The sequence below is a fragment of the Nocardia asteroides genome, from assembly GCF_021183625.1.
Lineage (GTDB): Bacteria > Actinomycetota > Actinomycetes > Mycobacteriales > Mycobacteriaceae > Nocardia > Nocardia asteroides_A.
Genome location: NZ_CP089214.1, coordinates 3,385,839 through 3,441,089 on the forward strand (window position 1 = coordinate 3,385,839; position 55,251 = coordinate 3,441,089).

General features: G+C 70.4%; 57 protein-coding genes (2 of these 57 running past the window's edge). 27 read left to right on the top strand and 30 right to left on the bottom strand.

Annotation, left to right across the window (positions count from 1 at the left end):
• Positions 1–184: the end of an NAD(P)-dependent alcohol dehydrogenase gene (locus LTT61_RS16115; protein WP_233020766.1), read on the top strand. It extends 869 nt beyond the left edge of the window; 184 of the gene's 1,053 nt are visible here — the last part of the coding sequence; its start codon lies beyond the left edge, outside the window; it ends in the stop codon at positions 182–184.
• Positions 185–374: 190 nt separating this feature from the next.
• Positions 375–1,550, top strand: a complete 1,176-nt coding sequence (locus LTT61_RS16120) for an AI-2E family transporter (protein WP_233020767.1) — start codon at positions 375–377, stop codon at positions 1,548–1,550.
• 4 nt (positions 1,551–1,554) lie between these two features.
• On the opposite strand, the gene metE is transcribed toward LTT61_RS16120, so the two are convergent.
• The 3 genes from metE to aceA all read right to left on the bottom strand — a co-directional run bounded on the left by metE (position 1,555) and on the right by aceA (position 6,347).
• On the bottom strand, positions 1,555–3,879 hold the full coding sequence (metE, locus tag LTT61_RS16125) for a 5-methyltetrahydropteroyltriglutamate--homocysteine S-methyltransferase (RefSeq protein WP_233020768.1): 2,325 nt from the start codon (positions 3,877–3,879) through the stop codon (positions 1,555–1,557).
• 139 nt (positions 3,880–4,018) lie between these two features.
• Entirely contained in the window at positions 4,019–4,885 is an 867-nt protein-coding gene (locus LTT61_RS16130; protein WP_269821893.1) for a 3-hydroxybutyryl-CoA dehydrogenase, read from the bottom strand.
• 172 nt (positions 4,886–5,057) lie between these two features.
• Complete coding sequence (gene aceA / locus LTT61_RS16135; RefSeq protein ID WP_233020769.1) at positions 5,058–6,347, bottom strand: isocitrate lyase; 1,290 nt, start codon at positions 6,345–6,347, stop codon at positions 5,058–5,060.
• A gap of 428 nt (positions 6,348–6,775) precedes the next feature.
• On the opposite strand from aceA, the gene LTT61_RS16140 reads away from it, so the two are divergent.
• The 4 genes from LTT61_RS16140 to LTT61_RS16155 all read left to right on the top strand — a co-directional run bounded on the left by LTT61_RS16140 (position 6,776) and on the right by LTT61_RS16155 (position 10,973).
• A complete protein-coding gene (locus tag LTT61_RS16140; RefSeq protein ID WP_233020770.1) occupies positions 6,776–7,927 on the top strand; it encodes an alpha/beta hydrolase family protein in 1,152 nt (383 codons plus the stop codon).
• A gap of 319 nt (positions 7,928–8,246) precedes the next feature.
• Positions 8,247–9,263: an XdhC family protein gene (locus LTT61_RS16145; RefSeq protein ID WP_233020771.1), complete on the top strand. Its 1,017-nt coding sequence runs from the start codon at positions 8,247–8,249 to the stop codon at positions 9,261–9,263.
• A 45-nt stretch (positions 9,264–9,308) separates the two neighbouring features.
• A complete protein-coding gene (locus tag LTT61_RS16150; protein WP_233020772.1) occupies positions 9,309–9,983 on the top strand; it encodes a nicotinamide mononucleotide transporter family protein in 675 nt (224 codons plus the stop codon).
• A 51-nt stretch (positions 9,984–10,034) separates the two neighbouring features.
• Positions 10,035–10,973, top strand: a complete 939-nt coding sequence (locus tag LTT61_RS16155) for a PfkB family carbohydrate kinase (RefSeq protein ID WP_233020773.1) — start codon at positions 10,035–10,037, stop codon at positions 10,971–10,973.
• Here LTT61_RS16155 and LTT61_RS16160 read toward each other — a convergent pair.
• The 4 genes from LTT61_RS16160 to LTT61_RS16175 all read right to left on the bottom strand — a co-directional run bounded on the left by LTT61_RS16160 (position 10,942) and on the right by LTT61_RS16175 (position 13,466).
• Positions 10,942–11,856 (bottom strand): nucleotidyl transferase AbiEii/AbiGii toxin family protein, encoded by a 915-nt coding sequence (locus LTT61_RS16160; RefSeq protein ID WP_233020774.1) that lies wholly within the window; start codon positions 11,854–11,856, stop codon positions 10,942–10,944. The two genes, LTT61_RS16155 and LTT61_RS16160, sit on opposite strands and share 32 nt — an antisense overlap.
• Before the next feature lie 68 nt (positions 11,857–11,924).
• A complete protein-coding gene (locus LTT61_RS16165) occupies positions 11,925–12,617 on the bottom strand; it encodes a type IV toxin-antitoxin system AbiEi family antitoxin domain-containing protein (protein ID WP_233020775.1) in 693 nt (230 codons plus the stop codon).
• A gap of 31 nt (positions 12,618–12,648) precedes the next feature.
• The gene (locus tag LTT61_RS16170) at positions 12,649–13,128 is read right to left on the bottom strand and encodes a DUF4254 domain-containing protein (protein WP_233020776.1); all 480 of its coding nucleotides are present in this window, start codon (positions 13,126–13,128) and stop codon (positions 12,649–12,651) included.
• Between the two features lie 47 nt (positions 13,129–13,175).
• Positions 13,176–13,466 (bottom strand): hypothetical protein, encoded by a 291-nt coding sequence (locus tag LTT61_RS16175; protein ID WP_233020777.1) that lies wholly within the window; start codon positions 13,464–13,466, stop codon positions 13,176–13,178.
• A gap of 164 nt (positions 13,467–13,630) precedes the next feature.
• Between LTT61_RS16175 and LTT61_RS16180 the strand changes: the two genes are divergently transcribed.
• On the top strand, positions 13,631–14,515 hold the full coding sequence (locus LTT61_RS16180; protein ID WP_233020778.1) for a DUF5753 domain-containing protein: 885 nt from the start codon (positions 13,631–13,633) through the stop codon (positions 14,513–14,515).
• Positions 14,512–14,694, top strand: coding sequence for a DUF397 domain-containing protein (locus tag LTT61_RS16185; protein WP_233020779.1), 183 nt, complete (start codon positions 14,512–14,514; stop codon positions 14,692–14,694). The genes LTT61_RS16180 and LTT61_RS16185 overlap by 4 nt, the downstream gene beginning before the upstream one ends.
• On the opposite strand, the gene LTT61_RS16190 is transcribed toward LTT61_RS16185, so the two are convergent.
• A complete protein-coding gene (locus tag LTT61_RS16190) occupies positions 14,660–15,127 on the bottom strand; it encodes a DUF4254 domain-containing protein (protein WP_233020780.1) in 468 nt (155 codons plus the stop codon). The genes LTT61_RS16185 and LTT61_RS16190 overlap by 35 nt on opposite strands.
• A gap of 123 nt (positions 15,128–15,250) precedes the next feature.
• Between LTT61_RS16190 and LTT61_RS16195 the strand changes: the two genes are divergently transcribed.
• Entirely contained in the window at positions 15,251–16,039 is a 789-nt protein-coding gene (locus LTT61_RS16195) for a GntR family transcriptional regulator (protein ID WP_233020781.1), read from the top strand.
• Positions 16,036–16,545: a GNAT family N-acetyltransferase gene (locus tag LTT61_RS16200; RefSeq protein WP_233020782.1), complete on the top strand. Its 510-nt coding sequence runs from the start codon at positions 16,036–16,038 to the stop codon at positions 16,543–16,545. Before LTT61_RS16195 ends, LTT61_RS16200 begins: the two co-directional genes overlap by 4 nt.
• Before the next feature lie 88 nt (positions 16,546–16,633).
• Here LTT61_RS16200 and LTT61_RS16205 read toward each other — a convergent pair whose 3' ends face one another.
• From LTT61_RS16205 to LTT61_RS16220, 4 genes are all read right to left on the bottom strand, one after another.
• Positions 16,634–17,017, bottom strand: a complete 384-nt coding sequence (locus tag LTT61_RS16205) for a DUF3349 domain-containing protein (protein WP_233020783.1) — start codon at positions 17,015–17,017, stop codon at positions 16,634–16,636.
• 9 nt (positions 17,018–17,026) lie between these two features.
• Positions 17,027–17,272, bottom strand: a complete 246-nt coding sequence (locus tag LTT61_RS16210; protein WP_233020784.1) for a hypothetical protein — start codon at positions 17,270–17,272, stop codon at positions 17,027–17,029.
• On the bottom strand, positions 17,269–18,435 hold the full coding sequence (locus tag LTT61_RS16215; protein WP_233020785.1) for an inorganic phosphate transporter: 1,167 nt from the start codon (positions 18,433–18,435) through the stop codon (positions 17,269–17,271). The genes LTT61_RS16210 and LTT61_RS16215 overlap by 4 nt, the downstream gene beginning before the upstream one ends.
• A gap of 68 nt (positions 18,436–18,503) precedes the next feature.
• Positions 18,504–20,195 carry an ATP-dependent DNA ligase gene (locus LTT61_RS16220; protein ID WP_233020786.1) on the bottom strand — a complete coding sequence of 564 codons (1,692 nt, stop codon included), beginning with the start codon at positions 20,193–20,195 and terminating at the stop codon, positions 18,504–18,506.
• A 105-nt stretch (positions 20,196–20,300) separates the two neighbouring features.
• On the opposite strand from LTT61_RS16220, the gene ramB reads away from it, so the two are divergent.
• Positions 20,301–21,707 carry an acetate metabolism transcriptional regulator RamB gene (gene ramB / locus LTT61_RS16225; RefSeq protein WP_233020787.1) on the top strand — a complete coding sequence of 469 codons (1,407 nt, stop codon included), beginning with the start codon at positions 20,301–20,303 and terminating at the stop codon, positions 21,705–21,707.
• A gap of 3 nt (positions 21,708–21,710) precedes the next feature.
• Here ramB and LTT61_RS16230 read toward each other — a convergent pair whose 3' ends face one another.
• Positions 21,711–23,540 carry an acyl-CoA dehydrogenase gene (locus LTT61_RS16230; RefSeq protein ID WP_233020788.1) on the bottom strand — a complete coding sequence of 610 codons (1,830 nt, stop codon included), beginning with the start codon at positions 23,538–23,540 and terminating at the stop codon, positions 21,711–21,713.
• Between the two features lie 271 nt (positions 23,541–23,811).
• On the opposite strand from LTT61_RS16230, the gene urtA reads away from it, so the two are divergent.
• From urtA to LTT61_RS16260, 6 genes are all read left to right on the top strand, one after another.
• The gene (gene urtA, locus LTT61_RS16235) at positions 23,812–25,074 is read left to right on the top strand and encodes an urea ABC transporter substrate-binding protein (protein ID WP_233020789.1); all 1,263 of its coding nucleotides are present in this window, start codon (positions 23,812–23,814) and stop codon (positions 25,072–25,074) included.
• 69 nt (positions 25,075–25,143) lie between these two features.
• Complete coding sequence (urtB, locus tag LTT61_RS16240) at positions 25,144–26,028, top strand: urea ABC transporter permease subunit UrtB (protein WP_233020790.1); 885 nt, start codon at positions 25,144–25,146, stop codon at positions 26,026–26,028.
• A complete protein-coding gene (gene urtC / locus LTT61_RS16245) occupies positions 26,025–27,152 on the top strand; it encodes an urea ABC transporter permease subunit UrtC (protein WP_233020791.1) in 1,128 nt (375 codons plus the stop codon). The genes urtB and urtC overlap by 4 nt, the downstream gene beginning before the upstream one ends.
• Positions 27,149–27,988 (top strand): urea ABC transporter ATP-binding protein UrtD, encoded by an 840-nt coding sequence (gene urtD, locus LTT61_RS16250; RefSeq protein ID WP_233020792.1) that lies wholly within the window; start codon positions 27,149–27,151, stop codon positions 27,986–27,988. The genes urtC and urtD overlap by 4 nt, the downstream gene beginning before the upstream one ends.
• On the top strand, positions 27,972–28,664 hold the full coding sequence (urtE, locus tag LTT61_RS16255; protein WP_233020793.1) for an urea ABC transporter ATP-binding subunit UrtE: 693 nt from the start codon (positions 27,972–27,974) through the stop codon (positions 28,662–28,664). The genes urtD and urtE overlap by 17 nt, the downstream gene beginning before the upstream one ends.
• Before the next feature lie 8 nt (positions 28,665–28,672).
• Positions 28,673–29,458, top strand: coding sequence for a GntR family transcriptional regulator (locus LTT61_RS16260; RefSeq protein ID WP_233020794.1), 786 nt, complete (start codon positions 28,673–28,675; stop codon positions 29,456–29,458).
• Here the strand turns inward: LTT61_RS16260 and LTT61_RS16265 are convergent, their stop codons facing one another.
• The 4 genes from LTT61_RS16265 to LTT61_RS16280 all read right to left on the bottom strand — a co-directional run bounded on the left by LTT61_RS16265 (position 29,459) and on the right by LTT61_RS16280 (position 34,628).
• Positions 29,459–32,242, bottom strand: coding sequence for a hypothetical protein (locus LTT61_RS16265; RefSeq protein WP_233020795.1), 2,784 nt, complete (start codon positions 32,240–32,242; stop codon positions 29,459–29,461).
• Between the two features lie 119 nt (positions 32,243–32,361).
• Entirely contained in the window at positions 32,362–33,255 is an 894-nt protein-coding gene (locus LTT61_RS16270) for an NERD domain-containing protein (RefSeq protein ID WP_233020796.1), read from the bottom strand.
• Positions 33,256–33,275: 20 nt separating this feature from the next.
• Positions 33,276–33,827, bottom strand: a complete 552-nt coding sequence (locus LTT61_RS16275; RefSeq protein WP_233020797.1) for a carboxymuconolactone decarboxylase family protein — start codon at positions 33,825–33,827, stop codon at positions 33,276–33,278.
• Between the two features lie 54 nt (positions 33,828–33,881).
• A complete protein-coding gene (locus LTT61_RS16280; protein ID WP_233020798.1) occupies positions 33,882–34,628 on the bottom strand; it encodes a TetR/AcrR family transcriptional regulator in 747 nt (248 codons plus the stop codon).
• A 59-nt stretch (positions 34,629–34,687) separates the two neighbouring features.
• Here LTT61_RS16280 and LTT61_RS16285 point away from each other — a divergent pair, with 59 nt between their 5' ends.
• Entirely contained in the window at positions 34,688–35,095 is a 408-nt protein-coding gene (locus tag LTT61_RS16285; RefSeq protein WP_233020799.1) for a VOC family protein, read from the top strand.
• Between the two features lies 1 nt (position 35,096).
• On the opposite strand, the gene LTT61_RS16290 is transcribed toward LTT61_RS16285, so the two are convergent.
• On the bottom strand, positions 35,097–35,942 hold the full coding sequence (locus LTT61_RS16290) for an NmrA family NAD(P)-binding protein (protein WP_233020800.1): 846 nt from the start codon (positions 35,940–35,942) through the stop codon (positions 35,097–35,099).
• A gap of 78 nt (positions 35,943–36,020) precedes the next feature.
• Here LTT61_RS16290 and LTT61_RS16295 point away from each other — a divergent pair, with 78 nt between their 5' ends.
• Both LTT61_RS16295 and LTT61_RS16300 read left to right on the top strand, forming a co-directional pair.
• Entirely contained in the window at positions 36,021–36,398 is a 378-nt protein-coding gene (locus tag LTT61_RS16295; RefSeq protein ID WP_233020801.1) for a winged helix-turn-helix transcriptional regulator, read from the top strand.
• A gap of 28 nt (positions 36,399–36,426) precedes the next feature.
• Positions 36,427–36,846: a PPOX class F420-dependent oxidoreductase gene (locus tag LTT61_RS16300; protein WP_233020802.1), complete on the top strand. Its 420-nt coding sequence runs from the start codon at positions 36,427–36,429 to the stop codon at positions 36,844–36,846.
• A gap of 4 nt (positions 36,847–36,850) precedes the next feature.
• Here the strand turns inward: LTT61_RS16300 and LTT61_RS16305 are convergent, their stop codons facing one another.
• The 3 genes from LTT61_RS16305 to lpdA all read right to left on the bottom strand — a co-directional run bounded on the left by LTT61_RS16305 (position 36,851) and on the right by lpdA (position 39,622).
• Positions 36,851–37,396: a BrnA antitoxin family protein gene (locus LTT61_RS16305; protein WP_233020803.1), complete on the bottom strand. Its 546-nt coding sequence runs from the start codon at positions 37,394–37,396 to the stop codon at positions 36,851–36,853.
• 91 nt (positions 37,397–37,487) lie between these two features.
• Positions 37,488–38,159, bottom strand: coding sequence for a polysaccharide deacetylase family protein (locus LTT61_RS16310; protein WP_233020804.1), 672 nt, complete (start codon positions 38,157–38,159; stop codon positions 37,488–37,490).
• Positions 38,160–38,218: 59 nt separating this feature from the next.
• Entirely contained in the window at positions 38,219–39,622 is a 1,404-nt protein-coding gene (gene lpdA / locus LTT61_RS16315; RefSeq protein ID WP_233020805.1) for a dihydrolipoyl dehydrogenase, read from the bottom strand.
• A 103-nt stretch (positions 39,623–39,725) separates the two neighbouring features.
• Between lpdA and LTT61_RS16320 the strand changes: the two genes are divergently transcribed.
• From LTT61_RS16320 to LTT61_RS16335, 4 genes are all read left to right on the top strand, one after another.
• Positions 39,726–40,091, top strand: coding sequence for a hypothetical protein (locus LTT61_RS16320; protein ID WP_233020806.1), 366 nt, complete (start codon positions 39,726–39,728; stop codon positions 40,089–40,091).
• Positions 40,088–40,453 (top strand): hypothetical protein, encoded by a 366-nt coding sequence (locus LTT61_RS16325; RefSeq protein ID WP_233020807.1) that lies wholly within the window; start codon positions 40,088–40,090, stop codon positions 40,451–40,453. Before LTT61_RS16320 ends, LTT61_RS16325 begins: the two co-directional genes overlap by 4 nt.
• Positions 40,446–41,108, top strand: a complete 663-nt coding sequence (locus LTT61_RS16330; RefSeq protein ID WP_233020808.1) for a hypothetical protein — start codon at positions 40,446–40,448, stop codon at positions 41,106–41,108. Before LTT61_RS16325 ends, LTT61_RS16330 begins: the two co-directional genes overlap by 8 nt.
• Positions 41,109–41,192: 84 nt before the next feature.
• Entirely contained in the window at positions 41,193–43,265 is a 2,073-nt protein-coding gene (locus tag LTT61_RS16335; protein WP_233020809.1) for a prolyl oligopeptidase family serine peptidase, read from the top strand.
• A 1-nt stretch (position 43,266) separates the two neighbouring features.
• Here the strand turns inward: LTT61_RS16335 and LTT61_RS16340 are convergent, their stop codons facing one another.
• Together LTT61_RS16340 and LTT61_RS16345 are read right to left on the bottom strand one after the other, a co-directional pair.
• Entirely contained in the window at positions 43,267–44,130 is an 864-nt protein-coding gene (locus LTT61_RS16340) for an alpha/beta fold hydrolase (protein ID WP_233020810.1), read from the bottom strand.
• A gap of 19 nt (positions 44,131–44,149) precedes the next feature.
• On the bottom strand, positions 44,150–44,782 hold the full coding sequence (locus LTT61_RS16345; protein WP_233020811.1) for a TetR/AcrR family transcriptional regulator: 633 nt from the start codon (positions 44,780–44,782) through the stop codon (positions 44,150–44,152).
• A gap of 303 nt (positions 44,783–45,085) precedes the next feature.
• Between LTT61_RS16345 and LTT61_RS16350 the strand changes: the two genes are divergently transcribed.
• Positions 45,086–45,775, top strand: coding sequence for a ZIP family metal transporter (locus LTT61_RS16350; RefSeq protein WP_233020812.1), 690 nt, complete (start codon positions 45,086–45,088; stop codon positions 45,773–45,775).
• Positions 45,776–45,830: 55 nt separating this feature from the next.
• Here LTT61_RS16350 and groL read toward each other — a convergent pair whose 3' ends face one another.
• Both groL and LTT61_RS16360 read right to left on the bottom strand, forming a co-directional pair.
• Positions 45,831–47,456, bottom strand: coding sequence for a chaperonin GroEL (gene groL / locus LTT61_RS16355; RefSeq protein WP_233020813.1), 1,626 nt, complete (start codon positions 47,454–47,456; stop codon positions 45,831–45,833).
• 207 nt (positions 47,457–47,663) lie between these two features.
• On the bottom strand, positions 47,664–47,978 hold the full coding sequence (locus tag LTT61_RS16360) for a hypothetical protein (RefSeq protein ID WP_233020814.1): 315 nt from the start codon (positions 47,976–47,978) through the stop codon (positions 47,664–47,666).
• Positions 47,979–48,062: 84 nt separating this feature from the next.
• Here LTT61_RS16360 and LTT61_RS16365 point away from each other — a divergent pair, with 84 nt between their 5' ends.
• Together LTT61_RS16365 and LTT61_RS16370 are read left to right on the top strand one after the other, a co-directional pair.
• Positions 48,063–48,695, top strand: a complete 633-nt coding sequence (locus tag LTT61_RS16365; RefSeq protein WP_233020815.1) for a suppressor of fused domain protein — start codon at positions 48,063–48,065, stop codon at positions 48,693–48,695.
• 23 nt (positions 48,696–48,718) lie between these two features.
• Positions 48,719–50,770, top strand: a complete 2,052-nt coding sequence (locus tag LTT61_RS16370) for an NAD(+) synthase (protein ID WP_233020816.1) — start codon at positions 48,719–48,721, stop codon at positions 50,768–50,770.
• Here LTT61_RS16370 and LTT61_RS16375 read toward each other — a convergent pair.
• The 5 genes from LTT61_RS16375 to LTT61_RS16395 form a co-directional block, all read right to left on the bottom strand.
• Positions 50,767–51,474 carry a Clp protease N-terminal domain-containing protein gene (locus LTT61_RS16375; protein ID WP_233020817.1) on the bottom strand — a complete coding sequence of 236 codons (708 nt, stop codon included), beginning with the start codon at positions 51,472–51,474 and terminating at the stop codon, positions 50,767–50,769. The genes LTT61_RS16370 and LTT61_RS16375 overlap by 4 nt on opposite strands.
• Before the next feature lie 49 nt (positions 51,475–51,523).
• Positions 51,524–52,621 (bottom strand): NAD(P)/FAD-dependent oxidoreductase, encoded by a 1,098-nt coding sequence (locus tag LTT61_RS16380; RefSeq protein ID WP_233020818.1) that lies wholly within the window; start codon positions 52,619–52,621, stop codon positions 51,524–51,526.
• 143 nt (positions 52,622–52,764) lie between these two features.
• Positions 52,765–53,646 carry an RNA polymerase sigma-70 factor gene (locus LTT61_RS16385; protein ID WP_233020819.1) on the bottom strand — a complete coding sequence of 294 codons (882 nt, stop codon included), beginning with the start codon at positions 53,644–53,646 and terminating at the stop codon, positions 52,765–52,767.
• 15 nt (positions 53,647–53,661) lie between these two features.
• Positions 53,662–54,564 carry a CDP-alcohol phosphatidyltransferase family protein gene (locus LTT61_RS16390; RefSeq protein ID WP_233020820.1) on the bottom strand — a complete coding sequence of 301 codons (903 nt, stop codon included), beginning with the start codon at positions 54,562–54,564 and terminating at the stop codon, positions 53,662–53,664.
• Positions 54,561–55,251: the 3' portion of a phosphatidylserine decarboxylase gene (locus tag LTT61_RS16395; protein WP_233020821.1), read on the bottom strand. Its footprint extends 23 nt past the window's final position; 691 of the gene's 714 nt are visible here — the last part of the coding sequence; its start codon lies off the right edge, out of view; the stop codon is at positions 54,561–54,563. The genes LTT61_RS16390 and LTT61_RS16395 overlap by 4 nt, the downstream gene beginning before the upstream one ends.

Below are 55,251 nucleotides of genomic sequence, written 5' to 3' on the forward strand. Positions count from 1 at the left end.
CTCGCTCTCCGGCTCGATGATCGGCGGCATCGCCGAGACCCAGGAGATGCTGAACTTCTGCGCCAAGCACGGGATCGGCGCGGAGATCGAGCTGATCTCCGCCGACGAGATCGACGCCGCCTACGACCGGGTCGTCGCCAGCGACGTGCAGTACCGCTTCGTCATCGACGCGGGCACCATCTGAGCGAGGTCACCGCCGACGACATCCGCCCGGCCTGGCCGCTGCGGCAGCTGACCGCGCTGGTTCCGCGCGGCGCGTTCGAGGAGCTGCCCGGGGTCGGGCACAACTTCTGGGCCACCGATCCGGCGATCTGGGCGGCGCTCGCCACCCGCCTGTGCGCGGCGGCGCGCGGCTAACCGGTACCTTCGGCGCTGTGGCCGCTGAGCAGACGCCGGAGAGCGGCGACACCGTCGAACCCGACCCCGCCGAGCCCCCACCCTGGCTGCTGCGCGCGTTCCTGCTCGGGGCCGCGACCATCGCCGGGCTGATCGCCGGGTTCTGGGCGCTGCAGAAGCTGCAGGGGCTGCTGACGCTGCTGCTGGTCTCGCTGTTCCTGGCCTTCGCCATCGAACCGGCGGTGAACTGGCTGGCCGCGCGCGGCTTCCGGCGCGGCCCGGCGACCGGGCTGGTGTTCCTGGCGCTGCTCGCCATCGTGATCGGCTTCGGCTGGACGCTGGGCGCGCTGCTGGTCGCGCAGGCGACGACGCTGGTGCAGAACGCGCCGGACTACGCCGACCAGGTGGTGGACTGGGTGAACCACACCTTCCACCAGAACCTCTCCGGCACCGACATCCAGAAGTACGCCACCGAGTGGAGCTCCACCGCCGAGGGGTACCTGGTCGGGCTGGCCGGCAATGTCTGGGGCATCGGCGCCACCGCCGTCGGCGTGCTCTTCCAGGGCCTCGGAATCCTGCTCTTCACCTTCTACTTCGCCGCCGACGGGCCGCGCTTCCGGCACGCGGTCTGCTCACTGCTTCCGCCCGCCAAGCAGTCACACGTGTTGCGCGCGTGGGACATCGCCGTGGAGAAGACCGGCGGCTACATCTACTCGCGCGGCCTGCTCGCCCTGGCCTCGACGCTCGCGCACTACGTCGCCATGCGCGTCCTCGACGTGCCGTCGGCCTTCGCGCTCGCGCTCTGGGTCGGCGTGGTCTCGCAGTTCGTGCCGACGGTCGGCACCTACCTGGCGGGCGCACTCCCCGTGATCGTCGCGCTGGTCTACGGCCCGGGCACCGCGCTCTGGCTGCTCGGCTTCATCGTGCTCTACCAGCAGTTCGAGAACTACGTCCTGCAACCGCGGATCACCGCGACCACCCTCGACATGCACCCCGCCGTCGCCTTCGGCGCCGTCCTCGCCGGCGCCGCGCTGCTCGGCCCCACCGGCGCCCTGCTCGCCATTCCGGTCACCGCGACGGTGCAGGGCTTCGCCGGCGCCTACATCCGCCGCTACGAGGTGCGCCCGGAAGCCGGCCTCGCCCCCGCCCCCGCCCGCAAACTCCGCACCCGCCTCACCGACCTCCTGCGGGAGCGGCGCAACCCGAAACCGTGAGCGCTCAGCCCGCCGTGACCGGCTCCGCCCGCTCGGCGAGCACCCGCCGCCGCACCCGCCGCGCCGCGGCGACCAGGTTGCGCAGCGAGGGGTCGAGCTGCCAGTAGTGCCTGGTCTTCAGCCCGCCGTCCGGATTGGCCCAGAGCCGCTCCGCGCCGACGGCAGCGGCGGCGGCGGTGAGCTGCTCGTCGAGCTCGTCGATGTCCGGGATGCGGGCGGAGCGGCTCTCGTAGACGCCGGGGCCGACGCCGTGGCTGAGGCCGTTGCCGGTGGCGTAGTCCTCGGCGAGGGCGTCGATCACCCAGTCGATGGAGCGGGTGGAGATGATGGCGGTGACGTCGGCGTCGAGCTCCTCGATCGCCTGCACCACCTCGGCGCGGCCGGAGTAGCCGATGTGCGTGTGGATCTGGGTCTCCGGGCGGATGCCGGAGGTGGCGAGGCGGAAGGCGGCGACGGCCCAGCGCAGGTACTCGGGGCGGCCCTCGGGGCGGGCCGGGAGCAGCTCGCGGATGGCGGGCTCGTCGACCTGGATTATCTTGATGCCCGCGCGCTCCAGATCGGCGACTTCGTCGCGGATGGCGAGCGCGACCTGGTCGGCGGTCTCGTAGAGCGGCTGGTCCTGGCGCACGAAGGAGCGGGCGAGCATGGTCACCGGGCCGGTCACCATGCCCTTGACCGGGCGGTCGGTGAGCGACTGCGCGTAGCTGGTCCACTCCACCGACATCGGCCCCGGCCGGGAGACGTCGCCGTAGACGATCGGCGGGCGCACGCAGCGCGAGCCGTAGACCTGGACCCAGCCGAAGCGGGTGGTCGCGAAGCCGTCGAGCAGCTCGGCGAAGTACTGGATCATGTCGTTGCGCTCGTGCTCGCCGTGCACGAGCACGTCCAGGCCGATGTCTTCCTGTAGCCGGATGGTGGCCTCGATCTCGGCCTCGACCTGCTTGCGGTACTCCTCGTAGGAGATCTTGCCCGCGCCGAGGTCGTGCCGCGCCTGCCGCAGCCGGGCGGTCTGCGGGAAGGAGCCGAGCGTGGTGGCGGGCACCGGCGGGAGGTTCAGCGCCTCCTGCTGGGCCTCGCGGCGCACCGCGTACGGCTCGCGGACGCGCATGTCCGGGGTGATGGCGTAGACCCGCTGGCGCACCGCGTGCTTCTGCTTGAAGTGCACCTCGGTGGGGCGCTTGCGCCACTTGTCCGACGGCCCCTCGGTGAGCGCCCTGGCCAGCGAGACGACCTCGCCGACCTTCTGCTTCGCGAAGGCGAGCCGGTCGGCCACATTGCCCTCGATGTCGTACTCGGCGAGCACGTCGTAGGGCACGTGCAGCAGCGTCGTCCCGGTGGAGACCACCAGGTCCGGGCAGACCTTCGCCAGCTCCTGGAGATACGTCAGGGTGACGTAGCGGTCCGCACGCCAGACATTGAGCCCGCTGATCACGCCCGCGTAGAGCCGCTTGCGCCGGATGCCGGGCACCGCGGCCAGCTCCTCGGGGGTGATCCGGTAGGTGGCCAGGTCGAGCCCGATGGCCTCGACGCCGGAGCGCGCCAGGATCCGCAGCGCCTCGCCGAAGTTGCCGTACTGCCCGGTCACCAGGATGCGCGGGCGCAGCGGCGCCTTGGAAAGCCGCTGGTAGGCGTGCTCGAAGGCGGCCAGCTCCGCGGGGCTGCGCTCGCCGGTGAAGCACGGCTCGTCCAGCTGCACGCAGGTGGAGCCGCGCTTGGCCAGCAGCTCGAAGAGCTCCTCGTAGAACGGGAGCAGCCGGTCGAGCAGGCTCAGCGTGTCGAATTCGGGCTCGCCGGGCACGTGCCCGGCCTTGGCGAGCAGCAGCAGCGAGACCGGGCCGAGCACCACCGGGCGCAGCTCGATGCCGCGCGCGATCGCCCGGTCCCACTCGTCGAGCAGGTACTCGGGGTGCAGCGAGAACTCGGTGTCGGCGTCCAGCTCGGGCTGGCGGTAGTGGTAGTTGGTGCCGAACCAGCGGACCAGCTCCAGCGGGGGCAGGTCCGGCCTGCCGCGCGCCATCAGGAAGTAGAAGTCGAGCGGGTGCAGGTCTTTGCGCTCCTGCTCGAAGCGGCGCGGGACCGCGCCGAAGAGCAGCGCGTTGTCCAGCACGTGGTCGTAGAAGGAGAAGGTGTTGCCCGGCACCTGGGTGAGCCCGGTCGCGGCCAGCTCGGCGAACTGCCGCTCCTGGATGTCGCGGCCGGTCGTGATCAGCTCGTCGCGGGTGAGCGATCCCCGCCAGTACGACTCCAGGGCCCGCTTGAGTTCCCGGTGGGCGCCGATCCTGGGGTAGCCCAGGACACTCGACCCGAAGCCATCGGACACGTTGACCATGCGAAACTCCCGGAGTTGCTCTGCCGCAGCGCGGCGGTAGTCACAAGGTGGTGCGGTCCCCCGCTGACGCTACGCGCACGGTTCGCGGCCCGGCGAGCCCCCGAAGGGCCGCGAACCCGCCGCGCGGAGGCGCGGCAAATCAGTACTGGTAGAAGCCCGCGCCGGTCTTTTTCCCGAGCAGACCCGCCTCGACCATACGCATCAGCAGCGGCGGGGCGCTGTACAGCGGCTCCTTGAACTCGGCGTACATCGAATCGGCGATCGACTTCACGGTGTCGAGCCCGACCAGATCGGTCAGGGCGAGCGGCCCCATCGGGTGGGCACAGCCGAGCACCATGGCCTTGTCCACATCCTCCTTGGTGGCGAAACCGGACTCCACCATGCGGATCGAGGAGAGCAGGTACGGGACGAGCAGCGCGTTGACGACGAAGCCGGAGCGGTCCGACGAGCGCACCACCTGCTTGCCGAGCACGTCGGCGGCGAACGCCTCGGCGCGGGCGGTCACCGGCGGGCTGGTCTTGAGCGTGGTCACCAGCTCGACCAGCGGCAACACCGGGACCGGGTTGAAGAAGTGCATGCCGACGACGCGCTCGGGGTTGGCGGTGGCGACGGCGATCTTCATGATCGGGATGGACGAGGTGTTGGAGGCGAGCACCGCGTCCGGGTCGGTGACGACCTTGTCCAGGTCGGCGAAGATGGCGGTCTTGACCTGCTCGTCCTCCAGGACCGCCTCGACCACGAGCTGGCGGTCGGCGAAGTCGCCGAGGTCGGAGGTGAAGCGCAGCCGCCACGCGGTCTGCTCGCGCTCCCGCTCGGTGATCTTGCCGCTGCTCACGCCGCGATCCAGCGAGCGCAGGATGCGCGCGCGACCGGCGGCGGCCAGCTCCCTGGTCTGCTCGTACACCAGGACATCGACGTGCGCCCGCGCGCACACCTCGGCGATACCAGCACCCATCTGGCCGGCGCCGATAATACCCACGCGTTGGATCTTCTCGCTGCTGCTCACGTCCCGCTCCTGCTGGTTGTGTGGCGACGTCTTCAAGGTATAGGGATGCCCTCCCCGCCGGGGCTGTTCGGCGGGGAGGGCGGTACACCCCCTACCCGGGGTAGAGGATCGACTTCGGGATTCTACGAATCCCGAACCCCTGCAAGGGAACTGAGCGTTCCCGGGGCGCAGCTCAGTGGAACTGGCCTTCCTCGGTCGAGCCCTTGAGGGCCGCGGTCGAGGTGTTCGGATCGACGGTGGTGGCGATGCTGTCGAAGTAGCCGGCGCCGACCTCGCGCTGGTGCTTGATGGCGGTGAAGCCACGCTCCTCGGCGGCCTTGAACTCGCGCTCCTGCAGGTCGACGAAGGCGGTCATGCCCTCGCGGGCGTAGCCGTGCGCCAGGTCGAACATGCCGTAGTTGAGCGAGTGGAAGCCGGCCAGCGTGATGAACTGGAACTTGAAGCCCATCGCGCCGAGCTCCTTCTGGAACTTCGCGATGGTCGCGTCGTCCAGGTGCGCCTTCCAGTTGAAGGAGGGCGAGCAGTTGTAGGCGAGCAGCTGGTCGGGGAACTCGCTGCGCACCGACTCGGCGAACCGCTTGGCGACCTCGAGATCCGGCACGCCGGTCTCCATCCAGATCAGGTCGGAGTAGGGCGCGTACGCCTTGGCGCGGGCGATGCAGGGCTCGATGCCGTTCTTCACGCCGTAGAAGCCCTCGGCGGTGCGGGTGCCGTCCAGGAACTCGCGGTCGCGCTCGTCCACGTCGGAGGTCAGCAGGGTCGCGGCCTCGGCGTCGGTGCGGGCGATGACCACGGTCGGCACGCCTGCCACGTCGGCCGCGAGGCGGGCCGAGGTCAGGGTGCGGATGTGCTGCTGGGTCGGGATGAGCACCTTGCCACCGAGGTGGCCGCACTTCTTCTCCGAGGCCAGCTGGTCCTCCCAGTGCGAGCCGGCGACGCCGGCCGCGATCATGGCCTTCTGCAGCTCGTAGACGTTCAGCGCGCCGCCGAAGCCGGCCTCGCCGTCGGCCACGATCGGGGCGAGCCAGTTGCCGACGGTGTTGTCGCCCTCGACCTTGGCGATCTCGTCGGCGCGCAGCAGCGCGTTGTTGATCCGGCGCACCACCTGCGGCACCGAGTTGGCCGGGTAGAGGCTCTGGTCCGGGTAGGTGTGGCCGGAGAGGTTCGCGTCGCCTGCGACCTGCCAGCCGGAGAGGTAGATCGCCTTGAGGCCGGCGCGCACCTGCTGCACGGCCTGGTTGCCGGTGAGCGCGCCGAGCGAGTTGATGTAGTCCTCGTTGGTGACGAGATCCCAGAGGATCTCGGAGCCGCGGCGGGCGAGGGTGTGCTCCTCGACGACGGTGCCCTGCAGCTTCACCACCTGGTCCGCGGTGTAGTTACGGGTGACGCCGTTCCAGCGCGGGTTGGTGTCCCAGTCCTGCTGGATTTCCGCAGCGGTCTTCGGGGTGCCGGTGGTCGACATCTCTACTCCACTTTCTCGTCTGTTGGTACTCGCCGGTACGGGCTAGCCGTTCGATCTGCTGGCGAGTCGCTTTACAGGCTTGCTATGCCCTGGGGGTGTACTTCCACACGATTGCACATCGCAAAACTTGCGTCTACCTGTAGTTATTGTGAATTCGAGCTAGCTTTGCGAGGCCATCTGTTAAGCCTGCGAAATTAGCCGCTCGATTGCAAAGAGCGAAGCTACCCAACGGTAGGTCTGACGTGCGGTTTCAGCGTAACGCTCGTACTGTTTGGCGCGGCGGGCGGTTCGACCGAGTCGTGGGGTCCCGCTCCCGCACTGTGAGCACCTTCACAGCGCGGTGCGCGCCCGCGCCCGCTGTGCGGCAGACTCGGGCGGGTATCCGCGGCGGATCGTCGCCGCGGCGAGATCCACCGGACAGGAGCACGATGCGCAACCCCTGGACCGCGCCGGTGCGCGCACTCGCCGCGAGCGCCTGCGCGCTCGCCTGCGCCGCCACCCTCGCCGCCGGCCCCGCCGCCGCGCAGCCGGCGGCTGGCACGCCGCTCTCGGTCGAGCCGCTGCCCGCGGCGGCCGCGATGCCGGGGGCCGCGAGCACCGCCCGGCTCCTCTACCGGAGCAGCACCGTCGGCGAGGCGCCCGCGACGGCGAGCGCGGCGATCTACTTCCCGGCCGGGACCGCGCCCGACGGCGGCTGGCCGGTGATCGCCTGGGCGCACGGCACCGTCGGCCTCGGCGACGACTGCGCGTACAGCGTCGGCGGCCCGTCGGCGGTCGAGCGCGACCGCTCCTACCTCGGCGCCTGGCTGGCGCAGGGCTACGCGGTGGTCGCCGCCGACTACGCCGGGCTCGGCGTTCCCGGTGCGCATCCGTACCTGAACGGCCGGGTTGCGGCGCACAACGTGGTGGACGCGGTGCGCGCCGCGCACACCCGCTACCCGGAGCTGTCCAATCGCTGGGCCGTGGTCGGCCAGTCGCAGGGCGGCGGAGCCGCGGTCTTCACCGCGCGCTACGCCACCGAGTTCGGCGGGTCCGAGCTCGACTACCGCGGCGCCGTCGCCACCGGGCTGCCCGCCTACCTCGAGGAGGTGTTCCTCGCGCTCGGCCCGAACGTGCCGCCGGTCCCGCTCGGCAGCCACCTCACCGCCTACGTGCTCTACGTGCTCGACGGGCTGCGCCAGACCCACCCCGAGCTCGATATCGCGGGGCTGCTCACCGACGAGGGCAGGAGCTGGCTCGCGCGCGCGGGCAGCACCTGCATCGAGCCCTTCTCCGAGGAACTGCGCGGCGTCGCCATCGGTGACCTGTTCGCGCGGCCGCTCGCGAGCCTGCCGGATGCCTTCGGTGTGCTGGCCCGCCAGTTCGGGCTGCCGGAGTCCGGCTACGACCGCCCGCTCTTCATCGGCCAGGGGCTCTACGACACCGACGTGGTGACCCCGCAGGCGCTGCGCTGGGCCGCCGTCACCGCCGCGAAGGGCGAGCCGATCCGGCTGCACACCTACCTCGACGACCACAGCGGAACTGTGAACGCCTCCCTCCCGGATTCCACGCCGTTCGTCCGCGAGCTCTTCGCCGGCTGACCGAACCCATAGCCGCCCGCTACCACCGAGCAACCCCGCAGCGGGGGCCGCGACGGTCCGGTGACAGCCCCCGGCTCACCGCCCGTAACCCGGGCGCAATCACACTCGAATAGCGTCGCGAAGATGTGTTACTCCGAACGCCGGACTGTGCTCGAACACAATGCCGGTCGAACCCCGCGCGGGGGGCCGCGAAGAGTTTCCGGAGCTCGCCCCTATTTGTCCCGTGGGGACGATATGGTGTGCGTCACGTGCGACGACTTGGGGACGGGTGTCGATCACGATCGCCCGCCCGCGGCCGCACGCTGATCGGAGCAAGCTGATGCGCGACATCGTCGACGACCTGCTGCGGGTCTGGCATTCGGGCCGGACCGGCGGACTGGCCACCATCGTGCGCGCTGTCGGCTCCACCTCGTTGCCGGTGGGGGCCGCCACGCTGATCGATCCGGAGGGGGGTGTATTCGGATCGATCGCCTCCGGCCGGTTGGAGGAGGCGGTTTTCGAGGGGGCGCTGCGCGCGACCAGAACCGGGCATCGGGCACTGCACCGGTTCGATGTGCTCTCCGGGGTGGAGACCGCCTCGGACGGCGACGAGACCGTCGACATCTTCATCGAGCCCTTCTCCCGATGGACCTTCCCCGAGTTTCCGACGGTAGCCGCGGAGATCGCCGCGCACCGGCGGGTCACCGTCTTCACGGTGGTCTGGAATCCGGACCCGGACGTCATCGGGCAGCACCTGATCACCGACAAGAAGCACGCCACCGAGCTGGTCGCGCTCCCGGAGTCGGACGTCTTCGTTTCGTCGTTCTCGCCGCCGCCGCGGCTGATCGTCTTCGGTGCGAACGCCTACGCCGCCGCGCTCACCGCGCAGGCGAGGCTGATCGGCTGCCGGGTGACGATCTGCGATTCCCGGCCGGAGTTCGCGGTGCCGGAGTCGTTCCCCGGCGCCGAGGTGGTCTGCGACTGGCCGCACCGCTACCTGAACACCCTGGCCGCGCAGGGCGAGATCGAGAGCGACACCGGCATCGTCGTGCTCGCGCACGAGCCCAAGTTCGAGATTCCGCTGCTCACCGTCGCGCTCCGGCTGCCCGAGCTCGGCTACCTGGCGGCGCTCGGCTCCGCCACCGCGCACGGCCGCAGGCTGGACGATCTGCGCGCGGGCGGGTTCGACGAGCGCACGCTGGCCAAGCTGCACATCCCGGCAGGGCTCACCATGGGCGCGCGGAACCCGGCCGAGACCGCGGTCTTCATCACCGCCGAGCTGCTCGCCGCCCGCGGCGGGCAGGCGGAGCGGCGCTCCTCGTGGTCGGAGCGGGCCGCCGTCGGGCTGAGCGGGTAGCGCCGGGCGCGGATGGTTCGGCGCCCCGGGGTGGTTGCACCCGGGGTGAACCCACTGAGCACGCTGCTGGAGGCAGAGCTGCACATCGGCGGCTCCGCGATCCTGTGGCGCGAGATCATCGGCAACGGCTTCGGGCTGGCCTCGGCCGTCGGCGGCATGCGGCGCCGGGTGTGGGCGTGGCCGGTCGGGATCATCGGAAACGGGCTGCTGTTCACGGTGTTCGTCGGCGGCGTTTTCAACACGCCGCAGCAGGTGAACATGGCCGGGCAGGCCGGGCGGCAGCTGGTGTTCCTCGCGGTCGGGGTGTACGGGTGGTGGCGCTGGTACCGGAGCCGGGGCAGCGGGGCGCCCGCGGTGCTGCCGCGCTGGGCGACCGGGCGGGAGCGGGCGCTGCTCGTGCTCGCGATGCTGGTCGGAACGGGAGCGTTCGCGCTGCTCTTCGCGCGGATCGGCTCGTACGGGCCGCTGGCCGAGGCGTGGATCTTCACCGGCTCGGTGCTCGCCACCTACGGGATGGCGCGCGGGTTGGCGGAGTTCTGGCTGATCTGGATCGGGGTCGATCTGGTCGGCGTGCCGCTGCTGCTGAAGGCCGGGTACTACCCGTCCGCGGTGCTTTACCTGGTGTACGCCGGGTTCGTGGTGTGGGGCTTCGTCGTGTGGGTGCGCAGCATGCGCCCGGCGGTGACCCCGCTCGCCAATGCCGCGGCCGGAGCGGGCTGATTCGCCGGTCGGCGGCGCTTCCCGCTTGCGCCCGCTGCCCAGGCGTGCAGAGTGGATGACGTGATCCTCACCGTGACAATGAGTCCCGCGTACGACACGACCTATCGGGTGGAGCGGCTGGAGCGCGGCGGGGCCCACCGGGTGAGTTCGGTGGAGCAGCGCATCGGGGGCAAGGGGGTCAACGTCACGCGGGTGCTGAACCAGCTCGGCCGCTACGCCAAGGCCACCGGTTTCGCCGATCACGCCTTCGCCGCCGCCGCCGAGCTGGAGCTGCCGAACGATTTCGTGCTCGCACTCCCCTGGGTCCGGCGCACCCTGATGATCGGCGAATCCGCCGACGGCACCGCCACCGAATTCGCCGAGCCCGGCGCGCGGGTCTCCAATCCGCACGCCGCCGACCAGCTCTCGGTCCGCATCCGGGGCCTGCTTCCCGGCAGCACCGGGCTGGTGATCGCCGGAACCCTGCCGATCGGCATCGAGGACACCCTGCCCGCCGAACTCGCCGCCGCGGCCATCGAGGCGGGCGTCCCCACCGTCTGCGACCTCAGCGGCGAAGCGCTGCGGCTGGCCGCCCGAGTGCCCGGCGTCGTGCTCTGCGGCAGCTTCTCCGACCTGACCGGAGGCAGCGGCGACCTCGACGCGCTGCTCCCCGCCACCGAGCGGTTGATCGCGGGCGGGGCCGCGGGCGTCGTCGCCGTCCGCGGCCCCGCCGACCTGGTTGCCCGCACCCCCGACGGATGCTGGTGGGCCCGGCTCCCCGACCCACCCGCGGGCAACCCGACCGGTGCGGGCGATGCCGCCACCGCCGCGATCATCGCCGCCCTCTCGCACACCCCGTCCCCCGGTTGGCCCACCCTGCTCACCGACGCCGTCGCCACCTCCGCTGCCGCGGTCGTCGTTCCGGCTGCCGGGGAGATCGATCGGGCGTTGCGGGAGCGGGTCTTGTCCGAGGTGGTCGTCACCGAAGCCGAGCCGTCGCCGCTGCCCTGAGCTCCGGTTCGAGGGGCTCCCATGTCCCGCACACCGGGTTCCAGGTGCCTCCGGTGACCGTGCCGTCGAGCAGCGGGTTCAGGCAGCGGCCGAGCTGCTCCAGCGCGCTGGTGAGGGTGTGCAGCTCGGCCGGGAGCGTGGTCCGCCGGGCGAGGGCGCGATAGCCCTGCTCCCAGGCCGGAGCGGGCGAACGCACGGTGGCAGGCAGGTCGAGGTCCGGCCGGCGAGCGGGCTGTTCGGCCAGGACGAGCAGGGTGGTGGCGGCGTCGAAGGGGAAGCGGCGGATGAGGAGTACGAGGTCGACCAGGTCCCGCCATCGTGTCGAGGATTCCCGGCGTGGGCCGTGGTACTCGTACATGGCGGCGAGCTTGTCGGCGATCTGATCGGCGAGCGGGTAGCAGGCGAACGGCGGCGGTGGGACCACGTCGGGAATCTCCACCACCGGGATCGGTTCGATGCGATCGATCACTCCGATCGGGACCGCTCCGGCGGTGAGGTCGATCGGAAAGTGTTGCAGGGCCGCCGCTCCCAGGTAGGGCGTCGCACGCAGCTTCCAGACGTCCGAGTCACCCTCCCGGACCCGGCGCTGCCCTATCTCCAGCCGGAAGGTGATCCGGTCCAGCGAACTCGCCGTCGAGACGATGGCGCGTAGCTCGACGAAGGCCTGCTCCAGGTCGACGGCGCGCGGGTGCAACAGGTCTACATCTTCGCTGCTGCGCGCTCCCGGCAGCCGTACCAGCAGCCCCGCGCCGCCCTTCAAGACCCAGGGTGCGGCCGGGTCGGCGAAGACCCGGGCGAGCAAGCGCTGCATGAAGAACTCGCGGCGCAGCTCCGCCGAAGGGCGGGTGACCGCGCGGGCGCGCGCCTGGATGCGATGGTTCAATGCTGCACGGAACCCGTTGTCGGACAGATACTTCTGGGTCACTGTGCACTGTCGCTCTCGCTCGGTCGCTAAGGGGGGTCGGGCGTTCGAAGCAGGTCGCCCGCGCCCGCGGGCACGCCGGCCACGCGGATGAAGGAGTCGACGAGCAGCCGCCCCGCTCCCAGGGAGACGCCGTAGTAGTGCGCGAAGGGGCGCAGGTGTTGCGCCAGCTCGGCGCGGGTGGTGTCGCCGCCGAGAATGGCGTCGCGCACGATCACGGCCAGGTGACCGCCGTCGATTCGCGCCTCGGCCAGATCGATGACCGTGCGCAGCGGCCGGGTGACCGGCAACCCGTGCGCCAGCCGCCAGTCCGCCGGGAGTAGCTCGGCCACGTGCAGTCCGACCTCGCGGCTCCTGGTCCCCCGTCGACGCGGCACAGTGAACTCGTACAGGTCCGCGTCGAGGTCGCCGAGTCCAAGCAGGCGGGCGGCCGACCGGTGGGACACCACCCCGAGCGGCACCTCGTCGGCGATCCGATCTCCGGCTCTTCGCGCCGGCTCGAACGCCAGCCACTCGGCGCGCATCAGATCTTCCGGTGACTCTGGGGTGCCGTAGAGGCGGTACACGCCGTGCCGGAGCCGCTCCAGCAGGCCGCTGTCCGCGAGCCGCTTCAGCTGTTGGACGGATACTCCGACCTCGCCCGCCTGCGCGGCAGTCAGGAGCCCCCACTGCGTAGTGGCGATATCCGCGAGGGCGAGGAGCCAGCCCTGATCGCTTCGCATGCGTCAATTGTAAGAATGAAGACATCGAAAATTACGCACTAAGGGAAATTATTGATGCACCGCGGTGGTGACCCAGCGGTACGACGCGCTGACTGTCGATGCCCCGGCGGCGGCGGACGGCGTGTCCGAGATCCGTCATGAAGGAATCGGGGAGGCGGCGGGCGCCGGCGGTGAGGTCGACGGCGAGGTCCTGGTAGCCGAGGGCGAGTTCGGCGAGAAGTTCCCATGCCTCGTGCACCTGCCCCTTCGGGGCGGAGGAGAGGGCGGCGTGCGCGAGGGCGCAGTGCTGGGCCAGGCGGTCGAGGACGGAGCCGAGGGTTTCGGTGTGCATGCGGGCGCCGCCGCGCGGGACGGGGAGCTCGGTGGCGACCCAGTGGTCGATGGTGAGGGCGATGGTCTGGCGCCCGGCGTGGAAGTGGGTCGCGTCCACGTCCTCGCGCAGTCGGCGCTCGTGCAGCCCGGCCAGTAGGTGGATGCCGCGGAGCAGGGGGTGGTCGTCGCGGGGCTCCACTCGACAGGCGAGCAGTAGAACATCTTTGGCAGGCAGAACCACATGCTTCATCTCGCCGCCCCCTGGAGTGGCCTCGCGACCGATGACCAGCCGAATCGGCGGCCCGGCTCGCCCCGACGCCCCTTCTCCCATGGCAATTCGTTGATGGCGAGGGTGACCGCCTCCAGCGTGGTGAGGCCGAGCAGCGAGGTCAGCCCCTGCAGCGTCGCCAGCTCCTCGACGGTGCGCATGGCGGCCGTCGCCTGCTCGGTGGTGAGTGTGCGCCCGCGCAGATACGAGACGACCCAGCCGTCCTCCGCCACGCGCCTGGCCTGATGTCTACTTCGTTCGGTCACCATCCAGTGACCATCGATGACATGTACGGACATAGCCCCTAACCCCTTGCTCTCCCCCGGTCGCCGACGGTGGCGAGACCGTGTGACAGCGCCCACGCTACTGTCGTAAACTATACAAGTCAACTTACGATAAGAAGTCCAACGGCAGGCGGCAGTAGGATCCCGCCATGCCCTTGTCACCCGCGGTCGCGCGTTGGGAGCTGGCACGGCGCTTGCGGCAGCGGCGCCTCGAGCTCGGTATCGGCGCCGCTGCACTCACCACGCAGCTCGACGTCTCGGCCGCTTACTGGTCGCACATCGAGAATGAGCGGAATCTGGTGCCCGAGGACAAACTCGAACAGCTTCTCGACATCCTGGAGATCGACGAGAGCGAACAGCACGAACTACTCGCCCTGCGCGAGGCCGCGCGGCAACGCGGCTGGTGGGCCGCGCATCCCGGGCTCTTCGACGAGGAGCTCACCCGCTACTACGGCATGGAGTGGGGCGCGCACACCATCCGCAGCTACGAGAGCGTGATGATGCCCGGGCTACTCCAGGGCGAGGAATTCATTCGCGCGCTGATGAATTCGCGCAGCGCCACCGTCGCGCCGGTCGAGGCGGAGGAGCGGGTGCGGGCGCGGCTCACCCGGCAGCGGCGGCTGACCGACGCGGAGGATCCGCTGCACCTCACCGTCGTGCTCGGCGAAGCGGTGCTGCACCAGCAGCTCGGCGGGGCCGAGGTGCTCGCCAGGCAGCTGCGGCACCTGGTCGCGGTGGCGGAGGAGCACCCGGCGACGGTCGACGTCCGCGTGATCCCCTTCGCCGACGCGGGTTTCGTGCCAGCGGGCTCCACCTTCCACCTGCTCGACTTCGACCGGCCCCGGCTCCCGACGCTCGCCTGGTACGAGTCGGCGGTCTTCGGCGAGACCGTCGTCGACGATCCGGCGCGCAACCAGAACCGGGTCCGCGACCTCACCTACCTCTTCGAACGCATGCACCGCGAGGCGCTCGGACGGGTCGAATCGCTTGCCCTGATTCTGGATCGGGCCGCAGCGTTGGAAGGTGCGCGATGAGCGAATGGTTCGTCTCGTCGTACTCGAGTGATCGGCAGACCTGCGTGGAGGTGCGGTTCCACGCGGGGCGCGTCGAGGTGCGCGACAGCAAATCGCCGGACGGCAGCCCTGTTCTGAGCTGGCCCGCGCATGAATGGACGGCATTCACCGCAGCCTTTCGGGCGGGCGAACTTCGCTGACATCGCGGTCGGCGGGTAATCGCACCCCACGGCGGCCGAAGCTCGTGACCAGGTCGGCGTAGCTGTCTGCCAGCTCGGCCAGCCGGTACCAGGCCGCGTGCACCCGGGGTGCCGCGAGGTCGTCGGCGGTCATGAGCAGGTGATAGGCACGGACCTGTGTATAGGCGATGCGGTCGACGACAACGCCGAAGGTCTCGGCGGATGAGCGGGCGTCCGCGCGAGGCGCGGGTAGGTGACGCGCAGCCCAGGTGTCGACGGAAGATATGAGCTCCTCCCGTCGACCGGGAAATTCGAGCTCCTGGTACAGCGCTCCCAACTCGGTCGCAAGACGGGCTACCGGATGCGGACCCACGTGATGCCCCCTGATCGCCGCGCACAGTTCCTCCGCCGAGGGCGGCAGCTGGAACATCGCCGTACGACCCCGATCGATCACGGAACCGATTCTTTCCAAGCAGGTTTCACTATTTCTCCCCCTTCGGCCAAAGTGGCTTGAGCCAGTGAAACACTGGACGGACAGCTCGTCAAGAGGTGGCTCAAGCCAGTAGTATTGGGCGGTATGAGCGACGTTGACCCGACGGCGCGCGCTGTACCCGCGAGCAAGCGACTGGCAGAGGAACTGCGCCACGCCATCGCTACGGGCGAACTCGGCCCCGGCGCACGCCTTCCGTCCGAGCGGGCACTCGCTGAGACTCACCGTGTAGCGCGCAATACAGCCAGGGAGGCCGTGCGGATTCTCGCGGACGAAGGGCTGGTCACGGCGGTACACGGCAAAGGCGTATTCGTTCGGGAACCACAGCGGCTCCTGCGATTCGGGAGCAGCCGGTATTCGAATCAGCTGCGGGAGCGGACCGGGCTGTCGCCCTTCCGGGCCGAGGTCGCGGAGCAAGGCAGGGTGGCGCGGGTCGACTGCACGTCGATCACCCGGGTCGCGCCACCGGAGCGAGTCGCAGCTCGGCTCGGCCTCGATCCGGAGAGCGACACCGTTGCCCGCCGAGAGAACTGGTACTACGCCGACGACGAGCCCGTGCAGATCGGCGTGACCTACATTCCGTGGGCGGTCGCGGAGCACTCGGTCCTGGCGAGCTCGGCGCAGTTGGGCAAGGGCAGCTTGTATGCGCGTTTCGAGGAACGCGGACATCGGATCACCCGAATCCGGGAGGAGGTGTCCGCTCGGATGCCGTCACCGGACGAGATCCGCGGGTTGGCGATTCCGGACGGCGTTCCGGTCCTGGAAGTGCTGCACACCGGCATCGACCAGAACGACCAGCCATTCGAGGTCACGCATTTCGTCATGCGGGCCGATCTCAACGCCGTGGATTACAACATGCCCGTGGAGGATCATTGACCGTCACCGTCCGCCCGCGAGCGCAAGCCGACCTCGAAGCCTGCGCCCAACTCCTGGTCGAGGTGCACGGCACCGACGGATACCCGGTCGAAGGCGTCGCCGACCCGATTTCCTGGCTGACCCCGGGTGACGCCGCCGAAGCGTGGGTCGGTGAGGTCGCGGGGGTGGTGGTCGGGCACGCGCTGGTGTGCGCGGCGACAACCGCCGACGACGCTGCGCGGCTCTGGCTCGAACGAACGGCGGAGCCGTTTACGCGGGTGCTGGTATTCGGCCGCCTCTTCGTCGGTACCGCGGGCCGGAAGCGCGGTGTCGGCGAACAGCTCGTGCGCACGGCGATGGCCTACGCGACCGAGCGGGACAAGCGGCTCGTGCTCGATGTCATGGACAAGGACCGAGCCGCCATCCGGCTGTACGAGCGGCTCGGCTGGCAGCACATCGGCACCGTGACCCACCACTTCGGCGAGGGCGGGGAGACGGGCGCGCAGTGCTACGCGGCTCCCAGCTGACTCACAGGCGTATGCCGAGGAATTCGGAGTAACAGCGAGCAGGATGAACTGCGTCGCCCTCGGACGACGGAATCACCGCCGGAGCGGATCAACTGCCCTGATCGTCCGGCGCGACGGCCGGTGCCGCTGCCCCCTCGCAGGCGGCACCGGCCGATTTCCGCTCCGGGGCGGCGAGCGGGGGCGCGAGTGAGCGGCCGGTAGCGGCGAGGTGTGCGGCGACCCGCGCGATGTCGTCGGGGCCTGCCTTCTCCTTGGCCAGGTCGCCGATGGCGGCGGCGATGTCCGTCGCCGTGATGTCGGTGCGGCCGCGGCCGCGCGCGAGTTCCTCGGCTACTAGCACGATCTCGGTGTCGGTGAGGTCGCGGTGCAGGACGGCGAGCAGCGCGACGTAGTCCGACTGCGGGACGCCCTGCGGGTACCCGGTGCGCAGCCAGTCGACGATGCGGCGCAGCAGGCCGGCTCGGTCGCTCATCGAATCTCCTCAGGCGCCGAAGACGTGCACGCCGAGCTTCGCCGCGAGAAACGCCTTCGCGACCCAGAGCACCCCGCAGACGACGGCGGCGGCGACGATCCCGAAGCAGGCGTACGCGCCTGCCCGCGCGGGGGCGCCGCCGACGGCGTAGAAGCGCACGCCGAAGGCGAAGACGGCGGGCAGCCCCGCACCGAAGACGATGCCGGCGAGCACCACCTCGAGCAGCGCGTTCAGGTTGGTGACGACGGTGTTCACGCGGACTCCCGGTCGGCGGCGGGCAGCCGGTCGCCCGGCCACTCGTTGACATTGGCTTCGGTGACCGGCGCGCGCCGGGAGCGCAGGTACATGAGCGTGGCGAGCGCGATCAGCACGGTGAAGACTACGAGCACGCCGGGCAGCCCGCCGACGAAGTGCGCCACCGCCCAGCACGCCGCGCCGACCAGCCCGGCCATCGGCAGGGTGAGCAGCCAGGCCACCGCCATGCGCCCCATGACCCGCCAGCGCACCTCGGCGCCCTTGCCGAGCCCGCTGCCGAGGATCGAGCCGGTGGCGGTCTGCGTGGTGGAGAGCGGCAGCCCGAAGTGCGCGGAGGTGAGGATGATGGCGGCGGCGGAGCTCTCGGCCGCCAGCCCCTGCGGCGAGTCGATCTCGACCAGCCCCCTGCCCAGTGTGCGGATGATTCGCCAGCCGCCCAGGTAGGTGCCGGCCGCGATGGCGACAGCGCAGGCTGCCATCACCCAGAGCGGCATTTCATCGTTAGCTGTAAGTGTGCCGTTGGCGACAAGCGCGAGGAAGATCACGCCCATGGTCTTCTGCGCGTCGTTGGTGCCGTGCGCCAGCGAGACCAGCGAGGCGGAGCCGATCTGGCCCCAGCGGAAGCCGGTTTGGACCGTATCGGAGTCGGCCGCGTGGGTGATCCGGTAGACGGCGCGGGTGCCGAGCGCGGCGATCAGCGCGGCCACCACCGGCGCGAGCACCGCGGGTACGACGATCTTGGCGAGCACGCCGTCCGACCCGGCCTGCCAGATCACCCCGCTCCAGCCGAGCGCCGCGAGCGTGGCGCCGATCAGCCCGCCGAACAACGCGTGCGATGAACTCGACGGCAGGCCGAAAAGCCAGGTCAACAGGTTCCAGAGGATGCCGCCGACGAGTCCGGCGAAGACGATGACGAGCAGCTCCTGCCCGCTGACGGCGTCGAGCCGGACGATGCCCTTCGCCACCGTCGCGGCTACCGCCACCGAGAGGAAGGCGCCGATCAGGTTCAGCACGGCGGAGAGCGCCACCGCCACCCGGGGCCGCAGCGCCCCGGTCGCGATGGAGGTGGCCATCGCGTTGGCGGTGTCGTGGAACCCGTTCGTGAAGTCGAAGGCGAGCGCGGTGATCACGACGATCACGAGAACCAGGAGCTCTACGGACACCTCCACAGTGTGGCGGGTTCACCCTGCATTTACCACCAGTTTGCCCATCGTTGTGAATGGGTAATGGGTCACAGCAGCAGGGCCCGGATCGCATCGATGGTGTCCGCCTCGGCGGGCGTCTTGTCCGGCCGGTACCGCACCACCCTGGCGAAACGCAGCGCGACGCCGCCGGGGTAGCGGGTGCTGGTCTGCACCCCGTCCAGCGCGATCTCCACCACCAGCGCCGGGTGCAGCAGCACGGTGTGCTCGTCCCTGGCGCGCTCGTGCCGGGGGAACTCCGCGGTCTGCCAGTGCAGCAGGGCGTCGGTGAGGCCCTTGAAGGTCTTGCCGACCATGATCGGCTCGCCGCCGTCCGGGTCGCGGGCGCCGAGGTGCAGGTTGGAGAGGTAGCCGGTGCGTCTGCCGTACCCCCACTCGGCGCCGAGGACCACCAGGTCGACGGTGTGCGTCGGCTTGATCTTCTGCCAGGCCCTTCCGCGCCTGCCCGCGGCGTACGGCGCGGTCAGCGACTTGACCATGACGCCCTCGTGCCCGGCGGCGAGCGCGCCGTCGAAGTACTCGGCGGCGGTCTCGGCGTCCGGGCGCAGCAGCGCGGGGATGCAGTGCTCGGCGGCGACCTCCTCCAGCGCCTGCCTGCGCTCGGCGAGCGGGGCGTCGAGCAGGTCGCGGCCGTCCAGGTGCAGGCAGTCGAAGAAGTAGGGGTGCAGGAGGAGCTCGCGGGTGGAGGCGACCGGGCGGACGGCGGGGTCGTCGCTGCCCGCCGGGACCGGGCGGGCCGCGCCGTCCACCGGCTCCAGGATGGCGAAGCGGCTCATGGTCTCCTGGAACGGGCGCGGGCGGCCCGCATCGGTGAGCGCGAGGGTCTCGCCGTCCAGCACCACCGAGGTGCACGGCAGCGCGCGGACCAGGCGGACCAGCTCCGGCACGCTCGCGGTGATGTCGCGCAGGGTGCGGGTGTAGACGCTGACCTCGTCACCGTCGCGGTGCACCTGGATCCGGGCGCCGTCCAGCTTGTGCTCCAGGCCGACCTCGCCGTCGAACTCGCCGAGCGCCTCCTCCAGGCTGGCGCCGGGCGCGGCGAGCATGGGCTGTACCGGGCGCCCGACCTCCAGCCGGAACTCGGCCAGCGCGGCCGCGCCGCCGCGGCGGGCGGTGACGGCGGTGAGCGGCAGCTCGCCGCAGAGCATGTGCGCGCGGCGCACCGCGGCCACCGGGATGCCCTCGGCCTTGGCGACTGCCTCGGCGACCAGCGCGGTGAGCGCTCCCTGGCGCAGTTCGCCGGTGAGCAGGCGGATCAGGAACTCGCGCTCGGCCGGGGTCGCGCTGCCGAACAATTCGGAGAGCAGGTCCTTCCGGCGGGCCGCCGAGCCGGAGCCGGAGACACCCGCCAGCTCGGTGAAGGTGGCATCGACCTCGGCCACGGTGAGCCGGGGCTGCTCGGCCGGGGCCACGTCCAGCCCGGACAGCGTGCGCCACCCGGTGCCGATCCGCCCCTGGCGCAGCTCGCCGGAGAGCCATGCGGTCACGGCCGCGAGTTCGGCATCGCCCGCTGCCGGGTCCGGATCGGCGGCCGGCGGCCTGGCGTCGCCCCCGGCCCCCGGCGGGCCGGAACCGGCTCCGGCCTCGCCGCCCTGCCCCGCCCCGGACGCGCCGGACACCCCGGCGGCGCGCAACACCTCGGCGAGCGCTTCGGTCTTCGTTTTCCGTGATCGGGTGGCCCGCACGCTCTCCGAGACCCGCACGACATCGGCGAACAGCACGTGATCGAATCTAGCCGCAGCCACCGACAGCAAACCCCACCGCTGTGACCAGCATTGCTAACTCCGTTATGGCCGGACTGCTAATCAGTTCGTAGACTCGGCCGCATGGCCAAAACCTACGTCGGCGCGCGGCTCCGCCAGTTGCGCACCGAGCGCGGGCTGAGCCAGGTCTCGCTCGCGCAGAAGCTGGAGATCTCGGCGAGCTACCTCAATCAGATCGAGCACGATGTACGCCCGCTGACCGTACCGGTGCTGCTCAAGATCAGCGAGCTGTTCGGCGTCGACGCCACCTTCTTCTCCTCGCAGGACGACACGCGCCTCATCGCGGAGCTGCAGGAGGTGGTGCTCGACCAGGAGCTCGGCATCGAGGCCGACACCAAGGAGATCGCGGACATCGTCTCCGCGCACCCCAGCATGGCCCGCGCCCTCGTCGCCATGCACAACCGGTACCGCAACACCTCGGCCCAGCTGGCCGCGGCCACCGAGGACCGGTTCTCCGACGGCTCGGGCAGCGGCGCCATCAGCAAGCCGCACGAGGAGGTGCGCGACTACTTCTACCAGCGGCAGAACTACATCCACGAGCTGGACACCGCCGCCGAGGAGCTGACCACCCGGATCCGCTTCCACGGCGCCGACGTGAACGTCGAGGTGGCCAGGATGCTGCGCGGCCACGGGGTGCGGATCGCGGAGCGGATCGATCTCGGCGAGGGCGTGCTGCACCGGTACGACCCGGCGGAGAAGCTGCTGGAGATCGCGCCGCACCTCTCCGGCGGGCAGCGCAGCTTCAAGCTCGCGGCCGAACTGGCCTACTTCGAGTGCGGCGAGCTGATGGAGAAGCTGGTCGACGAGGGCAACTTCGCCTCCGACGACGCCCGCAAGCTGGCCCTGCTCGGGCTGGCCAGCTACTACGCCGCCGCGATCGTGCTGCCGTACACGCACTTCCACGAGGTAGCCGAGGATTTCCGGTACGACATCGAGCGGCTCTCCGCCTTCTTCACGCAGAGCTACGAGACCGTCTGCCACCGGCTCTCCACGCTGCAGCGGCCGGAGCTGCGCGGGGTTCCGTTCTCCTTCGTCCGGGTCGACCGGGCGGGCAATATGTCGAAGCGGCAGTCCGCGACCGGTTTCCACTTCTCCTCCAGCGGCGGCACCTGCCCGCTCTGGAACGTCTACGAGACCTTCGCCTACCCGGGCAAGATCATGACCCAGATCGCGCAGATGCCGGACGGCCGCAAATACCTGTGGGTGGCGCGCACGGTGGAGCGCAGGGCGACGCGCTACGGCCAGCCGAGCAAGACCTTCGCCATCGGCCTCGGCTGCGAGCTGCGGCACGCGGGCCGGGTGGTCTACGCCGACGGCATCGACCTGCCCGAGGTGCAGCCGACCCCGATCGGGGCGGGCTGCCGGGTGTGCGAGCGGGCCAACTGCCCGCAGCGCGCCTTCCCGCCGCTCGGCAAGAAGCTGGACATCAGCGAGCACCGCAGCTCGGTCTCGCCGTACGTCCTGCAGTAGCGGTCAGAAGGCGGCTTCGTCCAGCTCCATGATGTCGTTGTCCAGCTCGGCGAGCACCGTGCGGACGGCGGTGAGGCCGGGCAGCACATTCCGCGCGAAGAACTGCGCCGCGGCGATCTTGCCGGTGTAGAAGTCCCGGTCGGCCGCGGGCGGCTCGGTGGCCAGCGCGGCCGCGGCGGCCTCCGCCTGGACCAGCAGCCGCCAGGCGATGAGCAGATCGCCGACGGCGAGCAGGAAGCGCACCGAGCCGAGCCCGATCTTGTACAGCTCGGCCGAGTCCTGCTGCGACGCGCCGAGATACCCGGTCAGGATGCCCGCCATCGCCTGCACGTCGGCGAGCGCGGTGGCGAGCAGGGCGCGCTCGCGGACCAGCCGCCCGGTCTCCACCTCGAGGAAGCCCTGGATCTGCCCCGCGACGTGGCCGAGCGCGACCCCGCGATCCCGGATGATCTTGCGGAAGAAGAAGTCCTGCGCCTGGATCGCGGTCGTGCCCTCGTACAGCGAGTCGATCTTGGCGTCCCGGATGTACTGCTCGATCGGGTAGTCCTGCAGGTACCCCGAGCCGCCGAGGGTCTGCAGTGATTCGGTCAGGTACTGGTAGGCGCGCTCGGAGCCGACGCCCTTGACGATCGGCAGCAGCAGGTCGTTCACCCGGGCGGCGGTGTCCGCGTCGGCGCCGGAGACCAGCTGCGCCACATCCTCGTTCTGGTGCGCCGCCGTGTAGAGGTAGACCGCGCGCAGCCCCTCGGCGTACGCCTTCTGCATGGCCAGGCTGCGCCGCACGTCCGGGTGGTGGGTGATGGTCACCCGGGGGGCGGTTTTGTCCGCCATCTTGGTCAGGTCGGCGCCCTGCACGCGCTGCTTGGCGTAGTCCAGCGCGGTCAGGTAGCCGGCCGAGAGCGTGCCGGTGGACTTGACGCCGACCATCATGCGCGCGTTCTCGATCACCTGGAACATCTGCGCGATGCCGTCGTGCACCTCGCCGACCAGCCAGCCGACCGCGGGCACGCCGTTGCCGCCGAAGGTGAGCTCGCAGGTGGGCGAGGACTTGAGCCCCATCTTGTGCTCGAGGCCGGTGACGACGACGCCGTTGCGCGCGCCGAGCTCGAGGGTCTCCGGGTCGAAGTGGAACTTGGGCACGTAGAAGAGCGAGAGCCCCTTGGTGCCCGGCCGCGCGCCCTCGGGGCGGGCGAGCACCAGGTGGAAGATGTTCTCGGTGAGGTCGCCCAGGTCGGCGCCGGAGATGAAGCGCTTGACGCCGTCGATGTGCCAGGTGCCGTCCGGCTGCTGAACCGCTTTGGTGCGGCCGGAGCCGACGTCGGAGCCCGCGTCCGGCTCGGTGAGCACCATGGTGCCCTGCCAGCCGCGCGCGAAGCCCTCGCGCGCCCAGTGCTGCTGCTGCTCGGTGCCGACGGTGTAGAGCACCTTCGCCATCACCGCGCCCATGGTGAAGAAGGCGGCCGACGAGTTGGCGCAGGTGATCATCTCGTTCACCGCCCAGGCCAGCACCGCGGGGGCGGGAGTGCCGCCCATGCCCTCGGGCAGCGCGAGCGCGCCCCAGCCGGCGTCGTAGACCGCGCGCACCGAGCGGGCGAGCGGCTCCGGCACCGAGACGTCGCCGGTGGCGGGGTCGAAGGTGGGCGGCTCGCGGTCGGCGGCGGCGAAGGACTCCGCCACCGGCCCCTCGGCCAGCCTGCGCACCTCGTCCAGGATCGCCCGCGCGGTCTCCGAGTCGAGGTCGCCGTAGGCGCCGGTGTCGAGCAGTTTGTCGAGTTCGAACACCTCGAACAGGTTGAACTCGATGTCTCGCAGATTCGCCCTGTAGTGGCCCACCGCTCCTCCTGACCCAACCGCGATTGACATTTTCCGCAGCCTGCCGCAGGGACTTCGGGCTACGCAACCGTAGGCGGCGGGCTCCGCTCACCGCCGGTCACGGCACGGTCTCGGCAAGGTTTCACACGGGCGAAACATCGGCAACGAATTCGTCACCGACAGATATTCCTCGGCAACAGAAGCGGCCTACCGTTCATCGCGGATACGGCCTCTGTATACATCCTGACGTGGGCGTATTCCGTTTGTTCGATGAGGAGAAGGGTTCGCCCCCATGTCAGATTCCCGTTCGAAACGACTGCGTCGTGTAGTCGCGGTGCCGGCCGCGATCGCACTCGCCGGACTCCTGGTGACCGCCTGCGGCGCCAAGGACGACGCCTCGACAAGCGGCTCGGATGCCGCGTCCTGCGTCGACACGTCGCAGCCGACCATCAAGGTCGGCTCGCTGCACTCGCTCTCCGGCACCATGGCGATCTCCGAGGTCACCGTGGCGAACTCGACCAAGCTGGCGGTGGACCAGATCAACGCGGCGGGCGGTGTGCTCGGCAAGCAGATCCAGATCGTCCTGGAGGACGGCGCCTCGGACCCGAAGACCTTCGCGGAGAAGGCCGAGAAGCTGATCAGCTCGGACTGCGTGGCCGCGGTCTTCGGCGGCTGGACCTCGTCCAGCCGCAAGGCCATGAAGCCCAAGTTCGAGAGCCTGAACTCGCTGCTCTACTACCCCGTGCAGTACGAGGGGCTGGAGGACAGCAAGAACATCTTCTACACCGGCGCCACCACGAACCAGCAGATCATCCCGGCGCTGGACTACCTGAAGCAGAAGGGCGTGAAGTCGCTCTACCTGGTCGGGTCGGACTACGTCTTCCCGCAGACCGCGAACCGCGAGATCAAGGCGTACGCGGCGGCGAACGGGATCGAGATCAAGGGTGAGGACTACACCCCGCTCGGCTCCACCGACTTCTCCACCATCGTCAACAAGGTGCGCACCGCCGACGCGGACGCCGTCTTCAACACCCTGAACGGCGACTCCAACGTCGCCTTCTTCCGCGAGTACACCAACGCCGGGCTCAAGGCCACCGACATGCCGGTGGTCTCGGTGTCGATCGCCGAGGAGGAGGTCGCCGGCATCGGCGCGCAGAACGTCGCGGGCCAGCTGACCGCCTGGAACTACTACCAGACCGTCGACTCGCCGGAGAACAAGGCGTTCGTGGCCGCGTACAAGGCCGCCTTCGGCGCGGACAAGCCCACCTCGGACCCGATGGAGGCGGCGTACGCCTCGGTCTTCCTGTGGAAGAACACGGTCGAGAAGGCGAACTCGTTCGCGGTCGCCGATGTGCAGGGCGCGGCCGACGGCGTCAGCTTCGCGGCGCCCGAGGGGCTGGTCACCATCGACGGCAAGAACCACCACATCACCAAGACCGCTCGGATCGGCGAGATCCGCCCCGACGGCCTGATCTACACGGTCTGGGATTCGGGCACGCCGATCAAGCCGGACCCGTACCTCGAGTCCTACCCCTGGGCCGACGGCCTGAAGTAACTCCCCGACACCGGTGCGGGGCGGCGTCGCCGCCCCGCACCGGCTCGATCCCGAAGGGGGTACTCCTCGATGGACGTCATGATCGGCCAGCTCTTCACCGGGCTGAGCCTCGGATCGATTCTCCTGCTCGCCGCGCTCGGCCTGTCGCTGACCTTCGGTCAGATGGGCGTCATCAACATGGCGCACGGCGAGTTCATCATGGCCGGCTGCTACACCACCTACGTCGTGCAGACGGTGGTCTCCTCGGCCGGCGTCTCGCTGATCATCTCGCTGGGGATCGGCTTCCTGGTCGGCGGGCTGCTCGGCGCCGCGCTGGAGATGGGGCTCATTCGCTGGATGTACGACCGGCCGCTGGACACCCTGCTGGTGACCTTCGGCGTCGGGCTCGTGCTACAGCAGCTGGCCCGCGACATCTTCGGCGCCCCGGCCAAGAACGTGCTGGTGCCGGAGTTCCTCAGCGGCGGCGTCACCATTCTCGGCGCGGTGGTGCCGAAGACCCGCATCTTCATCCTGGTGCTGGCGATCCTCGCGGTGACGGCGCTGGCCGTCGCGCTGAAGACCACCCCGCTCGGCAGGCGGATCCGGGCCGTGGTGCAGAACCGCAGCCTGGCCGAGACCAGCGGCGTCTCCAGCCGGTTCACCGATATCAGCACCTTCTTCATCGGCTCCGGGCTGGCGGGCGTGGCCGGCGTCGCGCTCACCCTGATCGGCTCCACCAGCCCGACCATCGGGCAGAGCTACCTGATCGACGCCTTCCTTGTGGTCGTGATCGGCGGGCTCGGGCAGATCAAGGGGACGGTGATCGCCGCGTTCGCGCTCGGGCTGCTCAATTCGTTCATCGAGTACTCCACGACGGCCTCGATCGCCAAGGTGATCGTCTTCGTGCTCATCGTGATCTTCCTGCAGGTCCGGCCGCAGGGGCTCTTCACCGTCCGGACAAGGAGTCTGGCATGACCACACTCGTACAGCGGTGGCGCGCACACTCCTCGATCGGCACGCTGGTCGGCTTCGCGGTGGCCGCCGTGCTGCTCTTCGCGGTGGCCCCGGCCGTGCTCAGCGACTTCCGGCTGAACCTGCTCGCCAAGTTCCTCTGCTTCGCCATCGTTGCGGCCGGGATCGGGCTGGCCTGGGGCCGGGGCGGCATGCTCACCCTCGGCCAGGGCGTGTTCTTCGGGATCGGCGCCTACATCATGGCCATGCACCTGCAGATGGCCGACGCCGAGCGGCTCGGCAACGACGTGCCCGAGTTCATGGACATCTCCGGGATCAGGGAGCTGCCCGCGATCTGGGTGCCGTTCGCCTCGGCGCCGGTCGCGCTGCTCGGCATTCTCGTCATCCCCGCGCTGGTCGCGGCGGTGCTCGGGTACGGGGTGTTCAAGCGCAGGGTGAAGGGCGCGTACTTCGCGATCCTGAGCCAGGCGCTGGCGGCCGCGCTGGCGATCCTGCTCACCGGGCAGCAGGCGCTCGGCGGCTTCACCGGGCTCTCCGATTTCCGCGCCTTCTTCGGCTTCAAGCTCTCCGACCCGGCGAACCGGCAGATGCTGTTCTTCATCGCCGCGGGCACGCTGCTCGTGGTGGTGGCGATCGTGCGCCAGCTCATGCGCAGCCGCTACGGCGAGCTGCTCGTCGCGGTGCGCGACCAGGAGGAGCGGGTCCGCTTCCTCGGCTACGACCCGGCCAACATCAAGATCGTGGCGTACGTGGTCGCGGCGTTCTTCGCCGGGATCGCGGGGGCGCTGTTCACGCCGATCGTCGGGATCATCTCGCCCGCCGACATCGGCGTCGTTCCCTCCATCGCCTTCCTGATCGGGGTCGCGATCGGCGGCCGCACCACGCTGCTCGGGCCGGTGCTCGGCGCGATCGGCGTCGCCTGGGCGCAGACCTCGCTCTCCGAGCAGTTCCCGTCCGGCTGGACCTACCTGCAGGGCGTGCTGTTCATCGTGGTGGTCGGCTTCATCCCGGCCGGGCTGGCCGGGATCTGGCCGATGCTCAAGGGCCGCGTCGACTTCGGGCGGTTCCGGCCCAAGCCGGAGCCGGAGCCCGCGGCCCCCGAACGAGAGAAGGTGGCGGCGCCATGAGTGCACCGGCCAAGGCGGGGATGTCCGCCGAGTACCTGGAGGTGCGCGGCCTCTCGGTGAGCTTCGACGGCTTCAAGGCCGTCACCGAGGTGGATCTCACCGTGCTGCAGGGCGACCTGCGCTTCCTGATCGGCCCGAACGGCGCGGGCAAGACCACCCTGATCGACGCCATCACCGGCCTCGTGCCCGGCACCGGGTCGGTGCAGAAGACCGGGGTCGAGCTGCTCGGCAAGAAGGTGCACCAGATCGCGCGCGCCGGGATCGGCAGGACCTTCCAGACGGCGAGCGTGTTCGAGCAGCTCACCGTCCTGCAGAACCTGGACATCGCGGCGGGCGCGGGCCGCTCGGCGCTGACGCTGCTTCGCACCCGCAAGGGGGTGCTGCCCGCCATCGAGGAGGCGCTGGAGACCACCGGCCTCACCGCGCTGCGGGACAAGCCGGCCGGGGTGCTCGCGCACGGCCAGAAGCAGTGGCTGGAGATCGGCATGCTGCTGGTGCAGAACGCCACCGTGCTGCTGCTGGACGAGCCGGTCGCCGGGATGAGCGCCGAGGAGCGCGAGGAGACCGGCAACCTGCTGCGCCGGATCGGCGGCGAGCGGGTCGTCGTCGTGGTCGAGCACGACATGGATTTCATGCGCGCCTTCGCCAACTCGGTGACGGTGCTGGCCGGCGGCAAGCTGCTCAGCGAGGGCAGCGTCGAGCAGGTGCAGGCCGACCCGAAGGTGCAGGAGGTGTACCTCGGCACAGCCGCCGAGATCGACAGCACCGGAGCCGATCTGAGCGATGTCACGGTGATCGCCGTGGAGGAGGAGACCGACGATGCTCGAGCTCGATGACGTGCGCTCCGGCTACGGCCGCACCGAGGTGATCCACGGCGCCACGCTGACCGTCCCCGACGACAGCGTGGTGGCGGTGATGGGCCACAACGGCGCGGGCAAGACCACCCTGCTGCGCACCGCGGTCGGGCTGATCGGGGTGAAATCCGGGCGGATCACCTTCGACGGCGAGACCATCACCAAGCTCGCCCCCTCCAAGCGGGTGCGCCGCGGCATCGCCTACGTGCCGCAGGGGCAGCAGAGCTTCGGCCAGCTCAGCACCATGGAGAACCTCCAGGTGGTGGCGGACGGCCGCAAGCGCGGCAAGGCGCTGATCGACGAGGCGCTCGACCTCTTCCCCGCGCTGCGCGAACTACTACCGCGCAAGGCCGGGCTGCTCTCCGGCGGCCAGCGCCAGCAGCTCGCCATCGCGCGGGCGCTGATCACCGAGCCGAAGCTGCTCATCCTGGACGAGCCGACCGAGGGCATCCAGCCCTCGGTGGTGGCCGAGATCGAACGCACCATCATCGAGCTGACCGGGCGCGGCGGGCTGAGCGTACTGCTGGTCGAGCAGCACATCGGCTTCGCGCTGCAGGCGGCGCAGCACTACTACGTGCTGCAGTCCGGCCGGATCAGCTCCAGCGGGGAGGGTGGGGCAGCCGCGGAGACCGCGGTCCGCTCCGCCATGGCGATCTGAGCGCTGCGATGGCGCGGATTCCGCTGCGCGAGCAGGTCTACGACGCACTGCGGCGTGACCTCGCGGGCGGTGCGCTGCCCGCCACCGAGCGGCTCCGCGAGGAGCGGCTGGCCGCCGGGTACGGCGTCTCCCGCACCCCCGTGCGGGAGGCACTGGCCCGGCTGCTCGCCGACGGGCTGGTGCAGCGGCACGCCGACGGGCTGTACCCGTTCCGGCCCCGGCTCGATGAGCTGGACAACCTGTACGAGCTGCGCATCGTGCTGGAGGCGCGCGGGTTGCAGCGGGCGCTGCCCGGCCCCACCGCCGGAGCCGTCGCCGCATCCGGTACGGCCGACCCCGGCGTCATCGGCACGTTCGGGGCCGACGAACCGCCGGACGCGGGCGAAACCGCGGCGACTCTGCCCCGGCACGACCTCACGGCGGTACGGGCCGAACTCGCGGTGTGGCATGTGCTGCGCGACGAACCGCCCGAACCGGGGCCCGCGCTCGTCGCCGCGGACGAGCGGTTCCACCTGACGCTGCTGCGCGCGGCGGGCAACCCGGCGCTGGCCGACGCGCTGCACACCGTCTACGAGCGGGTGCGCCCGGTGCGCACCATGGACCTGCCCAACCCGGAGCGGATCGCGGTGATGACCGCCGAGCACATCGCGGTCGCCGAGCACCTGCTCGCCGGCGAACTGGACGCCGCGCTGCGCGCGCTCACCACCCACATCGACACCTCGCGCGCGCACGTCCGGCTCCGCGCCGAGCAGGCCCTGGAGTACACGAAACTGGCGCGCGCCGTGCGGGACTGACTAATCGTCGGTCTGCGGACACCAATCCTCGGACGGCTGCTCGGGATCGGGTGGTCCACAATATCCGCGGAAATCCGGAACGACCTCGCCACTCATCACGTGCACGACGGTGATGGGCTTGTTCAGCGGAACGTTCCTGGCGATGTCGCCGCCGTAGTCGATGGTCCCGGTCACGCCTTCCAGCGCTTTGCTCGGCTGGCCGTCGTCCTGGTGCGGCGTGTGGATAGCGGTGATCTCGCGCCAGACGGCACCCGTGCTGAGCGGAATCGGCGGCTGTGAGTCGTGCAGGTACGTGGCCGCGGTGATGAGCACCTGTGTGGCGTCGTAGGCCAATGGCCCGTACGGGTCGGACGGCGGGCCGCTGTCGGGCGGCTCGAAAGCGAACAGTGTGTTCCAGGGCTCGTAGTAGTCCTGGGCGGCGCCTGCTCCGATGGCATCGTTGGCGAAGGACAGATAGTAGTAGGGAATCGCGCGCGTCCGGGTGCGCATAGCGTCATCGGCGACATGGTTGGCGATATCGTCATCGCCGATGAGCAAGCTGTCCTTGCCGCCGCACCCTTCCGCGCCGGAGATGAACTCCTCGAAATCGGCGCCGCGAGCGGCGAAGAACGTCACCCCCCGATAACCACCACAGATGTCCCGCCCCGCGGCGCCTGCATTGAGCTGGCCGGTTATACCGGGAGGGGCGAAGGCGACCGACTTGACGGCGAATCCGAGAGCCTCGAATTCCTCGCGGGCATCCTGATACAGATTCGAACTGTAGATATCGTCCTCATCGCTGGAGTAGTAGATGCGAACCGTTCTCGGCCGGTTCTCCTCGCGCACCAGCCGATCGGCGAAGGCCGCCGCGACCTGGGCTTCACGCCTGTTGCTCGGGGCCACCTGGAAATACAGCGGTGACGACTGCGCGAGCGTGTCCGCGGACAGCGTGGAACTCACCATGGGCACCCCCATCCGCGACAGCTCGTGGATCAGGGTCAGGACGGTCCCCCTGCTCTGGTCCAGTCCCACCACTCCGACCACGGTCGGATCGCGGCGCAGGAGGGCACGCAGCGGCTCGACGAGCCGGTGTCCCTGGTCCAATTCCTTGCCCGCGTTCGCGAGCAGCACTTTGACCAGCGGCGTCGAAGCCGGGCCGCTCAGTTGCCGAGCCTGTGCGACCGCAACTCCCTCGATGGACTTGCGCGGCCCCGCCGAGACGCTCGCGTCTCCGGCCGGTGCGGTGAATCCCTCCAGAACGACGATCGTGATGAACGGCCGAGCAGGGTTGATGCGGTGCAGGTGCTCGGCTTGCCTGTTCTGGTCGGCGATCACGACTTCGACCTTTCGGAAGGCGTCGTCGGAGGGCAGGAAGGAGAACGAGCCATCGCTGATCCCCGCGCATTCACTGCCGGTCCAGATCAGATCTCGGTTACGCGAGCCGCAGTGCCTGTCCCATTGTGCGTCCTGCCACCACAGCGCTGTTCCGGCCGCCAGGGCGATGACGACGGCAGGCACCCCGATCCGGATCCATCGGCTCAACCACCATGCCGGGCGCACCCGCTCGGCGAAAGTGTTGCTCGTTAACCATTTTCGCCCCGTGTCGGCCGCGGGTATCCAGATGGGCAGAAACCACGCCGTCTCCCGTCGTCGCCGTCGGTCGTCGTGCAGTGCGTTACGCCAGCTCAGATATGCGGCGCCGGCCTCGGCCGCATCGTAGTGAAGCCTGGCCGCATCCTTGGTTGCCGCATCCGGCGGTACCGTGTGGGAGGCGGCGATCACCAGCAGCGGGTCGAAAAGTCCGGTTTGATTTCGTACGGTATTGATGGATTTCAGCAAGGAGAAGCCGCCGTTGCCCGCATCGACATTGTCGACCAGCAGCACGGGGTAGACCGTTTCGCGCCGCCGCCACACCTGCCAGAACCTCAGCCGGTAAGCCCGGCGGAGATCTTCGAGAAAGGCGTGGACCAGCAGGAGTTGTACGGAATCCAGATCCTCTTTCTTCCATTCGTCCCGGGTCAGACGGCTGGCAAACCGCACGAATGTCCTCGACAGCCTCGGCGCGAGGTAGGGCTGGCGTATGAACCAGCGATAGCGGCCGGACAGCACAGGCACCCGCCCGGTCACCGCCACCTGGAATGTCACGAAGGTCAGCAGCCGCAGAAACAACAGCGATGCCCGCCACCACCAGGTGTCGCTGCGACTTTCATCCTCGGTGCGCTGTATCCAGTGGTCGACCCGAACCTTGAGGCCCTGCTGCAGCAACAGCAGCCGCATCGTCCGGTCCGGGTGGCGGTCGTTACCGTCGACTTCCTGATCCATCAGCCACTGCAGCAGCGTGAGTCGCTCGAATCGCAACCGCGGCCCCCGGACATCGGGATTTTTCACGAAGTTCGACGTCGCCACATCCAGGACGTCGCGGACGCGAGCGACAGATTCCGTCGTCGCGTTCGCCGTACCCTCCGAGCGGGAGAGCTCTAGATAGCTGCGGCGCAGATCGCTCGGATACTTCGATCTGAGATTGTCATCGATGGTCTGGAGAACTTTGTCGGGATCTTCGTCCCGAACCAGCCACAACATCGGCAGCCCCCGACGATCGGTGTCCCGTGCCCCCGATGACTCCGGCCGGCGATCACCGACCCGCGGCCGTCGGCACAGCTGGTCGATGACGTCGAAAAGCCCTGCACCGTCAGTAATTTTCCGCATTTTTTGCCCCCTCGGCAACCTGACCGCCCCCGCAGGCACCACCGAACGCGAACCGGCTTCGCTGATCCCTGACCCCATCGATCCTACGGCCGAATTCATCGTGCACAGCGTGAACGGATCAAACCAATCACGTTGGGACAGTGCCCGAAAGGGCGGAAGTCGCGGTCGCACTTCGGCCCGGCCCCGGCGCGACGTCGGCGATGGTGACGAGCATCACCTCAGCAGTCGGGTTGCAGCGGGAAGCAGGCCGGTGGCCGGGTGCTGGAGGCGGGCCCCGGAGTGCTGGTGGCGCTGGGCGCGACCGGCTCACCGGTGTCGCCGTCGTCGTGGATCAGCGCGGTCGCGACCACCCCGAAGACCACGAAGAGCCCGAGCAGCGCCGCCAGGATGATGGCCCAGGTGGTGCTGCGGTGGTGCCGATGCGGTTCGCGCGGGGTCGGCGCGACCCGGGGCACCACCGGCGGCGGGATCACCGACGGCCGCTGCTGCTCCGGGGCCTGGTCGAAGCCGGCGGCGAGCAGCTCGGCGCGCGGCGGCACCGCCTCCCCCGCGCCGAGTTCCCGGCAGGCGCCGAGCACCCCGTCGGCGGTCCAGGTGCGCGGCCCCTTCGCGAAGTTCTCCAGGTAGATGCGGAGTTCGGTGGTGTCGGCTGCATTGCCGACCACCACGTCCAGCCCCGGCCGCAGCGTGGTGCGGGCCGGGCGCACCACCACCCCGCGGAACGGGACGAGCACCGCCGCCCCGCAGACGTGGCCGGGGTCGCGCAGCCCGCGTTCCAGCGCCGCGCGCACCGCGTACGCGCTCTGCTCCACCCGGTCCGCGAGGTCGCCCGAGCCCTGCAGCTCCAGGTCCAGCGGGGAATCGCTGATCAGCCAGGGCTTTCCGGGCACAGCCGTGAGGATGCCGCTCTGCCTGCGCCGGAAGCCGAAGACCTCGAGCACGGTCAGCCCGGTCGGGGTGAAGAGCACCGCCCCGACCCGCCGGGCGCCGCCGCTCTCCCCGATCGGCACGTCGACCAGGGCGAGCCCGGTGGACGGCAGGGCGCCGAGAGATTCCGCGAATTCCCGCTCGGCGCCGGAGAGTTCCGCCCCGGGCCGTACCCGCACCAGCATGAGGTTGTCCCCCCGAAGATCTAGTTTTTCAGTGCAGGCAAAGTATCGCGCCGAATGCGGAGGGTCGTGATGGTTGCGGCCAAACCGTCGTATTGATTGACCAGCAGGACGATTTCGATGAGTTCGCGCTCGCCGTAGTGCGCGGCCAGTGCCTGCCAGGTGGCGTCATCGAGGTCGCGCTCGGCGACCAGCTGGTCCACCGCGGCGAGCAGGGCGCGGTGCTTCTCCGACCAGCCGTCGGCGCCCGGCCCGGTGCGCAGCCGCTGCACGATCTCCGGGGTCACCCCGGCCCGGCGGCCCAGCCGCAGGTGGTGGTCGTATTCGTAGTCGCAGCCCCGCAGTTGGGCCACCCGCAGGATCACCAGTTCGGCCTCGTGTCGCGGCAGCCGCCCGCCCGGCATGAGCTTGCCGGAGTAGTGCAACCAGCCGCGGAACAGCCCGCGGGTGCGGCCGAGCGTGCTGAACAGCTGCGCGTCCCTGGTCCCGGCGGCGCGGGAGAGCGCCTGCCAGAGGAGCCAGTTGATCGGACCGAGTTCGCTCAGCCGTCCGGGGGCGATCCGCGGGGTGCTCATAGGGGGTGAGTTTAGTTGCCGGGTGTCGCCGGGCGGGGTTCGCGGCGCGAACCGTCAGGGGTCGATGAGGTCGGCGAATCCGGCCAGGACGCGGTTCAGGCCGAACTCGTAGGCGTGTTCGGCGCTGTAGGCGGCGTCGTGCGCCTGCCCGGCGGCTGCGCCGACCCGGGTGGCGAGTGGGTAGCGGGCCGGGTCGACGACCCGTTCCAGCACCGGGCCGACCCGCGCCCACCACTGCGCCTCGTCCATGCCGGTCGCGGCGGCATTGCGGGCCAGGTCTATGCCGATCCGCGCGGCGGCGGTGACGAAGCCGAGCAGGTGGGTGAGCGCGGCGTCCATGGTGACGTCGTCCAGGCCGAGACCGTCGAAGGCGGCCAGCTCGTGCTCGTACTTGGCCAGCTGGCCGGGGCCGAGCGGTGGGCGGGTGGCAGGGAGATCGGCCACCCAGGGGTGCCGGGCGAGCAGCGCGCGATTCTCCGCGGCGACCGTGCGCACCCGCTCGCGCCAGGGCAGCCCGGCGAGGTCGGCGCGGTCCATGGCGGCGTAGACGCTGTCCAGCATGAGGTCGAGCAGCTCCGCCTTGCCCGGCACGTAGGTGTAGGTGGCCATCGGGGTGAGGCCGAGCCGGTCGGCGACCGCGCGCATGGTGAGCGCGCCGAGCCCGTCCGCGTCGGCCAGCGCGACGGCCGCCGCGACCACCTCGTCCACGCTGCGGCGCTGCCTGGGGCCGCGCCTGCGCGCACCCGGCTCGCGCCAGAGCAGCTCCAGCGTGCGCGCCGGATCGTTCTTCTCGCTTGCCATCCGCCGATCTTACATGTACAACGTACAGAGTACTTAGTATAGAGTTTTCGGGAGGTCTCGTGCACATCACCGCTTCGTGTATTTCGCTCAACGTCCCCGACCCGCGCGCCTCGGCCGACTTCGCCATCAGGCACCTCGGTTTCGCCGAGCACAACTCCGCCGACGGCTTCATCGCGCTGAGCCGGGCGGACGCGGGCTTCGACCTGGTTTTCCTGCGAACCGGGCTCGGCAGCTTCAAACCGGCCAGGATCGCGGGCCGCGCGGGCGAGGGGCTGCTGGTGGCGTTCGTGGTGGACGACATCGACGCCGAGTACGCCCGGCTGCGCGCGGCGGGCGCGCCGATCGAGACCCCCATCGAGACCGAGGAGTGGGGCGAGCGCTACTTCCAGCTCACCGACCCGAACGGCATCGTGCTGCAGCTGGTGCAGTGGGTCTCCGGCCCGGAGGGCGCCGGGCCGGAGCACTGAGTCAGAGCGCGGCGCGGAACACCGATTCGGCGGTGGCGGCCGGACGGCCGATGAGCTTCACCAGGTCACCGGTGGTGACGTCGAGCGCGCCCGCCTCGATACCGGCGTCGGAGTCGGCGAACACCTCGGCCGCCGGCGCGGGGAGCCCGGATTCGATGAGCGCGGCGGTGTAGCCGGCGCGGCCCAGGCTTTCGTACCGCACCGGGGTGCCCAGCGCGGCGGCCATGGCCTGCGCGAGCTCGGCGTGCGTGAGTGGCTGATCGCCGCCGAGCTCGTAGACCCGCCCGCCCTGGTTATCTGCGGTCAGGACGGCGGCGGCCGCCTCGGCGTAGTCGGCCCTGGCCGCGCCGGCGACCCGGCCGCCCGCAGCAGCGCCGGCGAACGCGCCGGTCGCCTTGGCCTGCTGCAGGCTGCCGAGGTAGTTCTCCCAGTACCAGCCGTTGCGGAGCAGGACGAGCGGGACCTCGCCTGCGCGCAGGATCTCCTCGGTGGCGCGGTGCTCGTTCGCCAGGATCAGCGGGGTGGTGTCGGCGTCCGGGATGCTCGTGTAGGCGAGCAGCTCGACCCCGGCCCGCTCGGCGGCGCGCAGCACGGCGGTGTGCTGCGCGACCCGCTGCCCGAACTCGTTGCCGGAGACCAGCAGCAGCCGGGTGACGCCCGCGAGCGCGGCATCGAGCTGGTCCGGGTCGTCGTACGCCGCCCGGCGCACCTCGATGCCGCGCTCGGCGAGGTCGGCGATCTTCTCCGGGGTGCGGGCGATCGCGATCGGCGCGGCGCCCTGTCGCGCCAGTGCCTCGACGACGAGCCGGCCGAGCTGGCCGCTTGCTCCGGTGACGGCGACGGTCATGGTTCCTCCTCGGGTACGAACTATTCATGAGCACTAACTTTACGTAAGCGCTATTCATTCCCCCGCTATGCTCGAGGGATGGAACTGGAGTCCGACCCGGGACTGGAGTCGGATGTCTTCGCCCGGAACTGCACCTCCCGGCCGGTGCTGCAGAACCTGGCCGGTCGCTGGGGCATCCTGGCCCTCGTCGCACTGCGCGAGGGGCCGTACCGGTTCAGCGCGCTGCGCCGCCGGGTGGACGGGGTCAGCGAGCGCATGCTCGCCCAGACCCTCCGGGCGCTGGAGCGCGACGGCATGGTGCACCGCGAGGTGCTGGAGGCCATCCCGCCGCGGGTCGAGTACACCCTCACCGAGCTCGGCGTCGAGATCGCCGACCAGCTGGAAGCACTGGTCAAGCTGGTCGAACTCAATATGCCGCGGGTGCGCGCGGCACAGGACGCCTACGACCGGGACTGACCGGGGCCCCGCCGCGGTTGTTCCTGCCATGGAACTCGACCGCGCCCTCGAATTCGCCCGCGGCACCACCCGCTCGGTGCTCACCACGCTGCGCCGGGACGGCCGCCCGCAGCTCTCCAACGTGCTGCACGTGACCGGTACCGACGGGAAGATCCGCATCTCCATCACCGCCGACCGTGCCAAGTACCCCAACCTGCGCAGGCAGCCCTGGGCCGCCCTGCACGTCACCGACGACTCGTTCGGCTCCTACGCCGTGCTCGAAGCCGACGCCGAGCTGACCGACGTCGCCACCGACCCCGGCGACCCGGCCGTCGACGCCCTCGTCGCCTACTACCGGGCCGGCTCCGGCGAGCACCCGGACTGGGACGAGTACCGCCGGGTCATGGTCGCCGATCGCCGCGTCCTCCTCACCCTCACCCCGACCCGGGCGTACGGGTTGCTGCGCTGAGCGGTCAGCCGCGCTTGCGGCGGGTGCTCGCCAGGCGTCGGTTCGGAGCGTTGCCGAGTGCGGTGCGCGGGTGCCTGACCACCCGCGCCCCCGACGGCCGGTTCGCGGCCGCGCCACCGCCTCGATTCGACTCGATCTCCCGCAGCGCGACGGCGATCGGCTCGAGCAACGCCATGACCGGTTCCAGTACGGCCGCCACGTCGACGCGCACCTGCTCCCGCTGGTCCGGCGCCTCGTCGGATCCGTCGGTGCCGCGTGGGTACGCCGGGGACAGGTACACGTCGATCAGGTTCTGCAGGGCGATCGTCTCCGCCGCCCGAGGTCGCCGATGCGCCGCGACAGCCTGCTCGATCACCGCGCGCAACCACGCACCGGTCGACACCCCGCGCTCCTGCGCGAGCGAACGCGCGGCACGCAGCGTGGACTTCGGCAGCCGCAGGCTGTAGCCGGCCATCGGCGACGATTCGCTCGGCTCGTGCGCGGTAAGTGTCGCCGCCGAGATATCCGCCGCGACATCGTGCGTGTCGTAGTAGTCGGCTGCTTCTTCCATGCGAGTGCGCTGCTCAGAACTCATGACCTTCGAACTTCAACTCGAACAAGGATCAGCGTATCACGTTCGTAATACGCGCCGATATCGAAGATCAGCGCAGCTCCGACACCCGGACGAACCGGTAACCCTGTCCCCGCAACTCCCCGACGATCCGCGGCAGCGCGGCCAGCGCCTCGCCGGTCCCGTACATCACGTGCAGCAGCACGATGGACCCCGGCCGAACCCGCCGAACCACCTCGGCGGCGATATCGGCGGCGGCGGACGATTCGGGCTCCACGTCCCACATCACCGTGGTCCGCCCGTGCTCGGCCAGGTACCGCGGCAGCGCGAGGAACTTCTTCCCGTAGGGCGGCCGGAAGGTGATCTCGCCGGTGTACCCGGTGGCGCGGATGGCGACGTCGGTGCGCTCGACCTCGTCGCGCACGGCCCCCGGCGTCACGAAGACCATGCGGCGGTGGCTGTAGGTGTGGTTACCCACCTCGTGCCCGGCGGCGACGACGGCGCGGCCCAGCTCGGGGTGCGCGTCGAGGTCGCGGCCGTTCAGGTAGAAGGTGGCGGGGACGCCGAGTTCGGCGAGGACCCGGAGCACGTCGGGGGCGCGCTCGCTCGGCCCGTCGTCCAGGGTCAGCGCCACCACCTTCGAGGTGGTGTCGACCCGATCCACCAGCTCCCCGCCGAGCTGGAACGACCGCGCGTTGACCAGCCGGTAGAAGCCGAAACTCAACCCGACGACGACAACGAGCACACCCGCGATCCACCGCACCCGCCCATCCAAACAGCGATGCCCCAGCTACGAAAGCCGGGGCATCGCGGTGGGGCGGGTCAGAAATTGATCATGTGCCCGGCGAGCCCGTGGAACGCCTCCTGCAGCGCCTCGCTGAGCGTCGGATGGGTGTGCACGTTGCGGGTGAGCTCGTTGACCGTGAGGTCCCACTTCTGCGCGAGGGTGAGCTCGGGCAGCAGCTCGGAGACGTCGTGGCCGATGAGGTGGCCGCCGATGAGCTCGCCGTACTTCTTGTCCGAGATCAGCTTGACGAAGCCGGTCGGGTCGCCGAGGCCGTGCGCCTTGCCGTTCGCGGTGAGCGGGAAGGTGGCGACCTGCACGTCGTACCCCTCGTCGCGGGCCTGCGCCTCGGTCAGCCCGAAGCTGGCGACCTGCGGCTGGCAGAAGGTGGCGCGCGGCATCATCCGGTAGTCGCCGAGCGGCACGGTGGGCGCGCCCGCGATGGTCTCGGCGGCGACCACGCCCTGCGCCTCCGCGACGTGCGCGAGCTGCAGCTTGGCGGTGACATCGCCGATGGCGTAGATGTGCGGCACGTTGGTGCGCATGGAGTCGTCGATGGCGATGGCGCCGCGCTCGGTCAGCTCCACGCCGGTGTTCTCCAGGCCGTAGCCATCGACCCGGGGCGCGAAGCCGACGGCCTGCAGCACCTTGTCCACGGTGACGGTCTCCACCGAGCCGCTCTTGTTGTCCTTGATCGCGACGGTGACCTTGGAACCGTCGTCGTCGATGGACTGCACGGCGGCACCGGTGCTGATCGTGATGCCGAGCTTCTTGTACGCCTTGGTGATCTCCTTGGAGACGTCGGCGTCCTCGTTCGGCAGCGCGCGGTCGAGGAACTCGACGATGCGCACGTCGACGCCGTAGTTCTTGAGGACGTAGCCGAACTCCATGCCGATGGCGCCTGCACCGACGATGAGGATCGAGCCGGGCAGGTCACGGGTGAGGATCTGCTCCTCGTAGGTGACCACGTTCTCGCTCAGCGAGGTGCCGGGCAGCAGCTTGGTGGTGGTGCCGGTGGAGATGATGGCGTTGTCGAACGTGACCGTCTCGGTGCCGCCCTTGGACAGCTCCACCGAGATCGTGTTCGCGTCGGTGAAGGTGCCCTTCCCGTCGAACTCGTCGATCTTGTTCTTCTTCATCAGGAAGTGGACGCCCTTGACCCGGCCGTCCGCGACCTTCCGGCTGCGGTCGTACGCCGCGCCGAAGTCGAAGGAGACGTCCCCCGAGATGCCGAAGGTCTTGGCTTCCTTGGTGAAGATGTGGGCGAGTTCGGCGTTGCGCAGCAGCGCCTTCGACGGGATGCAGCCCACGTTCAGGCACACACCGCCCCAGTATTTCTGCTCGACGATCGCTGTTCGCAGGCCGAGTTGAGCGGCGCGGATCGCGGCGACGTAACCGCCGGGACCAGCGCCGAGTACGACGACATCGTAGTGGGAAGTCACGGTATCGAGCGTAGTCCTGTACGCAGCGTCCGGTGTACCGGGTAGGTAGAGTACAACCGGTTACGCCTGCGATCGAGCGGCGCAGTCGACATAGGGGGAAGGCATGCATCGCGAGGAGCTCAGTGAACTCCTGGAGCAGATAAACAATCAACTCGATGCGTTCGAGATGCGGGCTTTGAATGTGATCGAGGCATCAGCGATCGAATTCTGCACAGGGTACTCGACGGACCGAAGCACATCCGCCACCACGAGTGGCGACGGACGGAAAATTCTCGACCTGCAGATGAATCGGGGCTTCGGCGACCTCAACAGGCCGGCCTGGATGCTGTCCGATGACATAGATCTCGCCTGCCGAGGGATCGTAGAGGCGATAAACTCCGCACGCAGACAAGCGATCGATCGGTCGATCGAGGCTCTCGAAAATGAGTTCCCCGAAGCATTCGACCTGCTGAAGGACCTCGCACAGTGACCGATTTCGATGAACTCTACTCGCTCACCCGAGACCTGACGAAGAACTACGATCGCGCTGTCGAAAAGGTACGTCGAGGTGAGTCGCCGCTCCGTCGGCAACGACACTCCGTCCCGATCGTCGACACGTATACCGACACGCAGTACGGGTCCCTGACAATCGATGGCACGGGCCAGCTGTTCGATTTGCAACTCGATGCGTACGAAGTGTCACAATCGAGCCAAGACCACCTGATCGTCATCCAGGGAATCCGGACCAATGCCGCTGCGATACCCGTACAGTCCGCAATCGCTCCGGCGGCGCTCGACAACGGGGGCTGGCAGCCGCGCAAGCCGACCGGAAAGCCCTTCGGCGATGGCTAGGGCCGAGGGATGGAGTCTTCTGCCACTTGCTGTCGTGTGCGGGATAGCGCTGACCGCATGTGATGGCGGAAAAGGTGCGGAAGTTGCCCGATTCGACCGGACTCCGAAGTCGTGCGCGCCCCTCACCGAAGTCACCGCATCCGCAGTAACGGATTTCGCCGGGACGCTGTACACCGCCTCGGGTTTCTCTCGGCAGAACCTCGATGAGTTGCCGCCGACTCCGGGTGCCCGGGATTATGGCTGCAATGTCATATTTCTGGCAGAAAGAATTCCGGGCGGATCACCCGGAGAGCCCGAAACACGATCGGTCACCGTTTCATTCAAGTTGTACGACACCGGTGATCGCGTTTCGAGAGCCCAGGACAGTTTCCGGCTCTGGCGCGATAACACCGACAGGAGGTCCGGGGTTTCGGCGGCCGAATCCGTCAGCGGGGTCGGCGACGAAGCGTATTCTGTCGACGATTCCAGTTCGAGTTCGGCCCATACGGAGGTCGTATTCCGTTCGAGCAATATGATCGTCACGGTCGGTGCCCGGGCACGCGACTTCGGCGGCGCCGGAACTCCGTCCCCGGAGCTGGTGGCGAAGGCCAACGGTGCGGCCGCGGCGATCGCCCGGGCGGTAGAACCGGAGCTCGGGTCGATCGTCACCGGTTGACCGAGCCGTCGGCGCTCCGCGACGGGATACGTCCAGTCGGGCACCTGCGCCGCCGACCGACCGACCGTCCGCCACACTATGGGGATGACCGGCAGCGTTGACCCCAGTGCAAGCGACCCCCACCTGTGGCTGGAGGAGGTCACCGACGAGGCGGTGCTGGACTGGGCGCGCGCCCGCAACGAGGTCACGGTGGAGCGGTTCGCCTCGTCGGACCGGTTCCACGGGCTGCAGCGCCGGATCCTGGACATGCTGGACACCGACGCCAAGATCGCCTTCCCGAACCGGCGCGGCCGGTGGCTGTACAACTACTGGCGCGATGCGGGGCATCCGCGCGGGCTCTGGCGGCGTACCACCTTCGACGAGTATGCGGCTGGTTCGCCGGACTGGGACGTGCTGATCGACCTGGACGCGGTCGCCGCGGCCGAGGACGAGAACTGGGTGTGGGCGGGCGCGGTCGTGCTGCGCCCGGAGCAGAGCCGCGCGCTGATCAGCGTCTCCCGCGGCGGCGCGGACGCCAAGGTGGTGCGCGAGTTCGACCTGGAGACCAGGCGCTTCGTCGAGCCGGGTGCCGGGGGCTTCTTCCTGCCCGAGGCGAAGTCGAGGCTGAGCTGGATCGACCGGGACACCGTGTACGTCGGCACCGACTTCGGCCCCGGCTCGCTCACCGACTCCGGCTACCCGCGGATCGCGAAGCGCTGGCACCGCGGCACCCCGCTGGCCGAGGCGGTCACCGTGTTCGAGGGCGAGCCCGCGGACATCTCGGTCTCGGCCGGGTACGACCGCACCCCCGGCTTCGAGCGGCACTACATCGCCAGGGCCACCGACTTCTACAACGAGGAGGTGTCGCTGCTCGCCCCGGACGGCACCCGCACCCGGATCGATGTGCCCACCGACGCCGACGTCTCCTGGTACCGGGACCGGCTGCTGGTCCGGCTCAAGTCGGCGTGGCGGCCCGCGCAGACCGAGTTCCCGGCCGGTGCGCTGCTGGTCGCCGAGCTCCCCGCCTTCCTCGACGGCGGCCGCGAGTTCGAGGTGCTCTTCGCCCCCGACCCGCACACCGCCCTGTACGGCGTCGGCTGGACCGAGAACCACCTGCTGCTGGTGACGCTGCGCGACGTGCGCACCGAACTGCACGTGCTCACGCCGGGCCCGGACGGCTGGCAGCGCAGCTCGCTCGCGGACACCCCGCCGATGTCGACCACCGGCATCTCGAACCTGGACCCGCTGGAGTCCGGTGACGAGTTCATGCTCACCACCAGCGGCTTCACCACCCCGCCGACGCTGCTGGCGAGCTCGGTCGGCGGCGAGACGGTCGAGCTGGCCAGGGAGCCAGCGTTCTACGACGCCGCGGGCATCGAGACCGAGCAGTTCTTCGCCACCTCGGACGACGGGACCGCGGTGCCCTACTTCGTGGTCAGGCACCGCGACCGGCGCGGCACCCCCGGCCCGGCCGTGATGTACGGGTACGGCGGCTTCGAGTCCTCCTACACCCCCGCCTACGCCGCCACCGCGGGCATGGGCTGGCTGGAGCAGGGCGGCACCTGGGTGGTCACCAATATCCGCGGCGGCGGCGAGTACGGGCCGGAGTGGCACACCTCGGTCCTGAAGGCGAACCGGCACAGGGTGTACGAGGATTTCGCCGCCATCGCCAGGGACCTGGTCGCCCGCGGCATCACCACCGCCGACCAGCTCGGCGCGGTGGGCGGCAGCAACGGCGGGCTGCTGATGGGCGTCATGCTCACCCGCTACCCGGAGCTGTTCGGCGCCATCGTCTGCCGGGTGCCGCTGCTCGACATGAAGCGCTACCACCTGCTGCTGGCAGGCGCCTCCTGGGTGGCCGAGTACGGCGACCCGGACAAGCCGGAGGAGTGGGAGTACCTGAGCCGCTACTCGCCCTACCAGAACACCGACCCCGACCGCGCCTACCCGCCGATCCTGCTCACCTCCTCCACCAGGGACGACCGGGTGCATCCGGGGCACGCGCGCAAGATGGCGGCGCTGCTGGCGGAGCAGGGCCACCCGGTCTGGTACCACGAGAACATCGAGGGCGGGCACGGCGGCGCGGCCGACAACAAGCAGTCGGCGTTCCAGACCGCGCTCATGTACGAGTTCTTCGGCACCATGCTGCGCGACGGCGAGAGCCCGGGGCGCGGCTGAATCAGCGGTCGCGCAGCCACTTCTCGACCCGGTCGACGGTGCTGCCGCACTCCCGGATCCAGCCGTTGTGGCCAAGCCGCTCCGGCTGGGTCCAGGTGGTCACCTCGGCCGCGGGCAGCTTGCGCACCAGGTGCGCGGCCGAGGAGGCGGGGGCGATCTCGTCGCCGGTCATGGTGATCGAGAGGACCGGGAGCTTCAGCCTGCCGATCCGCTCCTCGTAGTCGATGTCCGCCCCCATCGGCACGAAGCGGCCGGTGCGGGCGAGCCGGGCCCAGTCCGAGATCAGCACCTTCGACTGCCTGCCGAACCCGGCCGGGCCGCCGATCCGATCGCCCGGCCAGTACCCGGCGACGCCCGCGGTGAGCGCGACCGCCGCTGTGCCGAGCAGCATTCCGGGGCCGGAGAGGCCGCGGAAGCCGCGGTGGTACGGGGTGCCGGAGGCGACCAGGATCAGCCCGCCGAGCCTGCCCCTGATCCGGGCCGCGTAGAGCACCGAGAGCTGGCCGCCGATGCTGTGCCCGAGCAGGTACGGGGTGCTCTGCGGGAAGCGGTTGCGGACCACCTGGAAGATCGCGGGGAAGTCGACGGAGACCAGTTCGTGGTAGCCGTAGGCGCTGTCCGCGTCCGGTTCGGGGCTGCTGTCGCCGTTGCCGCGCAATTCGCCGATGGCGGTGTCGAATCCGCGCGCGGCGAGGTCGCGCGCGACGGATTCGTAGTAGCCGCCTGGCACGCCGAGGCCGGGCACGATCACCACGGCCGGGCGCGGGGCGTCCGGCGTCACCGGGTGCCGGTGCGTGCCGACGGCGCCGAGCAGCCGCACCGGGACGGTCGAGCCGTCCGGCATCTGGATCGGAACGGTCTCCATACCCGCACGCTACCGCGCGTCAGGCCCGCACCGCCCCCAGGATCACCCGGCTCAGCACCGCGATGACGTCGTCGAGCGGAGGGCGCGGGTCGGCGCCGCTCCAGGCGTCGACCACGTAGTTCACCGCGCCGATCACGGCGAGCACCCGCATGTCGTAGTCCCCGGACGGGACCTCGCCGCGGCCGGCCGCCGCCTCCACCGCGTCGGCCAGCATCGCGCCCCAGACCCGGCGCAGCTCCAGCCGGAACTTCTCCACCTTCGGCCCGGCGCCGACCACCTCGACCAGCGCAACCCGCGCCCGGCGCGGATCGGTGCCGATCGACTCGATGTAGGCGCGGGTGGCGGCGTCGATGCGGACCAGCGCGCTCGCATCCCCGGTCACCGCAAGGGCTTTGGTGACCGCGTCCCTGCACTCGCGGTCGATGTGTTCATAGAGTTCGAGCAGCAGCGACTCGCGGCCGCTGAACTCCTCGTAGAACTGCCGCGAGGAGAGCCCGGCGTCCTTACAGATCGCGCCAACCGAACTGTTGGCGTACCCGTCCCTGGCGAATACCGTCAGCCCCGATTCCAGAAAACGCGCACGCCGTTGACGTTGCCGGTCCTCGACGGGCTGCCCGGCATACATACGCCCCGTATTCGCATCCTGTGACATCGCCGCAGACAATACAGAAGGGCCCGATCCCCTCGTCATGGATCAGGCCCTTCGCCCGAACCTCCGGCCAACCGCGCGTTAGCCGGAAGTTGGCAGTGCGACGGCTAATCCATGGGCCTCCCGAACAGCGTGGGTACCGGGCGTTTGCCGATCAGAGGTTACGCACCGCGCCGGAATTCCGGGGCGGATTTTGACGGAGTTTCTTAGATTTTTTTCGGAAGCAAGCGCGGGAATGCCCGAAGGGCGTTCGCCCGGACCGAATGGGAGTGCGGCGAAATAGGTCCGGCTGCCTAGGCTGAGCGCATGGGAACCGCACTGCTCTTCGGCCTCGGCACCGCTGTGCCGTTGGTGCTCGGCGCATTCGTCGGGCTGCGCTGGTCGCTGCCGAAACAGGTACTCGCGACGCTCATGGCGTTCGGCGCGGGGACCATGATCGCCGCGGTCTCCGAGGAACTCTTCGGCCCCGCTTTCGGCCAGGCCGGGGTCACCGTCGCCGGGCTCGCGCTCTTCGCCGGGGCCGGGCTCTACGTCGGCGCCAACCACCTGCTGGAGACGCGGCTCGGGGCGAGCGCCGTCGGCGGGGCGCTCATGCTCGGCACCGTGCTGGACGGGGTCCCGGAGAACACCGCGCTCGGCGTCACGCTGACCGAGTCCGGCGGGCTGGTGCTGCTGGTCGCCATCGCGGTCGGCAACGTCCCCGAGGCGATCAGCGGCTCCGCCCTGCTGCGCCGGGACAAGAACTTCCCGCCGCGCCGCGCCCTCCTGCTCTGGACCGCGACCGGCATCGTCCTGGTCGCGGTCACCGTCGTCGGATACCTGCTCTCCGACAACCTCTCCGCCACCAGCATCAGCACCGTCCAGGCCTTCGCGGGCGGCGCCACCATCGCCGTGCTCGCCGATTCCCTCATGCCGGAGGCGTACCGCGAGGGCGGCTGGTGGGTCGGGCTCGCCACCGCCGCGGGGTTCCTGGTCGCCTTCGTCCTCGGCGGGTAGAAACGCCGGAAGCCGGCCCCCGAGGGGACCGGCTTCCGGAGCGGGAGAGGCGGACTCAGAAGTCCATGCCGCCCATGCCACCGGTCGGGTCGCCGGCGGGAGCCGCGGACTTCTCCGGCTTGTCGGCGACGACGGCCTCGGTGGTGAGGAACAGGGCCGCGATGGAGGCCGCGTTCTGCAGCGCCGAGCGGGTGACCTTGACCGGGTCGGCAACGCCGGCGGCCAGCAGGTCCTCGTACTCGCCGGTGTCGGCGTTCAGGCCGTGGCCGTCGGGAAGGTTCGAGACCTTCTCGGCGACGACGCCGGGCTCGAGGCCGGCGTTGAAGGCGATCTGCTTCAGCGGAGCCGAGAGCGCGACGCGGACGATGTTCGCGCCGGTGGCCTCGTCACCGGTGAGGGACAGCGCGTCCAGCGCGGGGCCGGACTGCAGCAGAGCCACGCCGCCACCGGCGACGATGCCCTCCTCGACGGCGGCCTTCGCGTTGCGAACGGCATCCTCGATGCGGTGCTTGCGCTCCTTGAGCTCGACCTCGGTGGCCGCGCCCGCGCGGATCACCGCGACGCCGCCGGCCAGCTTGGCCAGCCGCTCCTGCAGCTTCTCGCGGTCGTAGTCGGAGTCCGAGTTCTCGATCTCGGAGCGGATCTGCGCGACCCGGCCCTTGATCGCCTCGGCGTCGCCCGCGCCCTCGACGATGGTGGTCTCGTCCTTGGTCACGACGACCTTGCGGGCCTGGCCGAGGAGCTCGATGCCCGCGGTCTCCAGGGAGAGCCCGACCTCTTCGCTGACGACCTCGCCACCGGTCAGGATGGCGATGTCGGCGAGCTGCGCCTTGCGGCGGTCACCGAAGCCGGGCGCCTTGACGGCGACGGACTTGAAGGTGCCGCGGATCTTGTTCACGACCAGGGTCGACAGGGCCTCGCCCTCGACGTCCTCGGCGATGATCAGCAGCGGCTTGCCGGCCTGGATGACCTTCTCCAGCAGCGGGAGCAGGTCCTTCACGGTGGAGACCTTGGAGCCGACCAGCAGCAGGTACGGATCCTCGAGGACCGCTTCCTGACGCTCGGGGTCGGTCACGAAGTAACCGGAGATGTAGCCCTTGTCGAAGCGCATGCCCTCGGTCAGCTCCAGCTGGAGCCCGAAGGTGTTGCTCTCCTCGACGGTGATGACACCTTCCTTGCCGACCTTGTCGAGCGCCTCGGCGATGAGCTCACCGATGGACGCGTCGCCGGCCGAGATACCGGCGGTAGCGGCGATCTGCTCCTTGGTCTCGACCTCCTTGGCGGTCTCCAGCAGCTTGGCGGTGACGGCCTCGACGGCCTTCTCGATGCCGCGCTTCAGACCCAGCGGGTTCGCGCCGGCCGCGACGTTGCGCAGCCCCTCGCGCACCAGCGCCTGGGCCAGGACGGTAGCGGTGGTGGTGCCGTCGCCCGCGACGTCATCCGTCTTCTTGGCGACTTCCTTGACCAGCTCGGCGCCGATCTTCTCGTACGGGTCCTCGAGCTCGATCTCCTTGGCGATGGAGACACCATCGTTGGTGATCGTGGGGGCGCCCCACTTCTTCTCCAGGACGACGTTGCGACCCTTGGGGCCCAGCGTCACCTTGACCGCGTCGGCGAGGCTGTTGAGGCCGCGCTCGAGGCCGCGACGGGCCTCTTCGTCGTACGCAATTGTCTTGGCCATTGCGTTGAGATCCTCCATGTGGATGGCTGACACACAGGACGATCCCATGTCGGGTCGCCCCATTTACGCTGGCCAGGTTCGGTGCCCGCGACGGACGACCGGGGGTGTCGAGGTACCCGGTCTCACCGTCCCGACCTGGCACTCGCCTGTGGTGAGTGCCAACGCCATTTCTAGCACTCGAGCATGCCGAGTGCAAGGTTACCGGGTTCAGCCGGGGTAGCCGGGGATCCACTGCCGGTCGTCGATGCGCAGCAGCAGGGCCACGAAGGCGTCCACCCGGCGCTGCTCCGGATCGCGCGGCTCCTCGTTCTCCACGGTGACCAGCTCCGCGTCGTGCAGCAGCAGCTCGGCCTCCACCCGCATGATCGCCCGGATGAAGGGCGGGGCGACCTCGGGCGGCAGATCACCGTTGACGATGTACTCGCCGTCCGGGCCGGATTCGGTGGACACGTAGGTCAGCGCGCGGACCAGATCCGCTCGCCGCTCCCCCGCCACCAGGTCGGAATCCGGGTCATCCGCCATTGCTATATCTTATCCGGCTCGGGCCGGAATGCCGGGTGGGCGACGCGGCGGGCCGGTACCGGAGGTCCCGCCTACAGTGGCGAGGTGAGTGAAAAACCCGGCCGTCCCGACGTCACGGGGGCATTGGCGCGGCTCTACGCCGACGCGGTGCCGGTGTACTGGGCGGGCGATAATCCCTGGTCGACGGGGGGAACCGAGCCACTGGACGGCATCTCGGCCTACCGTCGAAGCGCCCCGATGCCGCACTGGCACTACGCGACCCACGGCCTCTCCGCGATCTTCGAACACGGCCAGCGTTTCGAGTTCACCATGCGGGTGCTGAGCACTGCCGAGGCGACCGAGCCGCCGCAGTGGCCGGTGGATTTCCTGCAGAACCTGAGCCGGTTCGTCTTCCAGTCCGGGGAGTGGTTCGAGCCGGGCGACGCGGTGAAGTCGGCGGTGCCGTTGGGCGCGCCGGACTCCGCGCTGCGCGCCGCCGGCTTCGTGCCGGACCCGGAGCTCGGCACCGTCGGCGGGCTGATGTTCCTGCAGATCGTGGGGTTGACCACGGCCGAGTACCGGACCGCGCGCGGCCGCGACCTGCTCGACCTGCTGGCCAGGCTGGAGCCGTCGCTGCCGCTGTACGTCACCGACGTCACCCGCGATTCGCTGGTGCCGGAGCCGCCGCCCGCGGCGCGCTGGCCGCGCTGGGGCGGGGGTCTGGCGGGCAGGTCGTGACGGCGCCGGGAAAGATGAGCGCCATGACGCTGCCGTTCGACTCGCTGTACCGGCACGGCTTCGCGCGGGTGGCCGTCGCGGTGCCGACGCTGCGGGTGGCCGACCCCGCCTTCAACGCCGAGCGCACGATCGAGCTGGCCCGGGCAGCCGCGGCCGACGGCACGGTGCTCACCGTCTTCCCCGAACTCGGCCTCTCCAGCTACACCGCCGACGACCTGTTCCACCAGGACGCGCTCGACCTCGCCGTGCGGCAGGCGCTGGCCGACATCGTCGAGGCCAGCCGGGAGATCGCGACCGTGCTGGTGGTCGGCGCCCCGGTGCGGGCCCAGGGCAGGCTGTTCAACTGCGGGATCGTGATCGCCGACGGCGCGGTGCTCGGCGCGGTGCCGAAGAGCTACCTGCCGAACTACCGCGAGTTCTACGAGAAGCGGCAGTTCGCGGCGGCCCGCGAGGTGCTCGCCGACACCGTCGAGATCGCCGGGCAGGAGGTTCCCTTCGGCGCCGACCTGCTCTTCCCGACGAATGTCGACGGCTTCACCTTCCACCTGGAGATCTGCGAGGACGGCTGGGTGCCGCTGCCGCCGAGCGGCTTCGCCGCGCTGGCCGGGGCCACCGTGCTGGTGAACCTCTCGGCCAGCAATATCGTCGTCGGCAAGGCCGACTACCGGCGTGCGCTCTGCACCGGGCACTCGGCCCGCTACCTGGCCGCGTACCTGTACTCGGCGGCGGGCACCGGCGAGTCGACCACCGACATGGCCTGGGACGGTCAGGCGCTGGTCTGCGAGAACGGCGACCTGCTCGCCGAGGGCGAGCGCTTCGCCGACCATCCCCGGCTGGTCACCGCCGACCTGGACCTGCAGCGGCTGGCCGCGGACCGGGTGCGCACCACGAGCTTCGCGGACAACGTGCACGATCACCGCGAGCGGCTCAGCCGGTTCCGGCGGGTGCCGGTCGCGCTGCCGGTGCCGGCCACGGCGGTGGCGCTGCGCCGGGAGATCCCGCGCTTCCCGTACGTCCCCGCCGACCCGGCGGCGCGCAACGAGCGCTGCGCCGAGGTGCACCACATCCAGGTGGAGGGGCTGAGCACCCGGCTGCGCGCGGCGGGCGCCCAGCGGCTGGTGATCGGGGTCTCCGGCGGGCTGGACTCCACCCAGGCGCTGATCGTCGCGGCCAAGACCATGGACCGGCTCGGGCTGCCGCGCACGAACGTGCTCGCCTACACCATGCCCGGCTTCGCGACCAGCACCAGGACCAAGACCGACGCGCACCGGCTGATGGCCGCGCTCGGCGTGACGGCGCAGGAGATCGATATCCGGCCGTCGGCCGAGCAGATGCTGCGCGACCTGGGGCACCCCGCCGTGGACGGGGCGCCGCAGTACGACGTCACCTACGAGAACGTGCAGGCGGGCGAGCGCACCTCGCACCTGTTCCGGCTGGCGAACATGCACGACGCGCTGGTGGTCGGCACCGGCGACCTGAGCGAGCTGGCCCAGGGCTGGTGCACCTTCGGCGTCGGCGACCACATGGCGCACTACAGCGTGAACGCCTCGGTGCCGAAGACGCTGATCCGCTACCTCATCGCCTGGGCCGCCGAGACCGGGCAGTTCGGGGCGGCGGCGAACGCGGCGCTGACCTCCGTCCTCGCCACCGAGATCTCGCCGGAGCTGGTGCCGTCGGCCGACGGCGACGAGGCGCCCGGCCAGAGCTCCGAGGCCACCGTCGGGCCGTACGAACTCCAGGATCTGCACCTCTACCAGCTGCTCCGCTTCGGCTACCGGCCGAGCCGGATCGCCTACCTGGCGCAGGCGGCGTGGTCGGACCGGACCAGGGGGCGCTGGCCCGACCTGATTCCGGAGGACCAGCGCAACGAGTACGACCTCGCCACCATCAAGCACTGGCTCCGGCTCTTCCTCCGCCGCTTCGTGCAGACCAGCCAGTTCAAGCGCTCCACGCTGCCGAACGCGCCGAAGGTCGGCTCGGGCGGCTCGCTCTCGCCGCGCGGCGACTGGCGGGCGCCGAGCGACGCGGTGGCGACGGCCTGGCTGGACGAGCTGGAGCGCAACGTCCCCGACTAGCCGCCGAGCCCGGCCAGGATCTCCAGCAGGTGCGTTTCCACCCGCGCCTTCTCCAGCCCGGCCCCGCTGAGCACGCCGGTGCCGTTCTCCTGCTCCAGCAGCGCGAGCAGCACGTGCTCGGTGCCGACGTAGTTGTGGCCGAGCCGGACCGCCTCGCGGAAGGTGAGTTCGAGCGCCTTCTTGGACTCGGCGTCGAAGGGGATGAGCGCCGGGATCGGCTCGCCGCTCGGCTCCGGCAGTGCTGCCGCGGCGGCCGCGGCAACGGCGTCGAGGGTGACCCCCTGGGTCTCGATCTCCTTCGCGGCGAGCCCTTCGGGCTCGGTGAGCAGCCCGAGCACCAGGTGCGGCAGCCCGATCACGGTGTGGCCGGAGTTGCGCGCCGCCTCCTGCGAGGCGGCGACGGCGCTGCGGGCGCGCGGGGTGAAGCGGGCGAAGCCGGCGGCCGGGTCGAGCCCGGCGTCCTCCGGCCCCTTCGGCACGAAGCGCTTCTGCGCGGCCTGCTTGCTGACGCCCATGCTGGCGCCGATATCGGTCCAGGAGGCGCCGGAGCGGCGGGCCTGGTCGACGAAGTGGCCGATCAGGTGATCGGCCACCTCGCCGAGCGTTCCCGCGGTCACCACCGCGTCGGAGAGTTGTTCCAGGACATCGTCGGGGCGGGCCTTCTTGATGCCGTCGATCAGGTCGTCGAGTCGTACGTTCGTCATGCGTCAACCATAGGTTGACGATGCTCGTTCGTCAACTCTCGGTTGACGATCAGAGCCCGGCGGGCAGCCCCGCCTGCCTGGCGGCGAAGCGCACGATCCGCTCCTTGAGCCAGGCGCCCGGCCTGCCGGTGACCACGAGGCGGGCGGGCGAGTCGTCGGCGTGCACCACGTGCAGCAGGCCGTCGCCGCGGCCGAGGCTGTAGCACTGCACCTGGTAGCGGAAGCGGAACTCGCGCGGCTCGGCGCCGCGCGCCCGCGCGCCGATGGCGGTCGCGGCGTAACCGCCCTGCGGCAGCGCGGTGGCGCAGGCCATCCGGAGCTGCCTGCCGTCCGGGCCCGCGGTGGCGGCGGCGTCGCCGACGGCGTAGACGTCCGGGTGCGAGAGCGAGCGCAGGGTGGCGTCGGTGCGCACCCGGCCGGAGCCGTCCACCGCGAGCCCGGCCGCAGCGGCCAGCGGCGGCACACGGAAGCCGGTGGTCCAGAGGACGGCGTCGCCCGCCACCTCGGTGCCGTCGGCCAGCCGGACCCCGGCGGCGGTCACCGCGGTGACCTTGGCGTCGGTGCGCACCTCGACGCCGAGCCGGTCGAGCACCCGGCGCACGTGCGCGCGGGCGCGGGGTGAGAGCGCGGCCATCGGCTCGTCCGCGCCGAGCAGCAGCACCCGCAGGCCGGGGCGGGTCTCGGCGAGTTCGGTGGCGAGCTCGACGCCGGTCGCGCCCGCGCCGACCACGAGGGCGAGGCCGGTCGGCGGGGCGGCGTCGGCGAGATCCTCCGGGGTGGCGACGGCCAGCGCGTGCTCGGCGGCGCCGGGCACGTCGGCGGTGCCCGCGGCCGAGCCGAGCGCGTAGACCAGGGTGTCGTAGGGCAGCGCGGCGCCGTCGGCTGTCCGGACCTCGCGCGCGTCGAGATCCAGCTCGACGGCCCTGCCGTGCACGAAGCGGATCCCCCTGCGGCCGAGGAGCTCGGCGAGGTCCCACTCCGGGATGGCCTGCCCGGCGGCGCGCTGGTGCAGCCGGACCCGCTCGACGAAGCGGGCGCGGGCGTCGAGCACGGTGATCTCCGCGCCGGGGAGGGTGCGGACCAGTTTGTTGGCGGCGATGAGCCCGGCGTAGCCGGCGCCGAGTACGACGATGCGTCGAGTGGTCATGATGTGGCTCCTCTGGCAGAGCTGCGGGATACCCCGCACCCCGGGCCGGTCGCGCGGTGCGGCACCGCGGCGGCCGCTCGGGCCTGACACCATTCAGACCGGGCAGCCGCCGCCGAGCTGACAAGTTCCGGCTGTGAACCCGGTCACCGGAACCGGCCGAGCTTCGCCGGGTTCAGCACGAAGGAGAGCGAGGTCAGCCGCGGGCCGTCCGGGAAGTCGCCGAACTCCGGCGCGACCACCACGTAGACGGCCCCGTCCACCCGCGCCAGCAGCCCGGCCGAGCCGTTCACCTCGGCGGGCTCCAGCGTGAAGCCCGCTGGCGCGCGCCGGACCAGCCCGAGCAGGTACGCCGAGACCTTGTCCACGCCGGTGACCGGGCGCCTGGCCGCGCTCACCACGCCGCCGCCGTCCGAGGTGGCGACCACGTCGGCGGCGAGCAGCGCGCGCAACCCGGCCACGTCGCCCTCGCCCGCCGCGGCCAGAAAGCGCTCCAGCAGCTCCCGCGCCCGCTCCGCGGAGACCTCGAAGCGGCCGCGGCCCTCGCGCACCCGGACGCTCGCGCGCGAGTAGATCTGCTGCGAATTCGCCTCGGAGAGCTCCAGCATGGCGGCGATCTCGCGGTGCGGGTAGCCGAAGGCCTCGCGCAGCACGAAGACCGCGCGCTCCACCGGGTTCAGCCGCTCCAGCGCGGCGAGCAGGGCCAGCGAGACCAGCTCGCGCTGCTGCGCCGTCTCCAGCGGGCCGAGGTCGGTGTCCGGGGTCGGCACCGGCTCGGGCAGCCACGGGCCGACGTAGCTCTCCCGGCGGGCCCGGGCCGAGACCAGCCAGGAGCGGCAGAGGTTCACCGTCACCGTGGTCAGCCAGGCCTCGGCGGAGCGGATGCCGTCGGTCTCCGCGGCGGCCAAGCGCAGGTAGGTCTCCTGCACCGCGTCCTCGGCCTCGCTCGCGCTGCCGAGCATCCGGTACGCCAGCGCGAACAGCCGCGGCCGCTGCCGCAGGAACTCGTCGAGGTCGGCGCCGCTCATCGGTCGCGGCTCCGGTCAGCCGCGGCGCTGGTCGTGCGGCCGGTTGTTCCCGCCTGGCCTGCGCAGCCGCAGCCGGGCGGTGGAGATGCCGGGACGCGGCAGGCTCGGCCTGCGCCGGTTCGCGCGGCGCTGCGCCCTGCGCTCGGCGGGCTTGTCCTGCCAGGTCTCCGGCCGCGCCGCGACCCAGCGCTGCGAGCGCCAGGCGAACGGGATGTGCACCAGGTACAGCCCGATCAGGACCAGCAGCAGCACGATCGGGAAGGTCACCAGCGCGGCGGCCGCGATCGCCACCAGGACAAGCAGCAGCGCCGCCGCCTGCGGCGCCACCCGCACCGACTTCATCGCCAGCGTCGGGATGGTGCTCACGCAGAGCAGCGCGGAGAACGCGGTCCAGGCGGCGACCTCGTAGAAGCCGGCCCACCAGCCGTCGCCGAACTGCTCGAGCAGCGCGATCGGCGTCAGCGCGATGAGCGCGCCCGCGGGGGCGGGAACCCCGACGAAGTACTCGCGCGACCACTCCGGCCTGGTGTCGTCGTCCATCAGGGTGTTGAACCGGGCCAGCCGCAGCACGATGCTGACCGCGAAGAGCAGCGCGACGATCCAGCCCGCGCTGTACTCGTCGAGCAACGCCACGTAGAGCACCAGCGCGGGGGCGACGCCGAAGGAGATGGCGTCGGAGAGCGAGTCCAGCTCGGCGCCGATCTTGGTGGTGGCGTCGAGCATCCGCGCCAGCCTGCCGTCGAGCGTGTCGAAGACGGCGGCGGCGCCGACCATCGCCAGCGCGGTCGACAGGTCGCCGTCCAGGCCGAACTTCACCGCGGATAGCCCCGAGCAGAGCGCCAGGATGGTGACCATGCTCGGCAGCAGCCGGACGCTGCGCCTGCGGCGCCCCTCGGTCTGCTCCGCCCGCGCGATCACGACAGGACGGCGAGGACGGTCTCGCCGCCGATGGTGCGCTGCCCCGGCAGCACCAGCAGGTCGGTGCCTGCCGGGAAGTAGGTGTCGACCCGGGAGCCGAAGCGGATCAGGCCGTAGGTGTCGCCGATGGTCAGCACGTCACCCGGGCGCGCCTCGTTCACGATCCGGCGGGCGATCAGCCCGGCGATCTGCACCACGACGACCTGCTTGCCGTCGGGGGTCTCCAGCACCATGCCGGTGCGCTCGTTCACCGAGCTGGCCGCAGGCAGATCGGCCGAGCGGAACTGGCCGGGCTGGTGCACGACGGTGCGCACGGTGCCGGAGACCGGGGTGCGCTGCACGTGCACGTCGAGCACCGAGAGGAAGATGCTGGCCCGGGGCAGCGGGGCATCGCCGAGGCCGAGCTCCGGCGGCGGGACCGCGGAGTCGACCAGCGCGACCTCGCCGTCCGCGGCGGCGACAACGGCGCCCCTGATGTTCGGCGGCACCCGGTGCGGGTGCCGGAAGAACCCGGCGCAGGCCGCGGCCGTCAGCAGTCCGGCCCGGCGCACCCAGCGCCGCTTGCGGCCGAGCGCGGCCACCGCGAGCGGGGCGGCCACGAAGGGCAGCCCGGCGGGGTGCAGCGGGGGGATCGAGGACCGGATCAGGTCGGCGATGTGGCCGACTCCGGTGGTCTCGGGGGTGCCG

Excerpts from the sequence above, each read along its gene's own strand:
- metE (WP_233020768.1), bottom strand. The coding sequence starts at position 3,879 with ATGGTCAACGTGTCCGATGGCTTCGGGTCGAGTGTCCTGGGCTACCCC.
- aceA (WP_233020769.1), bottom strand. The coding sequence starts at position 6,347 with ATGTCGACCACCGGCACCCCGAAGACCGCTGCGGAAATCCAGCAGGAC.
- LTT61_RS16140 (WP_233020770.1), top strand. The coding sequence starts at position 6,776 with ATGCGCAACCCCTGGACCGCGCCGGTGCGCGCACTCGCCGCGAGCGCC.
- LTT61_RS16145 (WP_233020771.1), top strand. The coding sequence starts at position 8,247 with ATGCGCGACATCGTCGACGACCTGCTGCGGGTCTGGCATTCGGGCCGG.
- LTT61_RS16165 (WP_233020775.1), bottom strand. The coding sequence starts at position 12,617 with ATGCGAAGCGATCAGGGCTGGCTCCTCGCCCTCGCGGATATCGCCACT.
- LTT61_RS16175 (WP_233020777.1), bottom strand. The coding sequence starts at position 13,466 with ATGGTGACCGAACGAAGTAGACATCAGGCCAGGCGCGTGGCGGAGGAC.
- LTT61_RS16180 (WP_233020778.1), top strand. The coding sequence starts at position 13,631 with ATGCCCTTGTCACCCGCGGTCGCGCGTTGGGAGCTGGCACGGCGCTTG.
- LTT61_RS16185 (WP_233020779.1), top strand. The coding sequence starts at position 14,512 with ATGAGCGAATGGTTCGTCTCGTCGTACTCGAGTGATCGGCAGACCTGC.
- LTT61_RS16195 (WP_233020781.1), top strand. The coding sequence starts at position 15,251 with ATGAGCGACGTTGACCCGACGGCGCGCGCTGTACCCGCGAGCAAGCGA.
- LTT61_RS16205 (WP_233020783.1), bottom strand. The coding sequence starts at position 17,017 with ATGAGCGACCGAGCCGGCCTGCTGCGCCGCATCGTCGACTGGCTGCGC.
- ramB (WP_233020787.1), top strand. The coding sequence starts at position 20,301 with ATGGCCAAAACCTACGTCGGCGCGCGGCTCCGCCAGTTGCGCACCGAG.
- urtA (WP_233020789.1), top strand. The coding sequence starts at position 23,812 with ATGTCAGATTCCCGTTCGAAACGACTGCGTCGTGTAGTCGCGGTGCCG.
- urtB (WP_233020790.1), top strand. The coding sequence starts at position 25,144 with ATGGACGTCATGATCGGCCAGCTCTTCACCGGGCTGAGCCTCGGATCG.
- urtC (WP_233020791.1), top strand. The coding sequence starts at position 26,025 with ATGACCACACTCGTACAGCGGTGGCGCGCACACTCCTCGATCGGCACG.
- urtD (WP_233020792.1), top strand. The coding sequence starts at position 27,149 with ATGAGTGCACCGGCCAAGGCGGGGATGTCCGCCGAGTACCTGGAGGTG.
- urtE (WP_233020793.1), top strand. The coding sequence starts at position 27,972 with ATGCTCGAGCTCGATGACGTGCGCTCCGGCTACGGCCGCACCGAGGTG.
- LTT61_RS16260 (WP_233020794.1), top strand. The coding sequence starts at position 28,673 with ATGGCGCGGATTCCGCTGCGCGAGCAGGTCTACGACGCACTGCGGCGT.
- LTT61_RS16265 (WP_233020795.1), bottom strand. The coding sequence starts at position 32,242 with ATGAATTCGGCCGTAGGATCGATGGGGTCAGGGATCAGCGAAGCCGGT.
- LTT61_RS16270 (WP_233020796.1), bottom strand. The coding sequence starts at position 33,255 with ATGCTGGTGCGGGTACGGCCCGGGGCGGAACTCTCCGGCGCCGAGCGG.
- LTT61_RS16275 (WP_233020797.1), bottom strand. The coding sequence starts at position 33,827 with ATGAGCACCCCGCGGATCGCCCCCGGACGGCTGAGCGAACTCGGTCCG.
- LTT61_RS16280 (WP_233020798.1), bottom strand. The coding sequence starts at position 34,628 with ATGGCAAGCGAGAAGAACGATCCGGCGCGCACGCTGGAGCTGCTCTGG.
- LTT61_RS16290 (WP_233020800.1), bottom strand. The coding sequence starts at position 35,942 with ATGACCGTCGCCGTCACCGGAGCAAGCGGCCAGCTCGGCCGGCTCGTC.
- LTT61_RS16295 (WP_233020801.1), top strand. The coding sequence starts at position 36,021 with ATGGAACTGGAGTCCGACCCGGGACTGGAGTCGGATGTCTTCGCCCGG.
- LTT61_RS16300 (WP_233020802.1), top strand. The coding sequence starts at position 36,427 with ATGGAACTCGACCGCGCCCTCGAATTCGCCCGCGGCACCACCCGCTCG.
- LTT61_RS16305 (WP_233020803.1), bottom strand. The coding sequence starts at position 37,396 with ATGGAAGAAGCAGCCGACTACTACGACACGCACGATGTCGCGGCGGAT.
- LTT61_RS16320 (WP_233020806.1), top strand. The coding sequence starts at position 39,726 with ATGCATCGCGAGGAGCTCAGTGAACTCCTGGAGCAGATAAACAATCAA.
- LTT61_RS16330 (WP_233020808.1), top strand. The coding sequence starts at position 40,446 with ATGGCTAGGGCCGAGGGATGGAGTCTTCTGCCACTTGCTGTCGTGTGC.
- LTT61_RS16335 (WP_233020809.1), top strand. The coding sequence starts at position 41,193 with ATGACCGGCAGCGTTGACCCCAGTGCAAGCGACCCCCACCTGTGGCTG.
- LTT61_RS16340 (WP_233020810.1), bottom strand. The coding sequence starts at position 44,130 with ATGGAGACCGTTCCGATCCAGATGCCGGACGGCTCGACCGTCCCGGTG.
- LTT61_RS16345 (WP_233020811.1), bottom strand. The coding sequence starts at position 44,782 with ATGTCACAGGATGCGAATACGGGGCGTATGTATGCCGGGCAGCCCGTC.
- LTT61_RS16350 (WP_233020812.1), top strand. The coding sequence starts at position 45,086 with ATGGGAACCGCACTGCTCTTCGGCCTCGGCACCGCTGTGCCGTTGGTG.
- groL (WP_233020813.1), bottom strand. The coding sequence starts at position 47,456 with ATGGCCAAGACAATTGCGTACGACGAAGAGGCCCGTCGCGGCCTCGAG.
- LTT61_RS16360 (WP_233020814.1), bottom strand. The coding sequence starts at position 47,978 with ATGGCGGATGACCCGGATTCCGACCTGGTGGCGGGGGAGCGGCGAGCG.
- LTT61_RS16370 (WP_233020816.1), top strand. The coding sequence starts at position 48,719 with ATGACGCTGCCGTTCGACTCGCTGTACCGGCACGGCTTCGCGCGGGTG.
- LTT61_RS16375 (WP_233020817.1), bottom strand. The coding sequence starts at position 51,474 with ATGACGAACGTACGACTCGACGACCTGATCGACGGCATCAAGAAGGCC.
- LTT61_RS16380 (WP_233020818.1), bottom strand. The coding sequence starts at position 52,621 with ATGACCACTCGACGCATCGTCGTACTCGGCGCCGGCTACGCCGGGCTC.
- LTT61_RS16385 (WP_233020819.1), bottom strand. The coding sequence starts at position 53,646 with ATGAGCGGCGCCGACCTCGACGAGTTCCTGCGGCAGCGGCCGCGGCTG.